At 37.1% G+C, this 57,671-nt stretch carries 54 protein-coding genes (2 of these 54 cut by a window edge); 35 read left to right on the top strand and 19 right to left on the bottom strand.

Features of this window, described 5'->3' with window-relative positions; genetic code table 11:
* A protein-coding gene (locus tag J3U14_RS04605) for a thiamine pyrophosphate-dependent enzyme (protein ID WP_220216351.1) crosses the window boundary here: on the top strand, positions 1-20 show its end. 1,702 nt of this gene lie to the left of the window's left edge; the window shows 20 of its 1,722 coding nt (coding positions 1,703-1,722); its start codon lies beyond the left edge, outside the window; it ends in the stop codon at positions 18-20.
* A gap of 93 nt (positions 21-113) precedes the next feature.
* Here the strand turns inward: J3U14_RS04605 and J3U14_RS04600 are convergent, their stop codons facing one another.
* A complete protein-coding gene (locus J3U14_RS04600) occupies positions 114-608 on the bottom strand; it encodes a gluconokinase, GntK/IdnK-type (protein WP_416380134.1) in 495 nt (164 codons plus the stop codon).
* Positions 609-924: 316 nt separating this feature from the next.
* On the opposite strand from J3U14_RS04600, the gene gatA reads away from it, so the two are divergent.
* The 7 genes from gatA (at position 925) to J3U14_RS04565 (ending at position 7,061) form a co-directional block, all read left to right on the top strand.
* On the top strand, positions 925-1,374 hold the full coding sequence (gene gatA, locus J3U14_RS04595; protein ID WP_267350330.1) for a PTS galactitol transporter subunit IIA: 450 nt from the start codon (positions 925-927) through the stop codon (positions 1,372-1,374).
* 20 nt (positions 1,375-1,394) lie between these two features.
* Positions 1,395-1,679 carry a PTS galactitol transporter subunit IIB gene (gene gatB / locus J3U14_RS04590; protein ID WP_220216354.1) on the top strand — a complete coding sequence of 95 codons (285 nt, stop codon included), beginning with the start codon at positions 1,395-1,397 and terminating at the stop codon, positions 1,677-1,679.
* Positions 1,680-1,683: 4 nt separating this feature from the next.
* Positions 1,684-3,036 carry a PTS galactitol transporter subunit IIC gene (locus J3U14_RS04585; RefSeq protein WP_267350333.1) on the top strand — a complete coding sequence of 451 codons (1,353 nt, stop codon included), beginning with the start codon at positions 1,684-1,686 and terminating at the stop codon, positions 3,034-3,036.
* Between the two features lie 122 nt (positions 3,037-3,158).
* Positions 3,159-4,202, top strand: coding sequence for an alcohol dehydrogenase catalytic domain-containing protein (locus J3U14_RS04580; protein ID WP_267350334.1), 1,044 nt, complete (start codon positions 3,159-3,161; stop codon positions 4,200-4,202).
* 92 nt (positions 4,203-4,294) lie between these two features.
* Positions 4,295-5,068 carry a DeoR/GlpR family DNA-binding transcription regulator gene (locus J3U14_RS04575; RefSeq protein ID WP_267350336.1) on the top strand — a complete coding sequence of 258 codons (774 nt, stop codon included), beginning with the start codon at positions 4,295-4,297 and terminating at the stop codon, positions 5,066-5,068.
* 172 nt (positions 5,069-5,240) lie between these two features.
* Positions 5,241-6,179 (top strand): hexose kinase, encoded by a 939-nt coding sequence (locus J3U14_RS04570; protein ID WP_267350338.1) that lies wholly within the window; start codon positions 5,241-5,243, stop codon positions 6,177-6,179.
* Positions 6,180-6,206: 27 nt separating this feature from the next.
* Positions 6,207-7,061, top strand: a complete 855-nt coding sequence (locus J3U14_RS04565; RefSeq protein WP_220216359.1) for a tagatose bisphosphate family class II aldolase — start codon at positions 6,207-6,209, stop codon at positions 7,059-7,061.
* Between the two features lie 246 nt (positions 7,062-7,307).
* On the opposite strand, the gene agp is transcribed toward J3U14_RS04565, so the two are convergent.
* From agp to J3U14_RS04510, 11 genes are all read right to left on the bottom strand, one after another.
* Complete coding sequence (agp, locus tag J3U14_RS04560) at positions 7,308-8,567, bottom strand: bifunctional glucose-1-phosphatase/inositol phosphatase (protein ID WP_267350340.1); 1,260 nt, start codon at positions 8,565-8,567, stop codon at positions 7,308-7,310.
* Positions 8,568-8,644: 77 nt separating this feature from the next.
* The gene (gene nagA, locus J3U14_RS04555) at positions 8,645-9,820 is read right to left on the bottom strand and encodes an N-acetylglucosamine-6-phosphate deacetylase (RefSeq protein ID WP_267350342.1); all 1,176 of its coding nucleotides are present in this window, start codon (positions 9,818-9,820) and stop codon (positions 8,645-8,647) included.
* The gene (agaF, locus tag J3U14_RS04550; protein ID WP_220216362.1) at positions 9,810-10,247 is read right to left on the bottom strand and encodes a PTS galactosamine/N-acetylgalactosamine transporter subunit IIA; all 438 of its coding nucleotides are present in this window, start codon (positions 10,245-10,247) and stop codon (positions 9,810-9,812) included. The genes nagA and agaF overlap by 11 nt, the downstream gene beginning before the upstream one ends.
* Positions 10,248-10,256: 9 nt before the next feature.
* Positions 10,257-11,153 carry a PTS system mannose/fructose/sorbose family transporter subunit IID gene (locus J3U14_RS04545; protein ID WP_267350345.1) on the bottom strand — a complete coding sequence of 299 codons (897 nt, stop codon included), beginning with the start codon at positions 11,151-11,153 and terminating at the stop codon, positions 10,257-10,259.
* A complete protein-coding gene (agaW, locus tag J3U14_RS04540) occupies positions 11,143-11,925 on the bottom strand; it encodes a PTS N-acetylgalactosamine transporter subunit IIC (protein WP_065558605.1) in 783 nt (260 codons plus the stop codon). Before agaW ends, J3U14_RS04545 begins: the two co-directional genes overlap by 11 nt.
* A 15-nt stretch (positions 11,926-11,940) precedes the next feature.
* Entirely contained in the window at positions 11,941-12,432 is a 492-nt protein-coding gene (gene agaV, locus J3U14_RS04535) for a PTS N-acetylgalactosamine transporter subunit IIB (protein WP_220216365.1), read from the bottom strand.
* A 43-nt stretch (positions 12,433-12,475) separates the two neighbouring features.
* Complete coding sequence (locus tag J3U14_RS04530; protein WP_267350347.1) at positions 12,476-13,642, bottom strand: SIS domain-containing protein; 1,167 nt, start codon at positions 13,640-13,642, stop codon at positions 12,476-12,478.
* A 48-nt stretch (positions 13,643-13,690) separates the two neighbouring features.
* On the bottom strand, positions 13,691-14,461 hold the full coding sequence (gene agaR / locus J3U14_RS04525) for a transcriptional repressor AgaR (protein WP_363317347.1): 771 nt from the start codon (positions 14,459-14,461) through the stop codon (positions 13,691-13,693).
* Between the two features lie 421 nt (positions 14,462-14,882).
* On the bottom strand, positions 14,883-16,055 hold the full coding sequence (locus tag J3U14_RS04520) for an ABC transporter permease (RefSeq protein WP_267350350.1): 1,173 nt from the start codon (positions 16,053-16,055) through the stop codon (positions 14,883-14,885).
* Positions 16,055-17,167: an HlyD family secretion protein gene (locus J3U14_RS04515; RefSeq protein WP_220216369.1), complete on the bottom strand. Its 1,113-nt coding sequence runs from the start codon at positions 17,165-17,167 to the stop codon at positions 16,055-16,057. The genes J3U14_RS04520 and J3U14_RS04515 overlap by 1 nt, the downstream gene beginning before the upstream one ends.
* A 78-nt stretch (positions 17,168-17,245) precedes the next feature.
* On the bottom strand, positions 17,246-17,743 hold the full coding sequence (locus J3U14_RS04510) for a MarR family winged helix-turn-helix transcriptional regulator (protein ID WP_220216370.1): 498 nt from the start codon (positions 17,741-17,743) through the stop codon (positions 17,246-17,248).
* 287 nt (positions 17,744-18,030) lie between these two features.
* Between J3U14_RS04510 and nirB the strand changes: the two genes are divergently transcribed.
* From nirB to cysG, 4 genes are read left to right on the top strand one after another with little or no spacing between them, the layout of a single operon-like run.
* The gene (gene nirB, locus J3U14_RS04505) at positions 18,031-20,556 is read left to right on the top strand and encodes a nitrite reductase large subunit NirB (protein WP_267350352.1); all 2,526 of its coding nucleotides are present in this window, start codon (positions 18,031-18,033) and stop codon (positions 20,554-20,556) included.
* A gap of 1 nt (position 20,557) precedes the next feature.
* Positions 20,558-20,893, top strand: coding sequence for a nitrite reductase small subunit NirD (gene nirD / locus J3U14_RS04500; protein ID WP_267350354.1), 336 nt, complete (start codon positions 20,558-20,560; stop codon positions 20,891-20,893).
* A gap of 25 nt (positions 20,894-20,918) precedes the next feature.
* Positions 20,919-21,686 (top strand): nitrite transporter NirC, encoded by a 768-nt coding sequence (gene nirC, locus J3U14_RS04495; RefSeq protein WP_267350355.1) that lies wholly within the window; start codon positions 20,919-20,921, stop codon positions 21,684-21,686.
* 37 nt (positions 21,687-21,723) lie between these two features.
* A complete protein-coding gene (gene cysG / locus J3U14_RS04490; protein WP_267350357.1) occupies positions 21,724-23,097 on the top strand; it encodes a siroheme synthase CysG in 1,374 nt (457 codons plus the stop codon).
* Between the two features lie 148 nt (positions 23,098-23,245).
* Here cysG and narL read toward each other — a convergent pair whose 3' ends face one another.
* On the bottom strand, positions 23,246-23,899 hold the full coding sequence (narL, locus tag J3U14_RS04485) for a two-component system response regulator NarL (RefSeq protein WP_267350359.1): 654 nt from the start codon (positions 23,897-23,899) through the stop codon (positions 23,246-23,248).
* Between the two features lie 3 nt (positions 23,900-23,902).
* Positions 23,903-25,726 (bottom strand): nitrate/nitrite two-component system sensor histidine kinase NarX, encoded by a 1,824-nt coding sequence (narX, locus tag J3U14_RS04480; protein WP_267350361.1) that lies wholly within the window; start codon positions 25,724-25,726, stop codon positions 23,903-23,905.
* 216 nt (positions 25,727-25,942) lie between these two features.
* On the opposite strand from narX, the gene rplU reads away from it, so the two are divergent.
* From rplU to cgtA, 4 genes are all read left to right on the top strand, one after another.
* Positions 25,943-26,251 carry a 50S ribosomal protein L21 gene (gene rplU / locus J3U14_RS04475; RefSeq protein ID WP_025314436.1) on the top strand — a complete coding sequence of 103 codons (309 nt, stop codon included), beginning with the start codon at positions 25,943-25,945 and terminating at the stop codon, positions 26,249-26,251.
* Positions 26,252-26,266: 15 nt separating this feature from the next.
* Entirely contained in the window at positions 26,267-26,527 is a 261-nt protein-coding gene (rpmA, locus tag J3U14_RS04470; protein ID WP_025314437.1) for a 50S ribosomal protein L27, read from the top strand.
* 84 nt (positions 26,528-26,611) lie between these two features.
* Positions 26,612-27,577 carry a DMT family transporter gene (locus J3U14_RS04465; RefSeq protein WP_267350363.1) on the top strand — a complete coding sequence of 322 codons (966 nt, stop codon included), beginning with the start codon at positions 26,612-26,614 and terminating at the stop codon, positions 27,575-27,577.
* Entirely contained in the window at positions 27,577-28,746 is a 1,170-nt protein-coding gene (cgtA, locus tag J3U14_RS04460) for an Obg family GTPase CgtA (RefSeq protein WP_220216378.1), read from the top strand. Before J3U14_RS04465 ends, cgtA begins: the two co-directional genes overlap by 1 nt.
* Before the next feature lie 322 nt (positions 28,747-29,068).
* Here the strand turns inward: cgtA and J3U14_RS04455 are convergent, their stop codons facing one another.
* Genes J3U14_RS04455 through nth form a run of 3 tightly spaced genes read right to left on the bottom strand, consistent with a single transcriptional unit; the run spans position 29,069 to position 30,645 of the window.
* Positions 29,069-29,437: a hypothetical protein gene (locus tag J3U14_RS04455; RefSeq protein WP_267350365.1), complete on the bottom strand. Its 369-nt coding sequence runs from the start codon at positions 29,435-29,437 to the stop codon at positions 29,069-29,071.
* Between the two features lie 32 nt (positions 29,438-29,469).
* Entirely contained in the window at positions 29,470-30,000 is a 531-nt protein-coding gene (gene smrB, locus J3U14_RS04450; protein ID WP_267350367.1) for an endonuclease SmrB, read from the bottom strand.
* A 6-nt stretch (positions 30,001-30,006) separates the two neighbouring features.
* Entirely contained in the window at positions 30,007-30,645 is a 639-nt protein-coding gene (gene nth / locus J3U14_RS04445; RefSeq protein ID WP_220216381.1) for an endonuclease III, read from the bottom strand.
* Positions 30,646-30,917: 272 nt separating this feature from the next.
* On the opposite strand from nth, the gene putP reads away from it, so the two are divergent.
* The 11 genes from putP to adk all read left to right on the top strand — a co-directional run bounded on the left by putP (position 30,918) and on the right by adk (position 41,995).
* Positions 30,918-32,405 carry a sodium/proline symporter PutP gene (gene putP, locus J3U14_RS04440; RefSeq protein ID WP_065558621.1) on the top strand — a complete coding sequence of 496 codons (1,488 nt, stop codon included), beginning with the start codon at positions 30,918-30,920 and terminating at the stop codon, positions 32,403-32,405.
* Positions 32,406-32,473: 68 nt separating this feature from the next.
* On the top strand, positions 32,474-33,745 hold the full coding sequence (gene tyrS, locus J3U14_RS04435; protein ID WP_220216382.1) for a tyrosine--tRNA ligase: 1,272 nt from the start codon (positions 32,474-32,476) through the stop codon (positions 33,743-33,745).
* A gap of 3 nt (positions 33,746-33,748) precedes the next feature.
* Complete coding sequence (pdxY, locus tag J3U14_RS04430; RefSeq protein ID WP_065558623.1) at positions 33,749-34,615, top strand: pyridoxal kinase PdxY; 867 nt, start codon at positions 33,749-33,751, stop codon at positions 34,613-34,615.
* 67 nt (positions 34,616-34,682) lie between these two features.
* Positions 34,683-35,126 (top strand): helix-turn-helix domain-containing protein, encoded by a 444-nt coding sequence (locus J3U14_RS04425; RefSeq protein ID WP_065558624.1) that lies wholly within the window; start codon positions 34,683-34,685, stop codon positions 35,124-35,126.
* 86 nt (positions 35,127-35,212) lie between these two features.
* Positions 35,213-36,322: a flavodoxin-dependent (E)-4-hydroxy-3-methylbut-2-enyl-diphosphate synthase gene (ispG, locus tag J3U14_RS04420; protein WP_267350370.1), complete on the top strand. Its 1,110-nt coding sequence runs from the start codon at positions 35,213-35,215 to the stop codon at positions 36,320-36,322.
* 24 nt (positions 36,323-36,346) lie between these two features.
* Positions 36,347-37,624, top strand: a complete 1,278-nt coding sequence (gene hisS, locus J3U14_RS04415; RefSeq protein WP_267350372.1) for a histidine--tRNA ligase — start codon at positions 36,347-36,349, stop codon at positions 37,622-37,624.
* Positions 37,625-37,648: 24 nt separating this feature from the next.
* Entirely contained in the window at positions 37,649-38,371 is a 723-nt protein-coding gene (locus J3U14_RS04410; protein ID WP_267350373.1) for a YfgM family protein, read from the top strand.
* Between the two features lie 26 nt (positions 38,372-38,397).
* Positions 38,398-39,579, top strand: a complete 1,182-nt coding sequence (gene bamB, locus J3U14_RS04405; RefSeq protein WP_267350375.1) for an outer membrane protein assembly factor BamB — start codon at positions 38,398-38,400, stop codon at positions 39,577-39,579.
* A gap of 9 nt (positions 39,580-39,588) precedes the next feature.
* Complete coding sequence (gene der, locus J3U14_RS04400; RefSeq protein WP_267350377.1) at positions 39,589-41,058, top strand: ribosome biogenesis GTPase Der; 1,470 nt, start codon at positions 39,589-39,591, stop codon at positions 41,056-41,058.
* Between the two features lie 3 nt (positions 41,059-41,061).
* Positions 41,062-41,313 carry a zinc-ribbon domain-containing protein gene (locus J3U14_RS04395; RefSeq protein WP_267350379.1) on the top strand — a complete coding sequence of 84 codons (252 nt, stop codon included), beginning with the start codon at positions 41,062-41,064 and terminating at the stop codon, positions 41,311-41,313.
* 37 nt (positions 41,314-41,350) lie between these two features.
* Positions 41,351-41,995 carry an adenylate kinase gene (adk, locus tag J3U14_RS04390; RefSeq protein WP_267350381.1) on the top strand — a complete coding sequence of 215 codons (645 nt, stop codon included), beginning with the start codon at positions 41,351-41,353 and terminating at the stop codon, positions 41,993-41,995.
* 57 nt (positions 41,996-42,052) lie between these two features.
* Here the strand turns inward: adk and J3U14_RS04385 are convergent, their stop codons facing one another.
* The gene (locus tag J3U14_RS04385) at positions 42,053-43,330 is read right to left on the bottom strand and encodes a bifunctional O-acetylhomoserine aminocarboxypropyltransferase/cysteine synthase (RefSeq protein WP_267350383.1); all 1,278 of its coding nucleotides are present in this window, start codon (positions 43,328-43,330) and stop codon (positions 42,053-42,055) included.
* Positions 43,331-43,393: 63 nt separating this feature from the next.
* Positions 43,394-43,663 carry a DUF493 family protein YbeD gene (ybeD, locus tag J3U14_RS04380; RefSeq protein WP_065558632.1) on the bottom strand — a complete coding sequence of 90 codons (270 nt, stop codon included), beginning with the start codon at positions 43,661-43,663 and terminating at the stop codon, positions 43,394-43,396.
* A gap of 198 nt (positions 43,664-43,861) precedes the next feature.
* On the opposite strand from ybeD, the gene gss reads away from it, so the two are divergent.
* From gss to J3U14_RS04340, 8 genes are all read left to right on the top strand, one after another.
* Complete coding sequence (gss, locus tag J3U14_RS04375; protein WP_267350385.1) at positions 43,862-45,736, top strand: bifunctional glutathionylspermidine amidase/synthase; 1,875 nt, start codon at positions 43,862-43,864, stop codon at positions 45,734-45,736.
* A 150-nt stretch (positions 45,737-45,886) separates the two neighbouring features.
* Positions 45,887-47,359, top strand: coding sequence for an SrfA family protein (locus J3U14_RS04370; RefSeq protein WP_267350387.1), 1,473 nt, complete (start codon positions 45,887-45,889; stop codon positions 47,357-47,359).
* 8 nt (positions 47,360-47,367) lie between these two features.
* Positions 47,368-50,394: a virulence factor SrfB gene (locus J3U14_RS04365; RefSeq protein ID WP_267350389.1), complete on the top strand. Its 3,027-nt coding sequence runs from the start codon at positions 47,368-47,370 to the stop codon at positions 50,392-50,394.
* Complete coding sequence (locus tag J3U14_RS04360; protein WP_267350391.1) at positions 50,391-53,078, top strand: putative virulence factor; 2,688 nt, start codon at positions 50,391-50,393, stop codon at positions 53,076-53,078. The genes J3U14_RS04365 and J3U14_RS04360 overlap by 4 nt, the downstream gene beginning before the upstream one ends.
* 42 nt (positions 53,079-53,120) lie before the next feature.
* Positions 53,121-54,161 carry a hypothetical protein gene (locus J3U14_RS04355; protein ID WP_267350393.1) on the top strand — a complete coding sequence of 347 codons (1,041 nt, stop codon included), beginning with the start codon at positions 53,121-53,123 and terminating at the stop codon, positions 54,159-54,161.
* Positions 54,162-54,173: 12 nt separating this feature from the next.
* Positions 54,174-56,147, top strand: a complete 1,974-nt coding sequence (locus J3U14_RS04350) for a vWA domain-containing protein (RefSeq protein WP_267350395.1) — start codon at positions 54,174-54,176, stop codon at positions 56,145-56,147.
* Between the two features lie 4 nt (positions 56,148-56,151).
* Entirely contained in the window at positions 56,152-56,868 is a 717-nt protein-coding gene (locus J3U14_RS04345; RefSeq protein ID WP_267350397.1) for an ABC transporter ATP-binding protein, read from the top strand.
* Between the two features lie 3 nt (positions 56,869-56,871).
* Positions 56,872-57,671, top strand: partial view of an ABC transporter permease gene (locus tag J3U14_RS04340; RefSeq protein ID WP_267350399.1) — the 5' portion only. 424 nt of this gene lie beyond the right edge of the window; 800 of the gene's 1,224 nt are visible here — the first part of the coding sequence; the start codon lies at positions 56,872-56,874; the stop codon falls past the right edge of the window.

Here is a 57,671-nt window from a genome sequence, read left to right as displayed (position 1 = left end):
ATAATTTTATTAAAAAATAATGTTAAATTATCTCGATTATTCTGCCGATACATCGGCAGAATAGTTGATGATACATTACCAACTGATTAACAATAATTGCAGAAAGTGATGGTTTAGCTGTTACAAATTTTCTGTATGATACATTCGGTATCATTGACTACATCGGCTAAAGGTTGTTCGATATTAACGGTATAAACATCGCTTTCATCTTGTGATGGTTCTTCTAAAGTATCAAATTGGGATTGTAACATTCCCGTTTTTTGATAATGACCTTGACGTTCAGCTAAACGGTTTGCAATGACCTCAAACCCACCTTTTAAATAAATAAAATGAATATTTTTATTTTCGCCTCGAATAATATCTCGGTATTGTTTTTTTAACGCTGAGCAGATAATAATTGAAATAGGATTAACATTGCTCATGGCAAATACTGCATCACTAATTAAACGAAGCCACGGCATTCTATCTTCATCATCTAGAGGCATACCACTGCGCATTTTTAAAATATTGGCTTTAGGATGTAAAAAATCACCATCTAAAAAAGCGGCATCAAGATCATAAGCCACATGTTTGGCAACAGCTGATTTACCGCTTCCTGATACCCCCATTAATACAAACACCTGTTGAGTTTTTTGTGACACAAAGACCTCTTACCTTTCCGTTTTTTATCAATAATATTCTGAGTATTTTAATGATATTTTCAATATCGAGAACGCGCTTTTGTGATGAAGATCATGAACTATATTATGCCAATCATAAATTTATCACAATCAATTTCAAATTTTACTTAAAAAATAGATTTCGATCACAAAAATAATAATTGCCATTTGCTTTTAAATTCGAAAGAAAATAATCTTTCATTATAGCTTTTGATTTCGAAAGCTTTATTAAAAAAATGAAGAAAGGCAATAAGGGTGATCAAAGATGAACAAATGTCAGCTCTTTATCGAAGATGATCTTCGATTTAACAATGAACAAGAAGCGCTTACTTATATTAGTGAACAACTACAACAAAAAGGGATTGTCAAAAAAAGTCATTTAGAAGCATTGATAGAAAGGGAAAAAATATTTCCAACGGGTATTGCGCTTGATGGTTATGCGGTTGCCATTCCTCATTGTGAAGCAGAGCATGCTATATCGCCGGCTATCTTTATTGTTCGAACACTATCACCTGTTGCGTTTAATCGAGCAGATGAAGACAGTATTGTAGAGGTTTCATTAATCATTTCACTGGTCGTGACTTCACCAGAAGATCAACTCACGCTTTTAAAAGCATTATTTTCAAATTTACAAGATAAAGAGTTCTATCACTTCTTATTAAACGCACAGCAAGATCAGATAGCTGAGCGATTTAATAACGTGATATTTAATTAGAAAGTTGTTTAGGAGGCATTATGAAAAAAAAGATTATTGTTGCGTGTGGTGGTGCAGTTGCAACATCAACTTTGGCTGCAGAAGAGATAAAAGAACTCTGCAAAGAAAATAATATTAAGTTAGATCTTGTTCAGTGTCGTATTAATGAAATTAATACTTTTATTGATGATGTCGATTTGATCTGTACTACAGCCAGAATGGATCAAACTTTTGGTGATATTCCGATTGTACACGGTATGCCTTTTGTTTCGGGGGTAGGGATTGATCAGCTAAAAGATAAAATATTGTCGATTCTAAAAGGATAAGTATATGTTTACCGAAATTATGCAGTACATTTTGGATCTTGGCCCTTCAGTCATGTTGCCGATTGTGATTATTCTCTTTTCATTAGTGTTAAGAATGAAAGTGGGTGATGCCTTAAAAGCTGGTATTCATATAGGCATCGGTTTTGTTGGAATCGGTTTGGTTGTGGGTTTGCTCACAAGTTCAGTTGGACCAGCAGCAAAAGCCATGGCAGAAAGATTTGATATCAGTTTGAATGTTATTGATGTTGGTTGGCCCGGCGCTGCGCCGATGACATGGGCATCACAAATTGCTTTAGTTGCAATTCCCATTGCTATAGCCGTCAATATTGTGATGTTGGTTTCTAAACTCACTCGAGTTGTTAATGTTGATATTTGGAATATTTGGCATATGACCTTTACTGGTGCACTGGTTTATATCGCATCGGGATCCTACTGGTTAGGTATCGCAGGTGTGATTGTCCATGCCATTATTGCTTATAAGCTAGGGGATTGGTTTGCCAAAGATACTAAAGAGTTTTTTGAACTTGAAGGCATTGCTGTTCCGCATGGCACATCTGCTTATTGTGGACCAATTGCGGTATTTGTTGATGCTGTGATTGAGAAAATACCTGTTATTAATAAGATTAACTTTAACGCCGTTGACATGCAAAAAAGATTTGGCGCGTTTGGCGAACCGGTCACTGTTGGATTATTTATGGGGATCTTGTTAGGAATATTAGCCGGATATGGCGTTAAAGAGACATTACAACTTGCTATTCAAACAGCCGCAGTCATGTTATTGATGCCACGCGTAATTAAACCGATTATGGATGGCTTAACACCAATATCTAAACAGGCACGTAAACATTTACAATCTAAATTTGGTGGGCAAGATTTTCTTATCGGTTTAGATCCTGCTCTATTATTAGGACATTCAACCGTTGTTTCGGCTAGTTTAATTTTTATTCCTTTAAGTATTTTTATCGCCATTATATTACCAGGTAATGAGGTCTTACCCTTTGGGGATTTAGCAACGATTGGCTTCTTCATTGCGATGGGGGTAGCGATTCACCAAGGTAATTTATTTAGAATTATTCTTTCCGGTTCCATCATCATTGCTATCACGTTATGGATTGCTACACAAATGATTCCGCTTACGACCCAATTAGCCCTCAATGCAGGTACGATCAATTCCGATACCGGTATTTCAGTCGGTGCTATGGATCAAGGTGGATCGCCTATTACTTATATCATGGTTCAACTAGTCAATTTGAAACAACCTATTGGATTTATCACTATTGGAATTTTCTATCTTTTCTGCCTATTTTTAACATGGAAACGGGCTCGAAAATATCAAGTTACAACTGGGCAAAATTAAGTAAATAGAGGTGATAAACACAAAGCAATAAATTATTGGAATGAAGTTGATTTCTATGCTTTCACTGAAATGTCAGTGAAAGCATGCATTAACAAAATTGATTATTTAAAAAGGAACATAAAATGAAAGTGATTCTAGTCAATGAAGGAGGTACGTTATCTATAAAGGATATTCCAGTACCCAAAATAATCTCACCGGATCAGATTTTAGTTAAAGTCGCTTATTCGGGATTGTGTGGCTCGGATATACCTCGAATATTTCATCATGGCGCACATTTTTACCCTATTACACTGGGGCATGAATTTAGTGGTGTTGTGACAGAATTAGGTAGCGGTGTGACCGAATTTGAAATAGGTGATTTAATCTCATGTGCCCCTTTATTGCCATGTTTTGCTTGTGATGAGTGTAAAAAACATTATTACTCACTTTGTAAGCACTATACCTTTGTTGGCTCAAGAATAACGGGGGGATTTGCTGAGTACATTTTATTAAATAAAAAAAATGCCTTTAAATTGCCAAAAGGCGTTACACCACTTCAAGGGGCTTTTTTCGAACCAATGACAGTGGGAATGCATGCCATTTTATTAGCTGGTGGTTGCCAAGATAAAAACGTGGTCATTGTAGGCGGCGGTACAATTGGATTGCTTGCTATGCAATGCGCAAAAGCAATGGGTGCCAACACGGTAACTGTTCTTGATATTAATGACGATCGCCTTCTGCTAGCTAAACGCTTAGGCGCAGATCAGGTCTATAACTCAAAAGACCTTACAGCAGATGAAATTTATCAAGCATTATCAATCAATCGGTTTGATCAGTTGGTATTAGAAACGGCTGGATCACCGATTACCGTTAAACTCGCCATTGAGATTGCTGGCCCACGAGCTCAAATTGGTTTGGTTGGCACTTTACATAATGATCTGACGCTTTCAGAAAAAATATTTGGTTTAATTCTACGAAAAGAACTACAAATTTTAGGTAGTTGGATGAATTATTCTGCGCCATGGCCAGGCAAAGAGTGGCAACTGGTAAGCCAATTTTTTGTAGAAGGAAAAATAAAACTGGATGAACTGGTTGCCGGTATGGGTGATTTTGATTCGTTTATTGAGCAAGTTACCAGTTTAAATGGGCGAGCCATGAATGGAAAAATATTGCTCAACTGCAATTAACTATTGATTAACGTCAATCATTGAAAATGAAAACTTATCTTTTGATTTTGTTTGTTATACACTGCTGAAAAGATTTCGAAAAAGGAAATATTATGAACGCAAGTGAAAGACGCCAACAAATTATAGATATTCTTAATATGAAAGGTACCGTATTGGTCAGTGATCTGTCAGAACAGTATGGTGTTTCTGAAGTGACTATTAGAACAGACCTTAGATTATTAGAAAAACAAGGCGTGCTAAGCCGATTTCATGGTGGTGCAACCAAAATTATTGACAATGATGACATCAAATCATTTAAAGAATTGCAATTAGAAGAACGTTATCAGCGATTTATTGAAGCTAAAAAACGCATTGCAATTGAAGCAGTTAAACATGTTAAAGAAGGCGATATTATTATTTTAGATAGTGGTAGCACCACGATGTTGATAGCTGAAGAACTGGTTAAATTAAAGCATATCACTGTCATTACCAATAGTCTTACCTCTGCTTTTATTCTCTCCGACAATAGTGACATTATGTTATTTATATGTGGTGGAACACTCAGACACAAGACTCGCTCTTTTCATGGAAAAATTGCTGAGCAATCGTTAGACGGTATCTCTGCTGATATTTTATTTGTCGGCGCAGATGGAATCGATGCAAAACGAGGAATAACAACGTTTAATGAAGGTTACACCATTAGTAGTATTATGGCAAATGCCGCTAAAAAAGTCGTCGCAGTTTTAGATTCATCTAAATTTGGACGCAATGGAATCAACATCGTGTTACCGCTCAATAAATTAGACACTATCATTACGGATTCGGGTATTAATGATAGGTGTCGACAAGAATTTGAGCAGCAAGGCGTCAATTTAATAGCGGTTTAAGATATTGTTCTGGTCATGGTGTACATTTTTAAGACAATTGAGTGGAGCGAAAAACGTTATTTTCATCAATACGGTTTAAGTCTTTTTTAACCAGTTGAAAATAGGTGTTAGTTTAAAGATTTCGGTTGCTCAATGGTTATTTCTCACAAAGCATTAACATGTAGGTGAGAATATGATATTAACGATTACAATGAATCCTTCAGTGGATATCGCATACCCCTTAAATAAATTAATTATTGATGATATTAATCGGGTATCGAATGTAAAAAAGACAGCTGGTGGTAAAGGGCTTAACGTGACCCGAGGTATAAAATTTTCTGGTATACCTGTTTTAGCCTCTGGCATTATTGGTGGAACAACTGGTGAATACATTAAAAAGCAGTTAGATAAAGATAACATTGCTTATTGCTTTTATACAACTAAACAGGAGTCAAGAAACTGCATTGCTATTTTGCATGAAGGCAATCAAACCGAAATTTTAGAGTCAGGCCCAGAGTTGGATAATAATGATGTTGAACAATTTCTGAACCATTATGAAACCATGCTTGAGCAAGCCAAAATCATTACAATATCGGGGTCATTGCCTCAAGGTTTTCCCATCGATTTTTATGTTAAATTAATTGAACAAGCTGAAAAACGTCAAATTCCGGTGTTGTTAGATTCATCAGGCAAAATGCTCTATGCAACACTGATTTCAAAACACAAACCTTATTTAATCAAGCCAAATAAAGAAGAATTACAACAAATCATTGAGATGAAGATTGATGCGGATGATACCCATTCATTAATCCAGGCACTCAACCATCCGCTATTAAGTGACATTCCGATTATTGTTATCTCATTAGGGAAAAATGGAGCGTTTGCGCGTTGCCATCATCAATGTTATCAAGCCTCAATTCCCCAAATTAAGGTCATTAATCCGGTGGGTTCAGGAGATATTACTTTAGCTGGGCTGGCAGTCAGCTTGCATGAAAATGAATCGATTGAAGTGATGTTAGCTCGAGCTATGACGATGGGAATGCTCAATGCCATGGAATCACAGACAGGGTTTGTGAATATGCGTCATTACGACCACTATTATCAACAAGTGAAAATTACAAAAATTATCTAAAAATATAAGGTTAATTAGGAGTGACTTATGTATCTTATTTCTAGTCAAGAGATGTTAAAAAAAGCACAACGTGAAAAATATGCCGTACCTGCGTTTAATATACACAATCTGGAAACCATTCAAGTTGTGGTTGATACAGCCAAAAAAATGGAATCACCGGTTATACTCGCAGCAACACCGTCAACTTATCAATATGCAGGCACACCCTACTTAATTAATATTTGCAAAACCGCAGCACAAATGCTGCGCTTTCCTTTTGCGTTACATTTGGATCACCACGAAAACATCAGTGATATTAAAGAAAAAATTGAAGCGGGTATTCGCTCGATTATGATTGATGCGTCACATCATCCCTATGAAGAAAATATTGAAATTGTGAAAAAAATGGTTGAATTTAGTCATCAATATAATGCAAGTGTTGAAGCCGAATTAGGCAGGCTTGGTGGGCAAGAAGATGATTTAATTGTTGAAGATAAAGAGAGTGCATTTACAGATCCGGATGCCGCCAAAGCGTATGTCGAGCGCACAGGTATCGATTCGCTGGCTGTTGCCATTGGTTCAGCTCATGGGCTCTATAAAGGTGAACCTAAACTTGATTTTGAACGATTAGCTAAAATACGCGATAAAGTTGATATTCCACTGGTATTACATGGCGCATCGGGTATCCCTGAAGTGATGGTAAAAAAATCGATTTCCTTAGGCATTTGTAAAGTGAATGTGGCAACGGAATTAAAAATTGCTTTTTCAGATGCGTTAAAGCTAGATTTTAATCATCACCCTGATGCTAACGATCCAAGACATTATATGCAACCAGCTAAATTAGCTATGGCGAAAATTGTGGAAGAAAAAATTCGCATTTGTGGAAGTGCAGGAAAATTATAATAGAAAAGTATGGGTAATTAACTTGAAATGAGCGTTAATTTATTACACTGGCAGTCACTTACTGTCAGTTATTAATGGGGGTATGTATTGTCACTAAAAAGTGATTTTCATAGTTATAATGGTGAACTCATTTTATTTTTACGAAATGAGTGACTCACGGCTAACATCAAAATACATCGTTAGGTTTTAAGATTTGATAGAGTGTGCTTAAGTGACTTTTTAAGCACACGATCGACAAAATTAATGTTATTGGATGAGATGATTCAGCACTTGTTTAAACGTTGAAAATGAACAAAATCCATTAGCATTAATAGGACAATTTTCCATTTCTAATACGACTTTATGAGGTGGGTTTTGACGGTTTAATTGTACTAAGTCACGGATCTGGTCGGTGGATTGATAAAAATATTCAATTTTCATCAATGCTTCGCCATTGTGATTATTACGCCATTTTTGAAAGACAATTTTCCCACCAATAGGGGTGGTTTCAAACTGCTCTGGTAACGTGTAATGCTTAATTTTAATTGTTGAAAGTAGGGAGGCTACATTGGAATCATGTCCCACTAACAGCGTAAATTTAGGATGTACTTCATTTTCTGAAAAAGCGTGATTAATATAATTAACTAATTTTGCTGACACTTGTTTTGCCACAACGGGCGATCCAAATAAAACGCTATTGTAGTGCTCTTTGATCGCAACTAACTGTTCAAATTGTTGCTTATCTTTTATTTGCCCCCAAGCAATATCATGTAAAGGCGAGCCTTCATAATATTGTAAGATAAAAGCATCAGCAATAGAGGTTCCAGTACGAAGAGCGCCTGTTATGCCAGGTTCTTTGCCTTTTTCAATAATAAGCTCGGTGGGTAAATGCGCAAAATCACACTGTTTATGTGTAATACAATTGGTTGAATTAGGGTAATTTAGGATAGTCGACATGTCTTGATACGCTTTACCCAGTTTTTCATTCAGCCCTTCAATGCCTTTGGTATCGGCAGTTTGGTTAATTGAATTAATTGCAGCTTGTTTAAAGGCTGAACTATTATCATCAATGACAGGAAAAAATAGCGGATCCATGCTGCCAAGCTTTTCTTTATGGATAATTGGCACAAGACAACCCGGAAAAGCACCAACTGCAAAAAACTGTCCGGTGGCAATTGTGCGTTGCAAACTATTGGTATAAATATAAACATCATGGTCGTTTGGACAACGATCTTGATTTAATAATTTGTTATCGACTAACCATTCACTGAAATAGTGACCAAAATAGCTTTCTAATGCTCCACCACGAGTCGTTAAATAACTCGCTGGGGTATCCCATTGCGGCCATTGATTGGGCGTGACTTTACCCAACGTACTATTAGGGCTAGCTAATGGTGCTCGCAAACCATGGCGACTAAAAACAACAACTTGTTCTAATGTAAAATCGTTCACTGTTTCTATAGCTGGTACATTGAAAGATAAAACAGTTGTTAATGCTATGATTCCCTTTAATATTATCTTTTTCATCTGATCTCCTAATTTGCTTAAATCAAAACTCAACTGCTATTAATGATGAGTTATTATTCAGGCATTTTCCATATTTATTAAACTTGTTTGGGGTGAGTGATATATTGTTCGTTGAATTGATTAGATTGATAAACGATATTGCCTTTGACTAAAGTTGCAATCAATTGATTTTGTTCGGTAAGAACAACCAAATTAGCGATTTTATCTGGCGCAATGCTACCCAATGTGTTGTCTATGCCTAATGCTTTGGCTGGGTAATAACTACCATGTAGCCAAGCCTTATCAAAAGAAGTATTAGTAAAGTTTGCCAAATTATTAACTGCACAATCAAGAGTTAATGTGCTACCTGCCAAGTTTCCATCATCGGTGCGAACAACATTATCTTTCATATGCACTCGCAACTGACCTAAATAATAGTCACCATTAGGCATACCCGTTGCGCGCATAGCATCGGTGATTAAAAGTAAATTTTCACCACAACACTTATGGGCAATTGCAACTGCGGCAGGGTGTACATGGTGACCATCAACAATGATTTCGGTTTGGCAATGATCTATGCTGAGAGCTGCACCAACAACACCTGGGTTACGATGATGTAATCCTGACATGCCATTATAGCAATGCACTACACCACTTGCGCCTGCTAAAAGTGCGGCTTTTGTTGTTTGATAATCTGCATTGGTATGCCCAATCATGACCCGAATATTTTGATGACGTAACCATTTGATAATGGCTAAAGCATTGGGATACTCGGGCGCTAAAGCGATACACTTTAATGTTCCTTCGGCTAAGGTTAGCCATTTTTCAATTGTAGCGCGATCGGGGGCTTGCAGTAATGCTTCTGGGTGGGCACCTTTATGAATAGCATTAAAAAAAGGGCCTTCCAGATAAGAACCTAACAAAGTTGCGCCTGTTACGCCTTGCTGAATGCTGTTTTTAACTTGTCGTAGTGCGGCTTCGATTTTGTCATGGCTTTCTGTCACCGTCGTTGCCAAAAAAGCACCTACCCCATGTTGGGCTAAAAAATTGCTCATGGTATTGAGTGATTCATGGGTCGCATCCATGGTATCGGCGCCCATGACACCATGAATATGCGTATCAATCAGTGCTGGTAATAGTTTGATTTGATTAGGACACGGTTTATCACTCGGTGTGATATCCGTGATGATTCCGTTTTGAATGGTGACAATGACATTATCAAGCCAGCCAACCGGTGTTAACACTTGTTTGGCGTGGATTTGCTTAAATTCCATCAGAACACTCCTCATTTTTAGGTGATTTTTTTTGGTGCTCGTGCCATAAGCTCGTTATCGCTCTTTGCCCATTTTCAATGGTTTCTTGACGAATTGTTGCTAAGTCCAGATCCTCTCGCTGTAATAATATTTCAAGTAATAATGGCAGATTAGTCCCACTTATCACTTCAATATTATTATATTGATAACTCAACATGGCGGCTAGTCGAAAAGGCGAACCACCAACAATATCTGTCAAACATATCACACCTTGACCACGATCACACTGTTTTAATGCCGTATTTAACTGTTCTGCTAATTGTTCGCTACTCATGCCATCAGGAAAATTAACGGCATTAAATTGTGTTTGTTCACCAATGATTTGTGTTGCCGCTTCAAAAAGTCCGGTAGCAAAGCTACCATGACCTGTTAATATTACGCCTAACATAAATTTCCTCTATAAAATTCCCACTAATTTGCCGACCACACCAATAATCACCGTTAACCCAATTAATTTAACGGGTGAAAAATTACGTTTCATCAAGTAATAAATAGTTAATGTAAATCCAAGCGGTAACAAATTCGGCATGAGTTTATCGAGCACATCCGCTTGTAACGCAATATGCGCTTGACCCGCATTAATTTCTAACGGCGTTGAAAAATGCACGTAAGAGGCAACCAGTGCACCAATAACGGTCATACCGACAATGGAGGCTGCGTGTGAAATACGCTTAGTATGGGATTTTAATAAAGGTAACGCACTGGTGCCTGCATGATAACCGTAATGAGCAAGTCCAAAACGTAGACCGAAATGGACTAAATTGAACATTAACAAGAAAATGATCGGACCAAACAGACTTCCTTCTAAAGCTAATGAGGCGCCAATCCCTGCGCAGATTGGTAATAAGGTGAGCCAAAATAGCGCATCACCGATTCCGCCTAATGGCCCCATTAAGGCAACTTTTACCGCCCGAATAGTCGATATGTTTTCTTTTCCTTTTTCCATGGCTAAGACTAATCCAGATAAAAAGGTCGCATCGAAAGGATGAACATTGATAAATTCCATATGCATGTGCATAGAATTTTTTAGATCATCCTTATTTTTATGAATTTTACGCAATGCAGGTAATACGGTAAAAAGCCAACCGCCAGCTTGCATCCGTTCATAATTAAATGATGCTTGCAACGCCAATGAGCGAAATGCCATTCGGTTTATATCACCTTTAGTTAGTGTGACATCTTGGCTTTGGTCGGTAAACGTATCTGCCGAGACTTTACTTGTGGCGAGTGCTTGTGCCATACGTTTTTCTTCTTTATCTGCCATTTTTTGGTCATGATCATCATTAAATTCCATCTTCTACCTCCACTGAAGTTGCGCTTACAGACTTGTTACTGTCATTGTTATCACGGCTATAATTATAGAAATCAATCATTGCAATGGCTAAAGCACCTAACGCAATGGCTAAAATAGGTAAATTAAGATAGGTCACCCCCAGAAAACCTAAAATAAAGTAAGCAACATACGTTTTCTTCATCATAATTTTCATTAGCATTGCAAAACCAATTGCTGGCATCATTCCGCCCGCGACACTAAGCCCATCTAATAACCATTTAGGTGATTTTTCAACTAACGCGGTTGCTGCATCAGCACCAAAATAGATAGGTAAAAATGCGACAATGAAATAGAAACAAAATAGAATTATCATCCCCAGATAGTTCACCCACTCAATACCTTTAAAATTGAGCTGATCAACATAGCGATCACATTTGTGCATCATTGGCGAATAGAATGTAAATAAAAGGGTAATACAACCTTGTACCGCTATGGCAAAGGGAACCGCTATCCCAATGGCAACTTTAGGCTCGGTGTGTGTTAAAATTGCAAAACTGGTACCAATCACGCCACCTATAACAACATTTGGAGGTTGTGCGCCGGCGAGTGGAACCATGCCCATCCAGACCAGTTCTAATGAACCACCCACATATAACCCTGTTTTTACATCACCCAAAATCAATCCAACTAACGGTCCAATTACGATTGGTCTGTGTAAATGCGTAAGTCCGTCAAATAAGTCTACGCCAGCAATACCGGCTAGTAGTCCTATCAATAAAGCATCCATTAACATAATTTGCCCCTCTTGCTATGATGATAGATTGAGTAAATCTGCTATTTTTTCGCCAGATTCGTCCGGTACACGGCGAACTTCGCAAGTGACGCCTAACTTTTCCAGCTCTTTAAAAGCAGCGATATCATTGTCATCAACGGATACCGTTTTATGGATCTGTTTTTTTCCTTCAGAAAAGTGCATATTACCAACATTGACAAATTTAATGGGTACGCCACCCTTAACTAGAGTTAGAACATCTTGAGGTGTTTTACAAACAATAAAGATTTTTTGACGTTCAGCTGCTTTGCCAATAATGTCGATAGTTTTTTGCAAGGTGAAATAACGCGTTTGAATTCCTTCTGCAATAACCATATCCATCAGATTTTGTTGTACCGGATCTTGCGCAGCGCTGTCATTGGCAACTAATAAAAGATTAGCGCCAAGCGCATTCACCCAAGTCACACCGACTTGACCATGAACTAAGCGGTTATCAATACGTGTCATAAGAATATTGGGAGTACTCATATTTTTATATCCTTTTATTTAAAGGTTTAATCGGATTGATGACTTAAATTTGATGAAATGGATAAATCGTCACACCTTTTACAACTCGATTCACTTCACCGGTAGGACAAGGATTGTCAGGGGGTAATCCAACACTCAGTGATTTTTCAAACGCTAACATTTGAGCAAAAACTAAGTAAGGAAAAATCAACCAACAATCGGAAAGATGACAATCAACCGACAATATTTGTTTATGCGTGCTCTGCTGACCGCTCAAAGCAAGTACATCTGTTGCGATACGATCGTGTTCTAACTCATTAAATAAATCGATATCGTATTGGTGGATATAAGCATCGTTAGAAAAGAAACATACCACTAAACTTTTTTCATTAATCATAAATTTAGGGCCATGGCGTAAACCTAATATTGAATCAAATCGGGTTGCAATTTTACCGGCAGTGAGTTCTAAAATTTTTAATGCGGCTTCTTGAGCGGTGCCAGTGAAGCAACTACTACCAACATAAATTACTCGTTCATGATTTTTTTTGGCTAATTGTTTTGTGATGGTTTGCCAATTTAAAAGTTGGTGCTCACAAATAGTGGCAATTTTCATGACTGCATCATTTGCATCATGAGTATCGATACCGCCTAAAAGCAGCAGTGTGGCTAATATCATGCTACTAATACTCGATGTCATCGCAAACCCAAGATCATGCGTTCCTTCTGGCAGGACTAATTGCAATATACGCTGAGCATTATTTTTTTGGTTAGCATAATCGGTTAATGCACAATTGGGATTACAGGTTAAAAATAGGTGATAGCAATCTGAAACGATTTGATCGGCTAATTTTACGGTTGCAACGCTTTCAGGGCTGTTGCCAGAACGAGCAAACGAGACAATTAATGTTTTTTTATGGGCAGATAAATATTGTAATGGATCAGCAACAATTTCAGTAGTGCCATAAGCATAAACATTGCGTTTAGTCTGTTCTCTTAGCCATGGTGCAAGGGCGACACCGCCAAAAGCGGAAGATCCTGCACCGGTAAGGATAATAACTAAATTCGGATCAGCCAGTAAGGGGGTTAGAAAGGTTTCTATTTGAGGTTGTCTTTGGGAAAGTAATTGAAGCAAATCACGCCAAATTTTAGGTTGTTGACAAATTTCTTTAGCTGTATGAATTGCGCCGTGTTGTTCTAACCACTCTTTCGAATAATTTAAGTATTGTTGCATAATTGTGATCCTGTTCGTTAAGTCATAAAAATAAAAAAAGAGAAAAGTTTATAGATTGGCAATAACCACATTAATGCCTAATGTGTGTAATTGCGTTAAATATTCTTTTGGAATATTTGAATCTGTAATCAGCGTTTCAATAGGATTGATTTTTTCAATCATACAAAAGCTTTTACGTCCAAATTTACTTGAATCCGTTATCGCAATGATTTGACCTGAAACTTGACACATGACTCGATTAACCGATGCTTCGCCAAAATTGGGGGTTGTGATACCTGCGCTAAGGTCAAAGCCATCAACACCTAAAAAAAGTTTATTAAAATGATACATTTTAAGTTGTTGTTCTACGGTTGGTCCCGAAATAGAAAAGGCTTTTTTTCGAATATTACCGCCAGCAATGATGACTTCAATGTCAGTATTGATTGATAAATCGTAGGCAATATTAATTGCATTGGTAAAAACAATGAGATTTTGTTTTTCACGCAGATAAGGCACCATGGCTGCAGTTGTTGATCCTGAATCGAGAATAATGCGATCACCATCTTTAACCATTTCTGCCGCTTTTTGGGCTATCTTATTTTTAATGGTAGAGTTAATACGACTTTTATCTTGTAAAGGTCTATCAAAAGCGAAAGCTTTATTTAGCATAGCACCGCCATAGGAACGCAATACACAACCTTTTTGTTCTAAATGGCGAAGATCATTACGAATGGTGACAGTTGAAACTTTAAAAAGCTTACTTAATTTATTGACTGAAACGGTATTTTCTTTACCAAGTAAATAAATAATTTTTTCTCGACGTTGCAATGTATTCATTATTAAATCATTCATAACATAATTACTTGTTTTGCTTTCATTCTGTTATTCAATTTAAACATATGCAAAGGATCGAAAAATGATAGGTGAGTCACAAAACCGATTTTGGTTGTAAAAACGTGAAAACCTTTTCATTTGAAAGGAAGTGAAAGAAAGGGTAAGGGGAGTAATAATAACTTAAAAATAATATTGTATTGTTATTCAGTTGATTAGCAAACTTGAATGGATAATAAAAAATACTTAAATCATCAAAAAAATAACGTGTATTTCGTTTAATGAAGTGATGAAGATCACAAATTGGATAATTTGACCGAAATATTTAGAAATTTTATCAATAAAAAAGAAATGACGTTGAGTCCAAAGTTTAATACAGTGAAAGTCGTTATTGAAACCCAATGAGAGTTTCAATAACTTTATTAACGATTTAGCTTACGTCGGTTTTGGGTTGTGCAATGGATTTTTGCGTTCGTTCAAAAACGATCATCACCACAAACGCAATGACAGTTAAATAAATAATGAAAATGCCATAGGTAGATAGCATATCAATCAGTGAACGTCCTCGCATGGCGATATCTCGGAAGAATCGAAATAGCCAGACTAAAGGAAATGCATGACTAACATAGTAAGTCCAAAGTGGCATAATCCCGACCGCCATGGTTGATCCACCCATAATAAATCCTGGTGGCACTAAGAAAATCATTTTGCTTGCACCTTCACCTGGATTATTGGTTTTCCAGGAAAGTAAAAAACCTAACCAACCAAATGCAAGTCCGGTCATGAAAATGCTTGGTATAAAAATAAAATAGTTACCATCAAAACGTAATTGTCCAAAGATCACTAATACGGCGGTTATTAATGTTAATCCGGTCGTATAAAATAATGCATAAGGGACTGTTCTTGCTAATAGTGCAACAAAGCCTCTTTCTAAAACTGTATTCCACATGCCAGTGACTTTTAAACGACCGACAATCATTAAAGAAGTTAATCCATACGTCAGTGACGAAAAGAAGTAAACAAAATAGATAATTGTCGATATAGTGGAAGAGCTAGCTGGATTGAACATATATCGCGTTTTAAGTTGCATTGGCGATAAGGTGGCTTCTGTCCCTTCATGTCCTAAACCTAATGCAGACACTTTACCAACGCTAAGTTCAGCCCCTAACTCAGGAATATATTCATTTAAGCTTTGTAACACTTTGGCATTTTGTGCATCATTGGTATCATCGGCAAAATACCCTAAACGAACAGTTTGGTCACCTTTTTTAAGACTTTTCTCTAATCCTTTAGGAATATAAAGTACCCCTAAATTGCGATCGTGCGAAACTAAAGTGATAGGATTCACTGGTGATCGGATGACTTCGGATACTTCGATATAAGGCGAAGTATTGACTTTACTGATTAATTCCGTTGAATAATGTGAACCATCAAGATCAATAACCGCAATCTTACCTTCAAAAACGGCACCATGACTTAACACAATGGAAAAGATTAGCGCAACAATGGCTGCTAATCCTATTGCAACTTTATAATATGGAATGAAGTGACCTGACAACATTGCGTCAAGTTCTTCAAGCATAGATTTAATGATGTTTTGCATCATTGATCAACCTCGATTGTCATACCGGTTAAAAGTTTTGGAATAGATTCCATATATATTCTGACCTGATAAGAGGTTAAATCAGCTTGACCACGTTCACGTGTCATACGTAAATCCGCAAAAGAAGGTGCTGCGGTTGCAAAACGAACTTTACCTTTTATCTCTTTATCAAGCGCGATGACATTGGCTTTAACCGTTGTGCCCGGTTGGTAGTCATTAACCATTTTTTCGTTTACATAAATATCAATGTATTTACGATCGGTCTCTAATAACACTGCTGGTGCGCCTGTCGGAGCTAATTCACCATCTTCGAACATGATTTTTAATACTTTGCCATCTTCAGGTGCCGTTAATGTTAATCGTTGATAATTGATATGTAGTTGTTTTAAGTCTGCTTCAGCTTGTGCAAGTTGTGCTTGGAGCTGAGCTAACTGATTTTGTCGGTTTTGAAGTTTTTGTCGGGCAATAGCAACAGATTGTATTGTCATACCTGTTGCATTTCGAGTTTGCTCAAATTGATTAATTTGTTCGGGTGTTGCACCAATCATTAAGGTGGATAATTGGCTTTGAATCTGAACAACTTGCATTTTCGCAACCGTAAAGGCATTACGGGCGGTATCAAGTTGCGATTGCGAGTTTCCCCCTGTTTTACGTAATTGGGTTTGACGATCAAACTCCATTTGAGCTAAATTTTGAGCTGATTTAGCGGCTTCTAAATTTGCTTTCACTTCTTCAATTTTACGCCAAGTGGATAATTCGGTTAAATTTGTTTCGTTTTCGGTGATCGCAATGGCAGCTTGTTCTTGAGCAACTGCCGCTTTTTGGCTGTCAACCTGCGCTTGTAGACGATCGATAGCTAACTTAGTATCGACATCTTCTAATTGCATTAACGGATCCCCTTTTTTTACAAATTGTGATTCTTCGACAAATCGTTTGATGACTTTTCCGCTCACATTTTGAAAAGCAATATTAATCTCATCTGCGGTTAATACGCCAGATTTAATGCTTTTAGCCACGGTGACGGCATCATTTCGAGAACCTAAAAAGATTAAAAAAGAGGCAACTGTTAGGATAATTAAAAATATAACAGGGATTTTGATATTTTTTTTCATATATAGCTTATTTTCCATTTAATTAGTCAGCTAAGTATTTAGATAAATAAAATAGACTTTAAGTAAGCTCAAAGTCAGTTATTTTCGTAAAAGTTTACGTAACATCAATATTAAAGACTCTTGTTCTTGCGAGTTTAAAACTTCGGCAAAAGCACGAATCGATTTTAGGTGATTGGGTAATGCTTCTTGAATTAATTTTTCGCCAACTTCAGTCAATGAGATAAGTCGAGAGCGACCATCTTCACCACTTTTAGACATGGTGATTAATGGTGGAGTTGCAGCTAGCATTCGCTTAACCATAACTGACACGGTAGCAGGGGTAACACCTATGCGTAATGCCAAATCACTGGCACAGGTTTCACCTTCCGAAAAGAGTGACATTAATAATGCGAATTTACCTTCTGAAACATCATAATCTTTAGTCAGTTGTGCGTAAATGTTTGAACGGATTAAGTCAGCCGTGGTGATCAAGCTTAAGACCAGATCAACGCCTGAAACATCAACAATATCATCATTAAATCTTTGTGCTCGTGCTAACGTTTCACGAGACGGAAGCTTTCTTGACTTGTAATTCAATTATCATTACTCAATTTATTTAGTCGGCTAATTATACTATTTAAATTTTGATTAGCAACATTATTTAACCAAGGGTGATTGGATATTAAAGGTTAAAGCCTATCAGGGGAGGGATCCTAAATTTAATTGACGTTAAATATTTTATAATGCTTTGTTTTAAAAATAGTTATCCTTATTACTACTAAAGTGGTAATCCTTGAGGATAATTATAATCTGAGCAAAGTAACATAAAATGGAGCACAGCTATAAATTAAATAATTGAATTAAAATAAAATTGGAGCTTTATTATGAGTAAAACCAATCTCGTTATCATCGGTAATGGGATGGTTGGACATCGTTTTATTGAAGAAGTTATCGATAAAATGCAGTCTGATCTGTTCAATATTACCATCTTTTGTGAAGAACCTCGCCTTGCTTATGACCGTGTTCACCTTTCTTCCTATTTTTCTGACCACACTGCTGAAGCGCTTTCTTTAGTTCGTGAAGGGCTATATGAAGAAAATAACATTCAAGTATTACTGAATGAGCGGGCAATATTAATTAATCGTCAACGTAAAGAAGTTCACTCACACACAGGGCGAATTGTTCACTATGATAAATTGATTATTGCTACCGGATCTTATGCGTGGGTACCACCTATTAAAGGTTCAGATGGTGCAGATTGTTTTGTTTACCGAACCATTGAAGATCTTGATGCCATTCGTGAATGCGCAAAACAGTGTAAATCAGGTGCTGTTGTCGGTGGGGGGTTGTTAGGGCTTGAAGCTGCCGGTGCGCTGAAAAACTTAGGAATACAAACGCATGTCGTCGAATTTGCGCCAGTATTGATGGCTGAACAACTTGATGCCATGGGGGGTGATCAGTTACGCCGAAAAATTGAAGAGATGGGCGTTGGAGTTCATACCAGTAAAAATACCCAAGAAATTATTCATACGCCGTTAGGTAAGAAGATGCAATTTGCTGATGGTTCGTCGCTGGAAGTTGATTTTATCGTATTTTCAACAGGTATTCGCCCGAATGATCAACTTGCTAAAGCATGTCAACTTGAGATTGGTCAACGTGGTGGCATTGTGGTGAATAACCATTGTCAGACATCTGATCCTGATATTTACGCTATTGGTGAGTGTGCGTGTTGGCAAGGTAAAGTATTTGGTTTGGTTGCACCAGGCTATAAGATGGCACAAGTTGCCTTAGCGCACTTAATGGGTGAGCCAATGCAATTTGAAGGCGCTGATATGAGCGCTAAATTAAAGTTAATGGGCGTTGATGTCGGTAGTATAGGGGATGCCAAAGGAAAAACACCCGCTAGCCGTAGCTATGTCTATTTAGATGAAAATGTACCGGTTTATAAAAAATTGGTCGTTTCGTCAGATAATAAAAAATTATTAGGCGCTGTATTGGTGGGTGATACGGCTGATTACAGTAATTTATTACAATTGATGTTAAATGAGATGGATCTTCCTGAGCATCCGGACACCTTAATTTTACCAGCTCATGCTGGGGCTAAACCCACAATGGGCGTCGAAGCTTTACCGGATACTGCACAAATTTGCTCATGTTTCGATGTGACAAAAGCAAAAATCATTAATGCGATTCACGCAGGTTGTCATACTGTAGCGGCAATCAAGGCAGAAACCAAAGCCGGTACAGGTTGTGGTGGTTGTATTCCATTGGTGACTCAGCTCTTAAACTCAGAATTAGCTAAACAAGGTATTGAAGTCAGCCATGCTTTATGTGAACATTTTAAATATTCACGCCAAGAATTATATCATTTAATTCGTGTTGAAGGACTAACTTCATTTAATGAAGTGATCAAAAAGCATGGTACGGGTTATGGATGTGAGGTGTGTAAACCGACGATCGCCTCTTTATTAGCTTCATGTTGGAACGATTATATTCTCAAACAAGATTTAGTTCCGTTGCAAGATAGTAACGATATCTTTCTTGGTAATATCCAAAAAAATGGAACATATTCGGTTATTCCGCGTAGTGCCGGAGGTGAAATTACACCAGAAGGCTTGATTGCGGTGGGGCAAATTGCTAAAAAATATCAACTTTATTCAAAAATTACTGGCTCTCAACGTATCGGTCTTTTCGGTGCGCAAAAAGATGATCTACCCGCTATTTGGAAAGAGTTAATTGATGCCGGCTTTGAGAGTGGTTATGCGTATGCAAAAGCCTTACGAATGGCAAAAACCTGTGTGGGGAGTACGTGGTGTCGTTTTGGTGTTGGGGATAGTGTTGGTCTGGGTGTTGAACTGGAAAATCGTTATAAAGGGATTCGGGCTCCACATAAATTCAAATTAGGTGTATCGGGTTGTACACGTGAATGTGCGGAAGCACAAAGTAAAGATATTGGCGTTATTGCAACTGAAAAAGGTTGGAATCTTTACGTATGTGGTAATGGCGGGATGAAACCTCGTCATGCTGATTTGCTTGCTGCTGATCTCGATAGACAGACATTAATTCAATATCTTGATCGCTTTATTATGTTTTATATCCGTACCGCTGATAAATTACAACGCACTTCGGTATGGCTTGAAAATCTGGAAGGCGGGATTGACTATTTGCGTAGTGTAATTATCGACAATAAGTTAGGTATTAATGATGAGCTGGAAAGTGAAATGACTCGTCTACGTAAATTGGTGGTGTGTGAGTGGAAAGAAACGGTTGAACATCCTGAAAACCAACAACGATTTACTCACTTTATTAACAGTAATTTGCGTGATGAAAATGTCAAATTTATTCCTGAACGTGATCAGCATCGACCTGCGACAGCCGGAGAACGTCAAGCAATGTTAGGAGAGCAATAATATGAGTCAATGGATAACAGTTTGTCAACTCGATGACATTTTACCGGAAACAGGCGTGTGTGCACTTGTCGGTCATGAACATGTTGCAGTATTTCGTCCTTATGATTCCGATGAAATTTATGCAATCAGTAATATTGATCCTTTTGCACAAGCCAGTGTCTTATCTCGAGGTATTATTGGACAGCATGAAAATGACTTGTATGTTGCAAGCCCATTAAAAAAACAGCGTTTTCGTTTAAAAGATGGTTATTGCATTGATGATGCCGACTATTCAATTGCGCATTATGAAGTAAGAGTCAATACAGATGGTTTTGTTGAAGTTAAATCATCGAGTTAAAACAATTTTAAAGGTTTAGATAGTTATGTATACCGATACAATTAATAAATGTGCTGCCAATGCAGCACGTATTGTACGTTTAGCCAAAACTAACCCGATAGGGTTTTGGTTAAGTTCTGCTATGGCCGGCGCTTATGTTGGTCTTGGTATTATTTTGATCTTCACTTTAGGTAATTTACTTGATCCATCCTTAAGACCTTTAGTCATGGGGGCGACATTTGGTATTGCCTTAACGTTAGTTGTGATTGCAGGATCTGAGCTTTTTACCGGTCACACAATGTTTTTAACGTTTGGCGTAAAATGTAAGAAAATTACGCATACACAGATGTGGCTAGTATTACCTCAAACGTGGTTAGCCAATTTATTGGGGTCTATTTTTGTCGCTGCTTTATATTTTTATGCTGCTACCCCATTATTATCAACCGATACCAGTTTAGTGCATAGTGCAGCATTAGCCAAAACGACCGCATCGGCTAGTGCGCTGTTTTTTCGTGGTATTTTATGTAACTGGCTAGTTTGTTTAGCTATTTGGATGGCAAATCGTGTTGAAGGTTCAGCTAAATTTATTGCGATTTGGTGGTGTTTGCTAGCATTTATTGCCTGTGGTTATGAGCATTCGGTGGCGAATATGACGTTATTTTCACTTTCATGGTTTGGTCATCATAGTGATGCTTATACCCTATGTGGAATTGGTCATAATTTACTTTGGGTATCGTTAGGTAACCTTGTTTCTGGCGTTGTTTTTATGGGCTTGGGATACTGGTATTCGACACCAAAAACTGAACGACCATAATCTTGGCTGAATTAAAAAGGATATATATTGAGGTTTTATGGATTATTTTCCACTATTTTGTAAGTTAGAAAATCGGGATTGTCTGTTAGTCGGGGGTGGTGAAATCGCTGAGCGAAAAGCTCGGCTATTACTCGAAGCAGGTGCAAAGTTAACGGTTAACGCACTTGAATTTAATGAGCAATTTTTATGTTGGCAAGCGCAAAACCAGTTGATATTACAGCAAGGGGCATTTAATGCACAACTGCTTGATAATAAATGGTTAGTCATTGCAGCGACCGATTGTCCTAAAACCAATCAAACCGTCAGTCTCGAGGCTGAAAATCGCCGTATCTTTTGCAATGTTGTCGATTCGCCGAAAGATGCAAGTTTTATTATGCCTTCGATTATTGATCGTTCACCAATTATGGTTGCTGTGTCATCAGCAGGGCATGCGCCGGTTTTAGCTCGTCTATTACGAGAAAAACTAGAATCAATATTGCCTCAGCACTTAGGTAAATTAGCGCAATATGCGGGTTATTTACGAAATAAAGCTAAGCAAACCTATAAAACGCTCACAGAACGCCGTCGATTTTGGGAAAAGCTTTTTACTCATGATAGATTGGCACAAGCCATTGCCAATAATGATTCTGAACAAGTTGAAACACTAACCAATGAGTTATTTAATTTATCACTGGATCATCGTGGTGAAGTGGTTTTAGTGGGCGCCGGTCCCGGTGATGCAGGCTTACTGACTTTGAAAGGATTACAGCAAATCCAACAAGCCGATATTATTGTGTATGATCGATTGGTTTCGGATGAAATTATGAATCTTGTCAGGCGGGATGCTCAGCGTATATTTGTTGGCAAACGGGCAGGGTATCACTGCGTGCCACAGGAACAGATTAATCAAATTTTGTTAGAACAAGCGCAAAAAGGGTTACGAGTTGTCCGTCTAAAAGGGGGCGATCCGTTTATTTTTGGGCGAGGGGGCGAAGAGCTGGAAACGTTGTATAATGCTGATATTCCATTTTCAGTTGTACCGGGAATCACTGCTGCATCGGGGTGTTCTGCATACAGTGGTATCCCTTTAACACATCGAGATTATGCGCATAGTATTCGTTTAATTACCGGGCATTTAAAAGATGGTAGTCATCTTGATTGGCAAAGTTTAGCGGCTGAAAAGCAGACCTTAGTGTTCTATATGGGGCTGTCTCAAGCTGAAAATATTAGTCAACAATTAATCAAACACGGTATGGATGCTAATACGCCCGTCGCCATTGTTGAGGAAGGTACCAGTACCAAACAAAAAGTGGTAACAGGTTTGCTTGGTGAGTTAGCTAAAATCGCTTTGCAAGCATGTAGTCCAAGTTTGATTATCATCGGGCCTGTTGTTGCATTACGAGAAAAACTCAATTGGTTTTCAAATCATTAATTTAAACAGGCAAGTCTATTACTTTACAGCATAATGGTCTTGCCTGTTATCTAAACGTAAACCGCCTTACATCATCATAATTTAAGGGATGACAGCTTTTAAACTTTTCGATTGAGTTAAGTATAATCAATTATCTTCAATTAATGCATTACTCTTTGCTCTGTAAATACCATACGGTCATTTCCATGCGTGATTTAAAATTTAATTTTTTAAAGATACTTTTTACATGCACTTTTACGGTACTTTCAACAATATCCAGATCTTTGGCAATGCGTTTATTCGAAAGCCCTTGCACTAGCAGATTAAATATTTCATGTTCTCGAGGCGTTAATAAGTTTATATCGTGAATTTGTTTGGTTGTTGGTTCGCCGCTGTGTCGCATATAGTGAAGAATAATATGCGAAATTGCTTCATCCATAATGATTTTACCTTCGGCAATATCTTTTAGCGCTTTAATAAAATCTTCTGGCTCCATATCCTTTAACAGGTAACCATCCGCTCCACTTTTGAGTGCGGTAATGATATCTTCTTTGGCATCCGATACCGTGAACATAATGATGCGACTGGAGATATTTTTTTCCCGTAAATAGCGTAGTATTTCTAACCCACTAACATTTTGAATATTGATATCCAGTAAGATCATATCGGGATCGAGCTTTTCAGCGAGTTTTATCCCTTCCGTTCCAGCCCCCGTTTCACCAATCACTTCAAAATGGCTAACGGTATTGATTAATTGTTTTACACCATTTCTAAGCATAGGGTGATCGTCAATAAGTAGTATCGAACTTTTTATCTGTTCCATGGGTTACTCTTCTATTATCGTAAATGGAATGGTCTTATTGGCTTTAAATATTACCATAACTTGCGTGCCTTTTTGTGGCTCAGTATTAATTGTTAGATTACCATTTAGGATTTCTGCTCTGTCTCGCATAATCACCATACCATAATGATTATCCTGCTTAACATCAGTTTGAAAACCAATACCATTATCGCTAACACTGACCGTGATAATCTGATTATCATCAATGGTTAACGCAATGATAACGTGTGATGCTTGTGCGTGTTTGTACACATTGTTTAGCGCTTCTCGAATAAATTGTAATAAATGAAAAGCATGTTTGCTTTTGATGATATTGAGCGGTAATTGATATTCAAGTTGAATGTTAAATTTTAGTTTTTGATTAAACTCTTCAATCATCTCCATTAAGCTAGCATAAAAACCTGTTTGATTGAGCCGCAAACGAAAAGAGGTAATTAATTCACGTAACTGGGAATAGGTGATATTGACCTCTTTTCGCATTGTTGCTAATAGTTCAATACTACTTTGTGATGTCAAATCAGATTGCATTTGTAGACAGCTAAGATGTATTTTTAAACAGGATAATGATTGCGCAATTGAATCATGCAACTCTCTTGCCATTGCTGATCGCTCTTTCATTAATAAATACTGCTTTTGTTGCTCTATTTGTCGATCGAGCATCATTGCCGTGGACATCTGCTCGATAAGTCCTGTTATTAAGTTTTCCTGCTCGTCGCTAAGGGTAACATCTGTCGGTTGAATGGCAAATAATATGCCATATTTTTCGCCATTGTCTTGAAGATACCAATAACGTTGAAATCCATGTTGTTTAGAATGTTTTGATTCGGTTAAACAAGCACAGCAATGCGGATTTTGGCAGAAAGGTAATTTCTGCTCATTGTCATAACTAATTTGTTGGTAATGTTCAGGGTTTTCAGATTCATAAAATCGGATTTGAAATTGAGTGAGTGGTACAAGTTCTTCTAATTGACGTAAAATCATTAAAAAACGTTCACATAATGGCTTTGATGTATGGAGCTGTTTGGTGGCGTGATATTGAAATGAGATGATGTTATTGGTTTGTTGCAATTCAGCCGTTTTTTCAGCCACCCGTTCTTCAAGGATTAAATATTGAGATTCGATTTGATCAGACATGTTATTTAACGCTAACCCTAACAAATCGAATTCATTTTTTCTGGAACGTAGCGGAAAACGTTCACTAAAATTGTGTTTTGAAATAGCCTGAGCCATATTAATCAGTTTGCGCCAAGGGGCGAGAAGATAACGACGCAAATAGTAAATCTGAGCAATAAGAAAGATCACAATAATGATAATAAATAATTGTTGCAGACGAGAAATATAATGAATCTGGTTTTCGGTCTTCTGATCGATCTTATGTACTAAGTAATTGGTTTTGATAACAAATTGATCGATATCCGTTTTTATCTCATCGATGTTTTTTGCTTGTGCAATTTTTATCGCAATTTCGGTACGCCATTTATTATGTAACTCATTGAATTCATCTATTAAATCATAACGTTCAAAAAGGGCTAATTGTTGCTTTGACGACGTTATTTCACTAAAAATATTTAAACGGTCATTATCGTGTTTATTGAGGGGAACCATTGATAAAAGTTGATAACTTTTCATACGAATTAGCCCTAATTGATTAATCATATAAGCGCTACCTTTGGTATCATTAGCGACTTGAATAGATAGCGATAACGCAATTAACGCAATGGTGCCTAAAAAACACATTAATAGCGACAAACGATTAATAATTGAAGCATGATAGCGAGTTTTATTATTGGTTGTTTTAGTACTCAGCATAGAATTACAATAAATTAACTAAGAAATAATGATTTATCCGTATTGTAACGCTAAAACGATATCTTGCTGATCTTTTTTGTAACTTTTTGCGATCTTTTAGTAAAGACTGCTTGCAACAAGGATAAATTTTGCGTAAAATTCACGCCCTATAAGATTAATCAATGCAGACATATATGTTAAATCAGGAATAGTCTGCTTTTTATTGCGGAGTTAAGTATGTACGCAGTTTTCCAAAGTGGTGGTAAACAACACCGAGTCAGCGAAGGACAAGTCGTTCGCTTGGAAAAAATTGAAGTCGAAACAGGTGCAGAAGTTGTTTTCGATAAAGTTTTAATGGTAGCAAATGGTGAAGACATCAAAGTTGGTGCTCCGTTTGTTGAAGGTGCAACAATTAAAGCAGAAATTGTTGAGCACGGTCGTGGCGATAAAGTGAAAATTGTTAAATTCCGTCGTCGTAAACACTATCGTAAACAACAAGGTCACCGTCAGTGGTTCACTGATGTGAAGATCACTGCAATCGCTTAATAGGAGTATCGAACAATGGCACATAAGAAGGCTGGTGGTTCATCACGTAATGGTCGTGATTCCCAGAGTAAACGTTTAGGTGTTAAACGTTATGGTTCTCAAGAAGTTCTTGCTGGTAATATTTTAGTACGTCAACGTGGAACTCAATTCCACCCAGGCACTAATGTAGGTTGTGGTCGTGACCATACCTTATTTGCTTTAATTGACGGACAAGTAAAATTTGAAGTTAAAGGACCTAAAAACCGTCGTTATGTTAGTGTAATTGCTAACAGCTAATAAAAAGCGGTTTAACGTTTATGGAAGCCTCACAGCTATTGTGGGGCTTTTTTCATTTCTTGAATTCATATAATATTAGTTAATATGATAAAACAGCAAAATGTTAAATTAGGTTTTGCCTTAGCCATGTTAACAGCGGTTATGTGGGGGCTAGTGCCGATTGCAATGAAATATGCATTGGTGGTTATTGACCCATTAACGTTAGCGTGGTCTCGATTGGCAATTTCTGCCATCGGTATTACGATATGGTTAGCTTATAAAAAACAATTTCCTAATTTAGCGATGTTTAAAAAACGTCGACGTTTCATCTTATTAATGATTGCCGGATTTGGATTACTTGGTAATTTTGCGTTATTTGCAAGTTCTGTTCAGTATCTTTCTGCGACAACGGCTCAAGTTGTAGGTCAAATGGGTATTGTAATTTTTATGATTTCAAGTGCGTTTGTTTTTAAAGAGCGATTAAGACCAACGCAAATAATGGGTATTTCGGTATTGCTAATTGGATTAGGACTATTTTTTAATAAAAATATTACCGTTCTATTTGCTAATATATCGACTTATGGCATTGGTGTTTGGCTTGCTTTACTTGCTTCAATTTCATGGGCAGCTTATGCATTGGCACAAAAAGTATTATTACGTAAATTACGTGCAGAACAGTTACTTTGGCTAATTTATCTTATTTGTACGGTATTTTTATGGCCATTGGCATCGCCAACAAAAATCGCTCATGCCGATGCAACGCAGTTATTTGCCATTATCTTTTGTGGTTTAAATACCATTATTGCTTATGGCGCATTAGTTATGGCAATGGAACGTTGGCAAGCTGCACAAGTTAGTGCAATTACCACATTATCACCGTTGTTTGCATTAATTTTTTCAGATTTATTTGCCGTAATTTGGCCAGAAAAATTTGCTATGCAGTATTTAAATATTTTAGGTTATATTGGCGCAGTATCAGTCGTTGCTGGTGCGATGTTTGCCACAATTGGGCACTATTTATGGCATCCAAGAAAAGGCTGGCTAATTAACCAGAAGAAAGAGGAAGAATAATGAAATTTGTAGATGAAGCTTCAATCCGAGTCGAAGCCGGTGATGGTGGCAATGGTTGCGTAGGTTTTCGTCGAGAAAAATACATTCCCAAAGGTGGCCCTGACGGTGGTGACGGTGGTGACGGTGGTGATGTCTATTTTATTGCCGATGAAAATCTCAATACTTTGGTTGATTTCCAATTTGAAAAAAATTATCGGGCAGAGCGTGGGCAAAATGGACAAGGTTCAGATTGTACCGGTAAAAGAGGCAAAGATATTACCGTAAAAGTGCCCGTTGGAACTCGAATCACAGACAAATATACGGGTGAAATTATCGGCGATTTAACGCATCATCAACAAAAAGTGTTAGTCGCAAAAGGTGGGTTTCATGGCTTGGGTAATGCACGATTTAAATCTTCAGTGAATCGGGCTCCAAGGCAAAAAACCGATGGTACGCCCGGTGAAAAACGTGATGTACTGTTAGAATTATTGCTACTTGCTGACGTTGGTATGCTTGGTTTACCTAATGCCGGTAAATCCACATTTATTCGATCAGTTTCAGCAGCTAAACCGAAAGTCGCTGATTATCCGTTTACGACTTTAGTGCCAAGTTTAGGCGTGGTAAGAATGGATAATGAGCAAAGTTTTGTTGTTGCGGATATTCCGGGATTAATTGAAGGTGCTGCGGACGGTGCTGGTCTGGGTATTCGTTTTTTAAAACATCTTGAACGTTGTCGAGTTTTAGTGCATTTAATTGATATTGCACCAATTGATGAATCTGATCCTATTGAAAATGCGAAAGTCATTATTCAAGAACTTCATCAATATAGTGAAAAACTTGCCAATAAACCTCGTTGGTTGGTATTCAACAAAATGGATGTTTTAGGTGAAGAAGAAAGTGCTAAACGTGCTGCCGAAATCGCTAAAGCATTGGATTGGGATGACAAATATTATGTTATTTCAGCGGTCAATCATGAAGGGGTAAAAGCTTTATGTTGGGATCTGATGGATTATATGAATGCTCATCCACGTGAAGAAGAGCAAGAAGAAACATCACCAGAAAAAGTTGAATTTATGTGGGATGATTATCACCAACAAGCTATGGATGAGGCTTTTGATGACGACGACGATGATTTTGATGATTGGGATGAGAGTGACGAAGAAGGGGTTGAATTCATCTATCAAAAATAGTAATAACCTAAAATAAGTTAAACTTATCACTTCAAATTATCAACTAAAAAATCAGCATTGCTAAAATACAGGGTGACATAGCCCTGTATTCCTCTCTATTATTCTCACGCTAACACAATGATTTCATATTAAAAAACTTTTATTTTAAATTTTTTCTGTTTTTTTGAAAAAAGTCAAAAAAAACGCTTGCTTTTAATAATGAGAATTATTATCATTAAGATGTACTTGATTAGAGCGTCGCAAGACTTCTGAAAAAGTATGACATTGCTCACATTGCTTCCAATGTTTGCCAGCCTAGCGCAACTATGCTGGCTTTTTTATTTTAAAGTGATTTTAAATCCGATGTTTTGATAACTAATTGATCGTCAATAACCATTTTCCATTGACCGTCCTCAAAATAAGGAGGCGTACTTACTTTAAATAAAGAATTTAAACCTAAAATCCCTACTTTAAAATCATCACCAATAAATTCTTGTATCGGTCCTTTAATGGTTGTCGTCACCCCATCTTTTTTATAATTGTAAATAACTCTGGCGTCTTTAGTTATACTTATCACCATATATTCACCTTGCCATGTGCCAATATAGTTACTTTTTTCGGGTGGAATTGTATCAAGTTCGTTACATGCAGTAATAAAGATGGCAAGTATTAGAAATAGATAAACATGTTTTATTTTCTTCAATAATTTCAAGTAGTTATTCCTTATGTGTTTAACATTTATTTTTAGTTATTAATTGTATCAAGTAAAATAAGTAATGCTGCACTGCCGCCAAATTCTTTCGGTGCTTGATGAAAACAAATGATATTAGGATGCTGGGCTAACCACATTGGTGTCTGTTTTTTTAAGATGTTTTTACCATGTCCATACATGATACAAGCACAATGTGCGTTTTCGCTTAAGCAAGCAGTAATAAGCGATGCTATTTCTTTTTTCGCTTCTTGCTGTGTTAATCCATGTAGATCTAAAAAAAATTCAGGTTCATAAAATCCACGACGTAATTTTTTAATCTCATAAGGATCAGCGTTGTCTCGACTATAACGAATGGGATCGTCTTGTAAGAGTGGTTGATAATCATCCGAAAAATAAAACTCAGCATGATTTTTTTCATGTTGTCGTTTTTCAATCGCAATGGCTTTTTGAGACCGTTTTAAGGGTTTATGAACAACAGTATCTTGTGCAAGTTTTTGGGTATTGCCTATGCTACTTTTGAATAAGTTTATCTCTTCTTGAGTTAATTTGAATTTTTCAGTCATTGATAATTACTCTGGGTAAACTTTTTGTTTGAATTCACATAAATCTTCAATCACACAAGCCCCGCATCGCGGTTTTCTGGCGATACAAGTATAACGTCCATGCAAAATTAACCAGTGGTGACAATTTATTTTGTACTCTTTGGGTACCACTTTCAATAATTTTTCTTCCACTGCCTCAACGGTTTTTCCGGGTGCAAAGCCCGTGCGATTGCTGACACGAAAAATATGAGTATCAACCGCAATCGTTGGCCAACCAAAAGCCGTATTTAGCACTACATTTGCTGTTTTTCTGCCTACACCGGGTAATGCGATTAATGCATCAAAATTTTCTGGCACTTGACCTTGATATTTTTCAACTAAAATCTGACAGGTTTTGATAATATTATCTGCTTTACTATTGTATAAGCCAATGGTACGGATATAACTTTTGAGCTTATCAACCCCAAGTGCTAAGATTTGTTCCGCTGTATTAGCAATTGCAAATAAAGGTTTGGTTGCTTTGTTTACACTCACATCGGTTGCTTGTGCAGAAAGAACAACAGCAATGAGCAATTCGAAAGGTGTTTGATAAACAAGTTCAGTTGTTGGATCTTTAATGTGATCTTTTAATCTTTCTAAAATTTGAATACGAGTTGATTGTTTCACAGAGTATGATAAATATAAATAACATGCCTGATATTATATACTTTATTTGTATAAATATTGTAGGTTAAATTTAATTTTTAGCTAAAAGTCACTTTATACGACGATAATTAAAATTACGGCAAAATAACAATCTCAATGACCTATCTGAAAAATTTTAGCGTGACGGATTGTCAGCTTAGTTATATTCATTCATCGCCTGCTTTTTAGCATGTGGTTTTTATGATAAGCTACTCCACTATTTTTTAATTTCATCAACAAGGTTTTTTAGAAATATGTCCTTACCAATGATTGTCACCTTTGCTATATACATTTTAGGAATGATTGCGATCGGTTTTTTTGCCTTTCGATCAACGCAAAACTTTGGTGATTATATTTTGGGGGGGCGCCGTATTGGTAGTGTTGTCACTGCGCTTTCGGCTGGCGCTTCGGACATGAGTGGTTGGCTATTAATGGGGCTGCCAGGGGCTGTTTTTTTATTCGGTATTTCGCAAAGTTGGATTGCAATTGGTTTGATAATTGGGGCTTACTTAAACTGGTTACTGATTGCCGGTCGGTTACGTGTTTTTACTGAAATTAATCATAATTCCTTGACCTTACCCGACTATTTTGCTCGCCGATTTGATGATAAAAGCGCTTTGCTGCGTATTATTTCAGCGGTAATCATTCTTATCTTTTTTACGATTTATTGTGCATCAGGCGTTGTTGCGGGTGCAAAACTTTTTGAAAGTACCTTTGGAATGAGTTATGGTTGGGCAATGTTAGCTGGTGCTGGCGCAACAATCGCTTATACTTTTATAGGTGGTTTTTTAGCGGTCAGTTGGACGGATACTATTCAAGCGAGTTTGATGATGTTTGCACTTATCTTAACTCCCGTTATGGTTATGGTGAACGCAGGTGGTTTTACCGATGCCTTAGCAAATATTGAATCGCTCAATCCTGATTATACCAACATCTTTGCTCACATGGATTTTATCGCTATTATTTCATTGCTTGGCTGGGGGCTTGGCTATTTTGGGCAACCGCATATTTTAGCTCGCTTTATGGCGGCTGACTCACATGATGTGATGAAAAATGCCCGTCGAATTAGTATGACTTGGATGATTTTATGTTTAGGTGGAGCAATTACGGTAGGATTTTTTGGTATTGCTTTCTTTGCCAATCATCCAGAGTTTTCAGATCTCATTAATAACGGTAAACATGAACGTATTTTTATTGAGTTATCCAAATTATTGTTTAATCCATGGGTTGCTGGTGTTTTATTAGCGGCGATTTTGGCTGCGGTGATGAGCACGTTAAGTTGTCAGTTACTTGTCTGTTCAAGCGCATTAACGGAAGATTTTTATCGAGCCTTTTTTAGACCGAAAGCAAAACAACGTGAACTTGTTTGGGTTGGACGAATTATGGTTTTACTGGTATCGGTCATTGCCATTTTGTTAGCAATTAACCCTAATAATAGTGTCTTAGATTTAGTTAGTCATGCATGGGCAGGATTTGGTGCTGCCTTTGGTCCCATTATTGTTTTTTCTGTATTTTGGTCTCGCATGACACGCAATGGCGCTCTAGCAGGTATGATTACAGGAGCGGCAACAGTATTGCTTTGGATTAATTTTAATTGGTTTAATCTTTATTCACTTATTCCGGGTTTCTTATTTGCGTCTTTAGCGATAGTAATCTTTAGTTTATGTGATAAAAAACCGAATGAAATAGTGGAAGATCATTTTAAACAAGCGTATAAACGTTATCATAATAAAGTAGAATAGATTTCAATAAAAATAGAGTTATCCAAAGTCAAATTTCAACGTAATAAAATTTTTATAGGTAAAATAACATGACAAAAAATGTGATCAAACAACTGCAAGAGCGAGGATTGATTGCTCAACTGACAGATGAAAAAGCACTCATGGAACTAATTGAACAAAATCCCATAGCGCTTTATTGTGGTTTTGATCCCACGGCTGATAGTTTGCATCTAGGTCATTTGGTACCATTACTTTGTTTAAAACGCTTTCAGTTAGCCGGTCATAAACCGATTGCGCTTGTTGGCGGCGCAACAGGTTTAATTGGTGACCCGAGTTTTAAAGCCGTTGAACGTAAATTAAATACTCAAGAGACTGTTGTTGAGTGGAGCGAAAAAATTAAACAACAAGTTTCTCCATTCTTAGATTTTAATTGTGGTGCAAATGCAGCGATTGTCGCTAATAACTATGATTGGTTTGGTGGCATGAATGTATTAACTTTTTTACGTGACATTGGTAAATATTTTTCAGTTAACGCCATGATTAACAAAGAATCAGTCAAACAACGTATTGATCGTGATGAAGCTGGGATTTCATTTACTGAGTTTTCTTACAGTTTATTACAATCTTATGATTTTGCTTGTTTAAATAAAGATCATAATGTGGTGTTACAAATTGGGGGATCAGATCAATGGGGTAATATTACTGCCGGTATTGATTTAACTCGTCGATTACATCAAAAACAAGTTTATGGTTTAACGGTTCCTTTAATTACCAAATCTGACGGTACAAAATTTGGTAAAACGGAAAGCGGTGCGGTTTGGCTTGACCCTAAAAAGACCAGTCCATATAAATTCTATCAATTCTGGATTAATACCGCTGATGCTGATGTTTATCGTTTCTTAAAATTCTTTACTTTCATGTCATTAAATGAAATTGATGCACTTGAAGAAGAAGATAAAAATAGCGGTGTGGCACCAAGAGCACAATATGTTCTTGCTGAAGAGGTCACACGCTTAGTCCATGGTGAAGAAGGCTTAATGGCAGCCAAACGGATCACTGAAAGTTTATTCTCAGGAAAATTAGCCGATCTATCTCAAGCCGATTTTGAACAATTGGCGCAAGACGGTATGCCAACGATTACGGTTGAGGGCGATATTGATTTGCAACAAGCGATCGTTAATGCACAGTTTGCACCGTCAAGAGGCCAAGCCAGAACAATGATTGAATCTAATGCGATTTCAGTTAATGGTGAACGTAACGCGACAACAGATTATCATTTTTCACAAGAAGATAAGCTTTTTGGACGTTATACATTACTTCGTCGAGGTAAGAAATATTACTGCTTACTAATTTGGAGTTAATTTATGAAAAATATACTATCTATTCAGTCACATGTTGTATTTGGTCATGCAGGTAATAGTGCTGCTGTATTCCCTATGCGTCGTGTGGGAGTAAATGTATGGCCTTTAAATACTGTGCAATTTTCAAATCATACGCAATATCGTCAATGGACAGGCACGGTAATGCCAGCATCACATTTAACTGATATCGCCGATGGCATTAATGCCATCGGTGAACTTAAACGATGTGACGCAGTATTAAGTGGTTATATGGGATCCCCTGAACAAGGTAGTGCCATAACCGAAATAGTAAAAAAAGTAAAAGCTGTAAATCCCAATGCAATTTATCTTTGTGATCCTGTTATGGGGCATCCTGAAAAAGGTTGTTTTGTTGCGCCTGGCGTATCTGAATTTTTGTGTAATACTGCATTACCGATAGCAGATATGATGGCGCCTAATATTTTGGAGCTAGAAGAGTTAAATGGAAAACAGCCAATTAATAACGTTGAAGAAGCGGTATTTGCATGTAAAGCACTTTGTAAAAAAGGGCCTAAAGCGATTTTAGTTAAACATTTAAGTCGTGCGGGATATCGTAAAGATCGTTTTGAAATGTTACTCGTCACAGAACATGAAGCATGGCACATTGAGCGCCCTTTAGTTGACTTTGGCGTGAGACAGCCTGTTGGTGTAGGCGATATGACGAGTGGATTGTTTTTAGCGAATATTTTGCTTGGTAAATCGCTGGTTGAGGCGTTAGAACATACCACTTCTGCGGTTTATGCTGTTATGCTTGAAACCTTGAAACTCAATGAATATGAGCTTCAATTAGTTGCCGCTCAAGATGAAATAGCAAAACCTTCACAATGGTTTAATGCGAAAAGAATTGATTAATTTTAAAAATATGTAAAAATGGATCCAATTTAATTTATTTTTAATTCTTAACAAAAATGAGGGGATGATGGAAGACAATATTTCTTTGGGTAAGATGCTTTCCAATTTACGTAATAATATGGGATTAACTCAAGAAGATATTGCCAATAAGATCCATGTTCGAAAGGCAGTGGTCGAAGAAATTGAAAACGATCAGCGAGTTCATGCCCCTCTTGTCTTTGTTAAAGGTTATATTCGTTCTTATGCTGAAATTGTTGGTTTATCTGAGGACGAGTATCAACCTTATCTAGAAAAAATGTCAAAGCAAAATGCATCCGAAACAAAAATAAAGCAACTCATTCCTGCCCTTGAACCTAGAAAAAGAGGAAAGCGGATTTTATTTTTTAGCTTATTTGTAGTGGTTTGTATAGTTGGTGTAACTATTTATTATTTTAATAAAGAAAGTAAAAATAATTATGTAGAAGTGAGTCATTACATTTCGCCATCATCATCGAATCACGTTAACAGTTAGCAAATTTTCTTACTCGTATACAGACATTTGATGCAAATCTTGTTAAGATCACAAGCTAGTTATTTTGTTATATCATTAGGCGTGTTATGAGTCATCAGGATTCACCGATAATCAGACGAGAATCTACCCGAATTTATGTCGGCAGTGTACCTATTGGTGGTGGTGCGCCCATTGCCGTTCAATCCATGACGAATACCCGTACGACGGATGTTGAAAAAACTGTTGCTCAGATTCAAGCACTTGAGCGAGTAGGTGTCGACATTGTTCGTGTGTCGATTCCAACAATGGATGCGGCAGAAGCGTTTAAATTGATTAAACAACAAGCGAAAGTGCCACTTATTGCAGATATTCACTTTGATTATCGTATTGCTTTGAAAGTAGCAGAATATGGCGTGGATTGTTTAAGAATTAATCCGGGAAATATCGGTAATGAATCAAGAATTCGAGCAGTTGTTGATTGTGCTAAAGATAAAAATATTCCAATAAGAATTGGGGTTAATTCCGGATCACTTGAAAAAGATATTCAAGAAAAATATGGTGAACCTACGCCACAAGCAATCGTAGAATCAGCGATGCGTCATGTTGACATTTTGGATAGGCTTAATTTCGACCAATTTAAAGTGAGTGTGAAAGCGTCAGATGTATTTACAGCGGTGGATGCCTATCGACTTTTAGCTAAACAGATAAAACAACCCCTACATTTGGGGATCACTGAAGCTGGTGGCGTTCGCAGTGGTGCAATTAAGTCGGCAATAGGTTTAGGTTTGTTATTATCTGAAGGTATTGGTGATACATTGCGTGTCTCTTTAGCTGCTGATCCCACTGAAGAAGTTAAAGTCGGTTTTGATATATTAAAATCATTGAGAATTCGATCTCGTGGTATCAACTTTATTGCTTGTCCGACCTGTTCAAGACAAGAGTTTGATGTCATTAATACAGTCAATACGTTAGAACAACGTTTAGAAGATATCATTACACCAATGGATGTATCGATTATTGGTTGTGTTGTTAATGGGCCAGGTGAAGCTTTGGCTTCAACGATGGGTGTTGCTGGCGGTCATAATAAAAGTGGCTTTTATGAAGATGGTGTACGTATTGGTCGTATTGATAACGAACAGATGATCGATGAACTGGAAGCAAAAATTCGAGCTAAAGCATCAATACTAAAAAACAGAATTGCAGCAACTGAACTATAATTTTATTAGATAGCGAATACATAAATGACAGAGAAAAAAATCCAATCTATACGGGGAATGAATGACTTACTCCCAACAGATAGTGCGAGTTGGCAACAAATTGAAAAAATTGTTAAAGGTGTTCTAAATAGCTATGGCTATAATGAGATAAGAACCCCCATTGTTGAAGATACTGCGCTATTTAAAAGAGCCGTCGGTGAAGTGACGGATATTGTCGAAAAAGAGATGTATACTTTTAATGACCGTAATGATGAAAGTATCACTTTACGTCCCGAAATTACTGCGGGTTGTGTTCGTGCGGGCATTGAGCATGGGCTTTTTTATAATCAAGAACAACGTCTATGGTATTTAGGACCTGCATTTCGTTACGAAAAACCGCAAAAAGGTCGCTATCGCCAATTTCATCAATTTGGGGTTGAAGTTTTTGGGCTTGAAGGACCTAATATTGATGCTGAACTAATTTTATTAACCGCAAGATTCTGGAAAGCACTGGGTATACAGGATCACACTTCGTTAGAATTAAATTCAATTGGCTCACTTGAAGCTAGAGCGAACTATCGTCAAGCACTCGTTGATTTTCTTGAACAACATAAAGATAAATTGGATGAAGACTGCTTACGTAGAATGTATACTAATCCATTACGTGTACTCGATTCGAAAAATCCAGTCGTACAAGAATTACTTAATCAAGCGCCAAAACTATTTGATTATTTGGATGCGGAATCGAAAGAACATTTTGAAGGGCTGTGTCGTTTACTGGATAAAGCAGGAATAAAATACAATATTAATCAAAGATTAGTAAGAGGATTAGACTATTACAATCGTACAGTATTTGAATGGGTAACAAGTAGCTTAGGTGCTCAAGGTACTGTCTGCGGTGGGGGTCGTTATGATGGATTAGTGAGCCAGTTAGGTGGTCAATCAACGCCAGCTGTTGGTTTTGCAATGGGACTTGAAAGATTAGTTTTACTTGTTCAAGCTGTCAATCCTTCATTAAATCGAGATAATTCGATTGATATTTATATGATCTCCTCGGGAGATGAAAACACGATTTCAGTAGCACAATGTGTTGCTGAATTATTACGTGACGGTTTACCTGATAAACGAATTGTGACTAATTATGGAACGTCTAATTTTAAGAAACAATTTGCCAAAGCAGATAAATTAGGTGCTAAAATAGCGGTTATTGTTGGTGAAAACGAGTTAGCGAACCAAACGGTAACTATCAAAAATTTACAAACAGGTGAACAAACTGAAGTCGCGCAAAGCGATATTGTTCAAACTTGTTTGGCAATGATATAAATCTAAAGGAAATAGGAGATAAGCGTGAGTTATCAATCGTCAAGTGAAGAACAAATGTGGGCTTTAAAAGAGTTTCTTGCGAAAACGTGGAAAATTATTGTTGCCGTTATTGTCATCGGATTATTGGCTTATTATGGTTGGAATTACTATCAATCAAATCAAGTTAAAAAATTGGAACAAATGTCAGATCGTTATGAGCAACTTGTAAAACAGTTAGATCAGACAAAACCGGAATCCGTAAATGATTTAGTTGCTTTTGCAAAAGAGGGTGATAGCGTTTATAACGTTTTTGCTGATCTTTTTGCGGCTAAATTTTATATCGAAGTAACAAAAGATTATGCAGGTGCTCAAGCATTATTGACTGATGCTTTATCTAAAACAAAAGCGGAACCGGTAAAATCCGTTATTAATATTCGTATTGCACGTGTGCAGTATCAACAAAACCAATACCAAGAAAGTTTAGCAACGTTAGATAAAGTTAACAATGAAGCTTGGGAACCAGTGATTAACGAAATACGGGGCGATATATTAACCAAAATGTCTCGTTATGCTGAGGCGGTAGATGCTTATAAAATTGCGCTAAAATCAGCGGCAATGATAAGTTCAGAGCCAAATATTAAAATTAAACTAAATCAAGCTGAATATTTACAAGCTAAACAAATAGTTGAACAAGATAAACAAACTGCTGAAGAAAAAGCAGAGCAAGAGGATCAGTCAAAGACTGAAACGGAAGAAAATAAAAATTAATTTATCCTGCTATAAGGGTCTATACAATGAAGTTATCTAAATGTTTTTTAACCAGTGTTTTTATGTTTTCACTTGCTGGATGCTCGATATTTGGAGGAGAAGAAGAAGTTATTCAAGTTTCACCTTCTCCTATAGTCAGTAACCAATTTACTATTCACCAATTATGGCGTAACAGTACTGCAGGAAATACTCGTATTTATTCATTATTAGGTCCTGCTAGTTATGATAATGTTATTTATGCAGCGAGCCGAAGTGGAGAGGTAAAAGCAGTTGATTTAACGACGGGTAATACATTGTGGAATGTCGATTTATCTAAAAGCACACTTTTCAGTAGTAAAACAGCGCTCTTTTCTGGCGGTGTAAGCGCCGATGAAAATTATGTTTATGTTGGCAGTGAACGTGCTGTTGTTTATGCTTTAGATCGTCAAAACGGAAAAGTCGTCTGGGAAAAATCGGTTAAAGGAGAAGTCCTTGCTCGCCCGGTATCGTCTGATGATAAATTAGTGATTCATACCGCTAATGGTATATTACAAGGGCTTAATCGTGAAACTGGTGACGAACTTTGGGAAGTAACTTTTGAAGTTCCGGCATTATCATTAAGAGGTAACTCAACACCAGTCATTGCCCATGGTGCAGCTATCTTTGGTGATGATAATGGTCGAGTAAATGCTTACTACATTAATGATGGTCAATTAATTTGGCAACAACGTATTTCACAACCGACTGGTTCAACAGAAATTGCAAAATTAAATGATGTTGATTCAACCCCTGTAGTTGAAGGAAATACTGTCTATTCTGTTGGATTTAATGGTTATGTTGCTGCACTGGATTTAAGTAATGGTGAAGTCATATGGCGTAAAAAAATAGGTTCAACACACAGTTTTGCGGTTGATAAAAATCGATTATACGTAGTAGATCAAGATGATAATATTCAATCATTATCAAAAACGGAAGGTGGCGTACTTTGGACGCAATCAAGTTTTACACACCGCCAATTGACTGATCCAGTCATTTATCAAGATTATGTCGTATTTGGTGATTTTGAAGGTTACCTGTATTGGTTAAATGCTGAAACAGGTGAACTTGTAAATAAAATAGAAGTAAGTAGTAGCGGAATAATCGCTAAACCATTGGTGGTTGACAATAAACTGATTGTTCAAGTCAAAAATGGTGATATTTACGCTTTCACAAAAAATTTAAGTAATTAGAGAATAAACATGGTACCTGTTGTAGCACTAGTTGGTCGTCCAAATGTTGGAAAATCAACTTTATTTAATCGGTTAACAAGAACACGTGATGCGTTAGTCGCAGATTTTCCTGGATTAACCCGTGATCGTAAGTATGGACGAGCTGAAATCAAGGGCCATGAATACATAGTAATTGATACGGGTGGTATTGATGGCACCGAAGAAGGGGTTGAAAGCTTTATGGCTGACCAATCCTTACAAGCTATCGAAGAAGCCGATATCGTTCTGTTTTTAGTCGATGCAAGAGCGGGTGCTATGCCGGCAGATCATGCGATAGCTAAACACTTGCGTTCTCGTCAAAAGGCCACTTTTTTAGTTGCCAATAAGATTGATGGTATTGATGCTGATACGGCTATCTCAGATTTTTACTCATTAGGTTTAGGCGATATCCACCCCATAGCGGCAAGTCATGGACGTGGTGTCAGTTCTTTGATTGAAACGGCGTTGGAACCTATTTTCCAATTTAAAGATCACCATGAAGATGACTTTAATGAAGACCAATTGCCACCAGATTTATCAGAATCTTATGACGATGTTGACGAAGATGATGTTGAATCACTGATTAATCAACCGATTAAAGTGGCTATTGTCGGGCGTCCGAATGTAGGTAAGTCAACACTAACCAACCGAATTTTAGGTGAAGAACGGGTTGTGGTCTATGATATGCCAGGTACAACTCGAGATAGTATCTATATCCCAATGACTCGTGACGAACGAGAATATGTTTTAATTGATACGGCAGGGGTGCGTAAACGTGGTAAGGTAACGCAAACCGTCGAAAAGTTTTCAGTGATTAAAACATTACAAGCGATTGAAGATGCAAATGTTGTCATATTGGTGATTGATGCCAGAGAAGGTATCTCAGATCAGGATTTATCATTACTCGGCTTTATCATCAATAGTGGGCGTTCACTTGTTATTGCTGTCAATAAATGGGATGGGTTATCACAAGACATCAAAGAGCAAGTTAAAGCAACACTAGATGACCGACTTGATTTTATTGATTTTGCCCGTTTGCATTTTATTTCGGCTTTACATGGTAGTGGTGTGGGTAATTTATTCGATTCAATTCAAGAAGCTTATGAATGTGCAACCCGTCGGGTAAATACTGCATTATTAACCAAAATTATGCAAATGGCACAAGATGATCACCAACCACCTCTCGTTCGTGGACGTCGAGTAAAACTCAAATATGCCCATGCCGGAGGCTACAATCCACCTATTGTGGTGGTTCACGGAAATCAAGTTGAAGATCTTCCCGATTCTTATAAACGATATTTAATGAACTATTTTAGACGCTCATTAAAAATTATGGGAACGCCGATTCGAATTCAATTTAAAGAAGGGGCGAATCCTTTTGAAGGTCGAAAAAATAGTTTAACGGCATCACAACAACGTAAACGACGTCGATTGATGAAACACGTTAGAGGTCGTAAATAGTTTATGTCAAAAAAAAATATAGCAGGGCAAAGTCAAGAAGGCTTGTGCCCTAAATGTCATCATAAAATGGATGTTATGTCTGCGCAGCATTACGTTTGTGCTCACTGTAAACAACATTTTGTCGAACACTATATATGCCCCACTTGTCATCAACCTGCTCAAATGATCAAAGGCTGTGGTGCCATAAATTATATTTGTCCAACTGATGGATTAATCTCCAGCAGTAAAGTGATATTTCAATATTTACCAGAATAGAAAATCTATCTATATAAAAACCATAAGAGGTTATTTCATGCGTATTATTTTATTAGGTGCACCAGGTGCGGGAAAAGGAACTCAAGCACAATTCATTATGAAAAAATATGGTATTCCTCAAATTTCAACCGGCGATATGTTACGTGCAGCAGTGAAAGCTGGTACGCCACTTGGTCAACAGGCTAAAGAATTAATGGATGCCGGTAAACTTGTTACCGATGAACTTGTGATTGCATTAGTGAAAGAACGTATTGCACAAGATGATTGTGCAAATGGGTTTTTATTAGACGGATTCCCTCGAACTGTACCCCAAGCTGATGCTATGAAATCAGCAGGTATTAATGTTGACTATATACTTGAATTTGATGTGCCTGATTCTGTTATCATTGATCGAATGAGTGGACGCCGAATTCATGCGCCATCGGGACGAGTTTATCATGTCCGTCATAATCCACCAAAAGTAGAAAATGTTGACGATATTACGGGTGAACCTTTAACAACTCGCAAAGATGATGATGAAGAGATAGTCCGTAAACGCCTTGTTGAATATCATCAATTAACTAAACCTTTAATTGATTACTATCAACATGAAGCGAAAGAAGGTCGTGCAAAATACTACCGCATTGATGGTACCCAATCTGTATCTGATGTGACAAACGAACTTGTTAAAATCTTAGATTAATTAATCGATTGTTAAAAAAGCCAGTTATACATTTGTTATCTGGCTTTTTGAATTTGATTATAGTGTCGCTTTTAATGCCTGTGCTAAATCAGAAATAATATCATCAATATGTTCTATCCCAATAGACAAACGAATCATTTCTTGGCTTACTCCTGCCTTTTTCAGTTCTTCATTATTAAGTTGCCTATGCGTAGTTGATGCAGGGTGACAAGCTAATGAGCGTGTATCGCCTATATTGACCAGACGAATAATTAATTTTAGTGCATCAATAAATTTAGCACCTGCAGATTTTCCACCTTTAATACCAAACGATAAAATGCCAGCAGGTAAATGATTATCCATCTGTTTTACCGCTAAATCATGTTCAGGATGATTATTAAGACCAGCATAGTTAACCCATTCAACTTGTGGGTGTGAGATTAGATATTTTGCAACGTTGAGTGCATTTTGACAGTGGCGTTCCATGCGCAAAGAAAGGGTTTCAAGCCCTTGTAGTATCAAAAAAGTATTAAATGGCGATAGTGCAGCGCCCATATTGCGTAAAGGGATTACTCGACAACGTGCAATGTAAGCCGCATCACCAAAGGTATCCGTATAAGAGACACCATGATAAGATGGATCTGGTTGAATAAGCATTGGATATCTATCCGCATATTTTTTCCATGGAAACCGTCCTGAATCAACGATGATTCCTCCAAGACTATTACCATGCCCACCAATATATTTAGTTAATGAATGCACGACAATATCGGCACCAAATTCAAATGGTCGGCAAAGTGCAGGACTGGCGACGGTATTGTCGACAATTAACGGAATACCATGTCGATGTGCGATGTCGGCAAGTTGGCTTAAATCAACAATATTACCTGCAGGATTGCCAATACTTTCGCAATATATGGCCTTGGTTTTGTCATCAATTTGCTGTTCAATAGCCACTAAATCATTATGAGGTGCAAATTTGGTTGTAATACCAAAATTAGGTAAGGTATGGGCAAATAAATTATAAGTGCCGCCATATAATTGCGAAACAGAAACAATATTTTCGCCAGCAAAGGTAATTGCTTGAATAGCATAAGTGATAGCCGCCATGCCCGATGCAACAGCTAAAGCACCAATACCACCTTCAAGCGCAGCGACTCGAGCTTCGAGTACGGCGTTAGTTGGGTTGGTAATACGGGTATAAATATTGCCAGCGACTTTTAAATCAAATAAATCTGCGCCATGCTGTGTATCATCAAAAGCATAAGAGGTTGTTTGATAAATGGGAACAGCAACAGCATGAGTAGTGGGTTCAGGGGTATAACCTGTGTGAAGTGCAATGGTTTCTGGTTTCATGATTGAGCCTCGTCGGAATAACAAGGCTCTATTTTGTACAAAAATTGAAGAAAAAGTAAAGTGTTATAAAACCATTCTTACAATATCTATTTCACCTAATTCTTTATATAAATTTTCAATCTGATCAATGTGTGTTGCATTAATAGTAATCGACACAGAATGATAATTCCCTTTACTGCTAGGTTTGATTGACGGACTGTAATCACCCGGTGCGTGACGTTGGATAACGGACACGACTTTATCAACCAGTTCTGGTTTAGCTTCTCCCATGACTTTATAAGTAAAAGAACAAGGAAAATCTAATAATTCTTTTAAATTTGTTTTCTGTTGCATAATTTTATGTTTCTCACGTAATCGGTATGTTTGGAGTATTACTACCAGGAATAACAGTCATATATAGGCGCTTTGATGTTCTTCAAGTGATCAAGCATAAACTTCGCTTCTTAAAGTATTCAAATTGATCTATGATAGATTAATTTTATCACAGCTTAGTTAGCATTATCCTATAAATTATAAAAAAGGTTGAAAAATATGTTAGCACACTCCGATGATAGAGAACCTTTTGGTACATTGTTAGGTTATGCCCCAGGTGGCGTTGCCATTTACTCTTCTGATTATGAAACATTAGACCCAACTCAATACCCTGATGATGCCTCTTTTCGAAGTTATTCCGGGCATGAATACATGGGATATAAATGGCAATGCGTTGAATTTGCAAGGCGTTTTTTATTTCTTAATTATGGTATTGTTTTTACAGATGTCGGCATGGCTCATGAAATTTTTTCACTTCGTGTCTTAAGACAAGTCATCAATGAAGCGATATTGCCTTTACAAGCTTTTGCTAATGGTGGTAAGAAAAAACCTGAAGCTGGCGCATTACTTATTTGGGATGATGGTGGTGTTTTCGATAGAACGGGTCATGTTGCTATTATTACCGAAGTCTTTGAAGATAAAGTTCGGATAGCTGAACAAAATGTTATTCATACCCGATTACCAATTGGTCAACATTGGACTCGTGAATTGAGGATGACGGTCACCGACGATGGTTATTTGTTACATGATACGTTTGACGATACCACCATATTAGGTTGGATGATTCAAACCGAAAATACACAATATAGTCTACCACAACCAACCGTACCGGCGCCTTTACTGGCTATTCATAGTCAACATATTGAAAATCAAGGTCAATTTGATATTAACTGGCTTAATGAGCAAGATAGTTTAGAAAATGCTTATATCCAAGCGGCAGGGCATGCAATTAGTCATGATGATCACTACCGATATTTCACTATTTCTGAAAGTGCCGAGCAAGAACTTATTCGAGCGACCAATGAGTTACATCTTATGTATTTACATGCAACCGATAGAGTACTAAAAGATGATAACTTGCTGATGAATTTTAATATCCCCGAAATTTTATGGCCTCGTTTGCGACTGTCATGGCAACAACGACGTTATCAAATGATAACCGGTCGGCTAGATTTTTGTATGGATGAACGAGGCTTTAAAGTTTATGAATATAATGCTGATTCGGCATCGTGTCATACTGAAGCTGGACAGATACTACAAAATTGGGCAATACAAGCTGGGCTGAATGTTGGCGTAAACCCTAGTGCTGGGTTGCTTAATGCATTAGCGAGTTGTTGGAAGCATAGCGATGCACAAGCTTTTATCCATATTATGCAAGATAATGATAATGAAGAAAATTATCATGCTTTATTTATGCAAAAAGCCCTAACACAAGCAGGATTTAAGAGCAAAATTTTACGAGGTTTGAGCGGCTTAAAATGGGATAAACGCGGTCGATTAGTTGATGATGAAGATCGTCAAGTAACCTGTGTCTGGAAAACATGGGCATGGGAAACCGTATTAGAACAACTTCGTCAAGAAAGTGAAGCCCAAATAGCCGGATTACCAATCCGGACTTGGCATCCAGAAAATGCGGTAAGGTTGATAGACGTTCTTTTACGTCCCGAAGTCACTGTATTTGAACCTTTATGGACAGTTATTCCAAGCAATAAAGCGATTTTACCGGTGCTGTGGTCTCTATTTCCTAATCATCGTTATTTATTAGAGTCTACATTCGAACTTAATACAAGTTTAGAGAAAAAGGGGTATGCCGTTAAGCCGATTGCAGGGCGTCGGGGGAGTGATATTCAATTAGTCAGCAGCAAAGAAACCATTTTGGGGAAAACAGTCGGTAAATTTGCTAAACAAGAAAACATCTATCAAGAATTGTGGTGTTTACCGAAAGTCGATGATCGTTATTTGCAAATCTGTACTTTCACTGTCGGCGGACATTATGGGGGAACGTGTTTACGTTCTGATCCATCCTTAGTCATTCGGGGAGATAGTGATATGCAACCATTACGAGTATTGACTGATGATATGTTTTTAAAATGACGATTATGGTAAGGTAATTTTGCAGTATGTAAAAAATAAAGTAAAAAAATCTTAACTTATCCTATAGATACCAATTACAACAGCTGGATTTTTCTGTTAGAATTAAAAGATTACAAAAATATCATATGATAATGGAATGGAAAGGTCAGTATGGCAAATACACTACTTAGAACTGGTGATATTAAAGATTTTAAAATGCTTGGGCATGACGGTAAAGCTGCTTACTTAGTGGCAACCCAAATTCGTGAAATGTTCAGAGTAAAAATAGGTAAACAATATGCCGACTATTTAGCCATTCCACAACGTAATGATCAAGGAAATAGGGTTGATTGGTATATTCCTTTTGATTCGGCTCAATATGATATTGTGCCTTGGTCATCTGCCAGCGAATCAGAACAACAATCAGCGCTTCAATTGTTGGCAGCATTTGAACAAAAGGTAGTTGAGCTAGGCAAACAATTAGCTAATAATCCAAACCTTGAAGGCGATCAATTGCTATTTAGTCGCCTAATTTATGATCCTAATCACCGTGAGGACAGCCAAGAACCGAATCTTATGGCGATTCGGTTTCCAAGCAATGAATATATTTATATCGTTAATGGCAAGCCTGTTATTACTTTTTGGGGATTTATTAATCCACAAACTCAACTAACCCAATCACCTTTCAAATGTTTAGAACAATCAGAAAGCACAGCACCTTATGTTACTGAACAAATTGACCCCCCGATAACGTCTAAACGTCCTTGGTGGAAACGTTGGTGGATGTGGTTATTAATGCTGTTGCCACTATTATTGTTATTATTACTACTGTTTTTATTACGAGGGTGCTTTTATCACCCTGAATCATCAATTACACCGTCATTGTCAGTCGATAATGCGGTGAATGTACCGGTTGAGACTGATCGGGACAAAAAACCAGAAGATAAAAAAGGTGAGGATCCTATTCGTGATGTGAATGTTATCCATAGATCGGTGGGTACTAACATAAATCATGATTCGGTGTTAAATACTGACAATCGTAATGACGTAATTGGTACAACTGTTACAGAAGGTAACATTGATGTGACTGATACGCTCAACACGCCTACCACATTACCTGTCGATAGTCATGGTGCAGGTGATGATAATCCACCAATTCATGACATAACGCCTGATAATGCAGATACGACTTCTGATGTTGATAACACTAATCAGAATGAAAACCAGAATCAAAACACAGCAGCTATGGATACCAATAACGCTACACAATCCCAAAATTTAAGTGTACCACCAGATGCAATTAAGCAAGGTTTTATGGATTTTCTTAATGGACAATGGACTGTAGGCGGTGGAATCCAAGATAAATCAACGGGTAAACCATTACGTTTAAACTACAGTTTTGATCAAGGAAATGGTGAAGTTACGGTAATACGTAGTGATGGTGTGAAATGTGTCGGTAAAGTTGGTAGTGGTTTTCAAAACTCAAATTTAAGTATAAAGAGTAATACTGAAGCGCTTTGTAGCGATAATACAAAATATCAATTACCGAAAATAGAGTGCTCAACAAACAGTAACAATCAAACTGATTGTAAGGGAAATTATAATAATGGTACATCGTTCCCGTTAACGATGAAAAAACAATAGGGTAGTATATGCTTCCAGAATTACGCAATTATGGTCAAGAAGTGACTCTTATCATGAACAGTGGTATTCAGTTTCTTGATTTTGCACTTAAAATAGATTGGAAAGACAGCCAATGGCGCAATAAAGCGAATGGGTGCTTTATTGATCCGTCCGAAAGTGGTGCATTGATTCGATTACTAGAAGATGTCGAAAATGGTCAATTTTTTAGTCCTGACAACCCCACTTTTGCGGTTACCCCCACACAAGAAATTAGTGTCGATCAATCCCTAAAATTGTATGACGGTGTTTGGTTACCGATTCCTGTTTTACGGTCGATTCCTCCAGAACGATTTGATAAAGGTCCTCATAACTGGAGCAGAGTAAGAATTGTCAGTATTCCTCAAGGTGAAGATCCCGATGGTAATACGCATCGTATAACATTTGCGTTTGACACTAAAATCTTTGCTAATTTGGATGATGTTGCTTATCTTGCTCCAACTGAAAATGACGTAATGACAGGTGCGATTTTTAGTCTGGCGCACCGCTCTGATCATGTGTCATGGTTTTTAGAACTCAAATGGATTTCCAGTTGGTTAATCGATCTGTTTGAAGAATTAGCGCAGCAACCTGAACGCTTAAAGATGCATAAGGATGATATCCAGCAAGAAATGAATAATAAGGCTTATTATGGGCACTATCTTAATATCATTAATTTGCTCGGTGAAACATTAAATCTACCAACCATTAAAATTGTTTCTAACAATAAAAATGATATTGTGAAATCGATTCCTGTCGATATGATTTTAGATGTGGGTAATTCACGAACTTGTGGCATTTTGATTGAAGATCATGTTCAAGATAAAGACAGTCTTAATCATCGCTATGAATTGGAGATACGCGATCTAACCAGACCTGAATATATCTATAACGAACCATTTGAAAGTCGAGTTGAATTTGCACAAACCTTTTTTGGTAAAGAACACTTTTCGCTACAGAGTGGTCGACGAGATACCTTCCGTTGGCCTAGTATTGTTCGTGTCGGTAAAGAAGCAAGCCGCTTAGCTAGTCGCCGTGAAGGCAACGAAGGTGCAACCGGGCTTTCAAGTCCAAAACGTTATTTATGGGATCAAGATAAGTACGAACAAGGTTGGCGTTTTAACTCTTATTATGTAAAAAGCGATCATGAACCTTTTGCAACGGCAGAGCCCTTTTCAAATTTAATTAATGAATATGGTGAAGCCCTACATATTCTTAATAACAATATTCAAGAAGAATATGATCGTAAAATACCGGTATTCCACCCTAAATATTCACGTAGTTCGCTCATGACGTTTATGTTATGCGAAGTATTGATGCATGCTTTGATGCAGATTAATAGCGTTGCGCAACGTAATAAACTTGAACATGCTAAAACGCCACGTAATTTACGTTCAATTATCTTAACGATTCCGCCCGCTATGCCAAAACCCGAGCAAGCGATATTTAAAAGTTGTGTATATCAAGCTATTGGACTTGTTTGGAAAAGTTTAGGTTGGGATAATTCGGATCATAATATTGATTTTACTCATCCGGAAGAACTTAAACATATTTGGCCAAACATACCGGAAGTTTATATTCAATGGGATGAAGCAACCTGTGGTCAAGTTGTTTATCTTTTCAATGAAACACAAAATAATTTTAACGGACGTAGTGAAGAATTTATTGCTTCAATTGTTCGACCTGACAAAACCAATAAGCAAAAAGTTACCATTGCGACGGTGGATATCGGTGGGGGTACAACCGATTTAGTCATCAACGATTACCATTTAGATTATGGTGCAAACGGGCAACAAAACAGTAGTAATGCCTATATTGTTCCAAGTCAGCGTTTTCGTGATGGTTTTAAAGTAGCGGGTGATGATATATTACTTGATATTATTCAAGATATTGTTTTAACCTCGTTAACCAACGGCTTAAAGCAGGCAGGACTTGCTGATCCAAGCCCAATCTTGTCAACGATTATTGGTTCACAACAACTTTCTATTCAAGATGCGGTTTTACGTCAACAACTGACATTACAACTGTTTACGCCGATAGGTTTGCGAATCTTGAAAGAGTATGAACTTTACGATCCTTTACATAGTGAACAGCAGGTATTTAGCGCAAGTTTTAAAGAATTATTAGAGCATCATGTTATGACTGATAGTGTGCTGAATTTTATTAATGAGCCAATCAAGCGTGCATTAAATAATCCTGACTTTTCAGTACTTAATTTGAATATTGAGATTAATCTCAAACGAATTCATTACCTGTTTATACGTGGTGATTATTACAATATTTGTAAAACGTTTGACGCATTGTCCGAAATCATCAGTTGTTATCAATGTGATGTGCTGTTATTAACTGGACGCCCTTCACGCTTACCGGGTATTCAAAGTTATTTTCGATCTCGTTTATCTATCCCTGCAGGGCGAATCTTGCCACTCCATGGTTATTATACGGGCGGATGGTATCCATTCCATAAACAAGAACGCATTGATGATCCTAAAACCACCGCTGCTGTAGGCGCTATGCTTTGCTTCTTAAGTAAGAATTTAAGGCTACCTAACTTCTATTTTAGATCAACAAATATGGATCTTTATTCAACAGTCAAATACATTGGATTGTTGGATAATTTAAACATGATTAAAAATGAAAATGTCTATTACCGAGATATAAATTTAGATGATCCGGATTATGATTTTCCTGATCTGTCTTTTGAAATACGAGGTACAACACGGCTAGGTTTTAAACAACTTGAAGTTGATCGCTGGCCGGCTTCTCCGATCTATATTTTGACCATTGAAAACGGCGATGTTGCTCGGCGTTTAAGTGCTCAAGGCGTGGTACTTGAAGTGACCTTAGGTATTAAAAATAGGCAAAAAATGGTCGAGAATTTTTATATTAAAGACATAAAAGCATCTGATGGACGAGCTTGCAATAAAAACCAAGATGTTAAACTGAGTTTAAATACAATGGTTAACTCCGGTTTAATCAGTACCCAATATTGGCTTGATAGTGGAATGATAAAACGATGAATAACATAAATGAACAACTGCCTAAATCTTGGGAACACGTTTACTATGCATCAGCAGAAGCAATTGAATGGGTTAATCAAACACGTCATTCATCCAAACGTTTAAATAGTGAAGCAGATAATTTAATTCTTGATTTACGCCGTTTGCGTAATAGCGCTAAACGATTAGGTGAGGTCTCTACCAAATCGGTTGCGGTCGGTTTTTTTGGACTTTCTCAAGCAGGAAAATCATACCTGATTTCGGCACTTGCCGCAGGAGATAATGGCAAACTTGAAACGGTTGTCGATAACCAAATTTTAGATTTTATCGATCATGTCAATCCGGTAGGAAGTGGTAAAGAAGCGACAGGTTTAGTCACGCGTTTTAGTCGAACCGCTAAGGGTGGAATTGCCAACTATCCGTTAGAGTTAAAATTGTTTAGAGAGATAGAAATTGTCAAAATATTAATTAATGCTTTTTTTAAAGATTTTGACCAGCAAAAAGTCTCTAATAAAATTGAATTTTCACAATTAAATCAGTTAATCCAACGGTTGGAAAATAAAAAACAAACCAGTTATGTCGGCGGTATATCGGAAGATGATATCGTTGAACTTTACGATTATTTGTCTGAAAATTTCGGCAACGCTTTAGAAGGATTAAAAGGGGGATATTGGGAAAAAGCAGTACATTTACTTCCTTATCTATCTGTTTCTGAACGAGGCGAGCTGTTTGCGGTATTATGGGGTGGAATTGCAGAGCTAACAACAATCTATATTCAGCTTGCTAATACGTTATCTCGTTTACATCATGCTGAAACTGTGTATGCGCCGTTAACTGTTTTGATTAAAGAGCAAAATGGTATTAAATCGCAAATTGACAGTATTATGAATGTAGACATCTTAGAGCGATTAAATACCGATAAAGATTCATCGGTTACGATAACGCCTATTAACGGTGAACCAACGGATTTATCTTTGGCGCAACTGGCTTTTTTAACAGCGGAATTAATCTTTCCATTAGTGAACAAAACGCGAGTTTCAACATTTGAAAAAGTTGATTTGCTTGATTTTCCGGGATATCGAGGACGCTTGAATTTAATCTCGATTTCAGATGTTAAAGAAGGTAATCCCATTTCTCAACTATTATTACGGGGTAAAGTTGCCTACTTATTTGAAAAATATACCGATAGCCAAGAGATGAATGTATTAGTGGTTTGTACACCTTCTGATAAGCAATCTGATGTGAATGATGTTGGGCCGGTGCTTGAACGGTGGATCGGTAAAACACAAGGTGAAACACCTGAAAAGCGAGCAACCAAAGAAGTTGGCTTGTTATGGGCGATTACCATGTTTGATAAACGGATATGTACATCGTTGACCTTGTCGGAAGATAATCTTAAAAATAGTTGGGGTAAAGGTGGATTATTACAACAAACTATTTTAGAACGTTTTGGAAGTTATGATTGGCTAATGAATTGGTCAAATAATCAGAAATTCAACAATGTTTATTTGGTTCGTAAACCTGGTTTTGATGTACCGTTTTTAAATGTCGATCCTGCTACACGCCAAGAACTGTCTCATAATGAGAATTATCAGACTAAAATGGACGTATTAAAAAAGACTTTTATCGATAATGTTGATGTTCAAGAGTATGTATCTCAACCAAATGAAGCGTGGGATGCCATGCTTAAACTTAACGATGGCGGTATAGGTCGAATTAGTCAATATTTAGAAAAAGTAGCGATTACTGAAGTAAAACAACAACGTATTGTTGAGCAATTAAATGAAAAAATTGATTACATCACAAATATGCGTTTTGATACGTGGTACCAAGCTGGTAGTGATGAAGAACTTGGTAAGAAAAAACACGTTATCGCAGATGTGGTGAAAGAGTTGCAGGGTAAAGCATTGTTATTAGGTGAATTACTCAAAACTTTAGAATTGCCGGATCAAACAATTCGAGCTTTGTATCATTCCAACCATGTAGAAAACCAGATAGCTAAAGATAATGATGATAATTTAGTCGGCAATTTATCCAATGATTTTGGCTTTAATACTGAATTTGACCTTTTTTCGGACATGAATAGCAATTTAACCAGTAAGCCAGCAGTGACTTTGCCGACTGAATCTAAATTTGCTAAGAGTGTTTTTACAACTTGGTTAGAGCACTTAAGAAATATCGTGCTGGATCAGCATATTTTACAGTTTTTTGGTTTAAGCCAAAAATCATTATCTTTTATTGTTGAAGAGCTTATTACAGGAGCCAATCGTTTGAAGATTGAACAAAATTTAACTGAAAAAATCTTAAATAACGAAAATACTGGCAGTAAACGTGATGATCTTGAATCAAGACAGATAAGTACAATTCATACTCAATTATCTGATTATATTGCGTGGTTAGGTTTTATTGAAGGTCAGGTGGATAACATTCCAATGAGTCGTGTTAATCATGGCAAGCGTATATTTGCATCACCGTTAAATGAGTTTGTTATGCAATCATCTCACCAGTTGCCAAAATTGGATAATAATACTAAAAATTATTCTCAATTTGCGATATTTGATTGGTTTATAGCTTTTGCTACGCTTGCACAAGAAAATGTCGGACATCATGCCGGACGGGAAATAAGTCAGGAACAAAATAGTCGTCTGGGTGAGATTTTGGCATGTTTTAAACAATCACAAATTAAATTGGATGATTTCTTGTAAATTAATGCAATAACAAAGTGAAGTGACAGGATAGAGGACATTATGGCATTAAGAATCGAATTAAATGGTTATAAACCAGGTATAGCTAAATTTTTGGCATATAAATGGAATGGTAGTGCTGATATTGAAATATTGATTCAACGTAATCAGGATAGTTATTATTTGTCTGGATTAAATCAATGGAGTCCAGAAAAAAGTTGGCATACGTTGGCTGATATGACTGTCGAACATGAACAGTTAACCGGGCTTGTTGGTGAATGGCTGGTTGATTCGTTATTAACTCAAGAAAGTACTGCACGATTTTTGGTACAGATTCGTGATAAGCAAAACGAAAATTACAGTGACCGAGGCGTCATTAACATAGCTGATGGTGTGATGACGTCAGCTGCATTAAACACGGTTACTACTACGTCTGATACGCATCTTGAACCTGAGGAGTGTGTAGATGTAATCCCCGATGACGAAAAAATGGATGGCGAAACACAAACCATTTACGAGCCTGAAATCGAAGAACAAATTATCGAAGAACCTGTTGAACCCGTCGTTGAGGAAGTCGTTACATCCGTACCCACATCTGAAACTGTAACGGATGAGACGTTGACACAACCGATTAAACAAAAAAGAAAATCAGGTTTAATATTCGGCTTGATCATTGCTATTTTACTGGTAATTGTTATGGGTATCGCAATTTGGTATTTTCTATTCTTCCAAAATCAACAAGCTAAAGACGCTGAACCGGCTATGTTAGGTCAATGTAGTTTAAGTCAAGTAGGTGATGATGATCTCACTTTTATTCAAAAATGTTTGCAAACTAAACCACTGACTCCAATGATTATTCAGTTGATCAATGATGCTAAAAAAGCAAAAAAATGTAATATTGCTCAGCGGTTATATGCTAATCAATCACAAGTAAATTCAACCATTGCCATTTTGTATGCCAAAGAATATGACGAAAAGTATTATCAAGCTAATAGCTGTTTTGAAGCTGATAAAGAAACGGCTATTTATTGGTACGAAACCGCATTGAATAATGATCCCGATAATAAAGACGTAAAAGCACGGTTAGCTGAGCTACAAAAGTAGGTAGGAACAAAAATGGAAAATTTAGCTATCTCAAAAATTATGTTTGTATTGAGCTTAACTTGTTTACCCTTGATAAGTTTTGCCAATGAACCGCTTAAACAGCAAGGTAAAACAACACTGTATCAACGCGTACTAAGTACGCCAACGTGTGAGTTAAAAAAAGATATTAGCGAGGTTACAGGACAGCAAGTTCCTGCATTTTCTCGCTATTATGTTTATGAACGTAAAAATCAAAATAACCAAGAATGGTTAAGTGTTGGGCCTGATTCCTATGGAAAAACGGTAGGTTGGATTAATGGCTCATGCGCAATTGAATGGAATATGCAAATGACCTTGGTTTTTACTAATCCGGTTGAACGTGATCCTTTGCTATTTTTTAAAGATAAAGATTCACTCACGGCAATTGTTGATTCTGAACATCCAGAAACATTATTAAAACCCATTCGTGAGGCATTAAACGTTAACCAAACTTCGCCAAAAGTTATCGCTCAAGAGCCGGCGGAATTTGTTGATTTTAAAAATAACTTCTATTTATTACCTATTTTACAAGGTGAAGAGGTCATGAATGGACAAGGGTTTTATGAGCGTATATTAGAAGTCGCCTCTGTCAGTAAACAAGATAAATTAGTGGCAACAACTCAGAACGTTAAGTCATCCACTACCACTCAAAAAACAGATGATAGTACTAATCAAGTCGCTCCTTTTAAAGCTGCAATTGTGTTTGTGATAGACTCAACGATTTCCATGGATCCGTATATTTCAAGAACCAAAGAGGCCGTTGAACGCGTTTATCAGCATATTGAAAAAGAGAAGTTACAAGATCAAGTTAAATTTGGCTTGGTGTCATTTCGATCAAGTTTAACCGCATCCGATAAACTTGAATTTGTCACAAAAGTTTTTGCCGATCCAAACCAAGTAAAAAATCGTGAAGATTTTAAAAAACTCAGTGCATCACTTAAACAAGCCTCGGTATCAACGGCTTATTTTGCCGAAGATTCATTTGCGGGGGTTGCACAAGCGTTGAATGATATTAATTGGAACAGTTTTGGTGCGCGTTATATGATTCTTATTACGGATGCAAGTGCAATTCCGGGGGATGATAAACTTTCAAGCACCGGTATGGATGCTGCGCAATTAAGGCTTGAAGCACAGCATAAAGGGGTTGCGATTTATGCACTACATTTAAAAACGGCAAGTGGCGAAAAAGATCACCAAATTGCTGCGACGCAGTATTCTGATTTAACGTACAATGATTTTATTCATAAATCACTTTACTACCCTGTTAATGCCGGTAATGTGAATGAGTTTGGTCAAAAAGTTGACTCTTTAGCCAAAGCCTTAGCCGAGCAAGTGAAACTTGCTTATAAAGGTGAAGCGTCAATAGGTAATGCGATTAATGCTAAAGATAGTAATGCCGATATGTTAAATGATGCATTATTACTGGGTAAAGCTATGCAGTTGGCTTATTTAGGTGAAACTAATGGGTCTAAAGCGCCTTCGGTCTTCAAAGCGTGGATTGCTGATAAAGATTTTATTAAACCCACTATTCCAACAGCTGAACCTCGAATCTTATTAACTAAATCTCAATTAAGTGATTTAAGCGATATTGTTAGTAAAATCGCCAATGCAGCAAATGATGGATTAATTTCTGCCGATGATATGTTTTCGCAGCTACGATCGGTTGCTGCTGCTATGGGGCAAGACCCAAGTAAATTAAAATCGAACGCAGTCACAAAAATTGCCGATTTGGGGTTACTTGGGGAATATTTGGATAATATCCCTTATAAAAGCGATGTAACGGGGTTGGATCAAGAGACGTGGAAAAGTATGAGTGGTCTTGAGCAAGAAAAATTTATTCGTAATTTAAATAGTAAAATTCGTTATTATCAGAAATGTAATGCGGATGTTGATCGTTGGATTTCATTAGCGGAAGGTAGTGATCCTCGTGAAAATGTTTATCCTATTCCTTTAGAGATGTTACCGTAAACAGATGCTAACGATAAAAAAACTTGCAATCACGCGCTCAACTGGTAAATCTTTTTTTAGTGTTAACCTTCCTGCGCTGACCGTTAAAGCGGGTGAGGTGGTTATTATTCGAGGTGATAGCGGTTCGGGTAAAAGCACATTACTTGAAATGATAGGTATGATTCTAAAGCCTGACCATATTGGTTGCTACAATCTTACTATGGATAATGGTGACGTTGATATTGCTCAACTAATCCAACACGATAAACTGGATAAGTTAGCGGATATGCGCGCAAATTATTTGGGCTTTATGTTGCAAACAGGCGGATTACTCCCTTTTTTAACGGTGTATGATAATATTTTGCTTTCATTAAATGTGTTACAAAAAAAGGTGGATAAACAACGATTTGATTATTTAGTACAAAAGTTGAGTATTTCACACTTGTTAAGTAAATATCCTAAACAACTCTCGATTGGTGAAAGACAGCGAGCTTCTTTTATTCGTTCAATTATCCATAAACCTGCACTATTACTGGCTGATGAACCGACTTCAGCGCTTGATCCTTATAATGCCAATTTATTATTTGATTTAATAATTGAGCAAGCTCAGCAGGATAATATTGCTGCCTTGATTGTGACCCATGATTGGCAACGTATTGCTGATAAAGGATTATTTACTTTAACGTCTCAAATTACCTCTTCCCATTCATCCGAATTTTTACCCTTACAAGATGAGGTATAAGCGATGATCACATTATTATCGAAATGGCGGCTTATTACTCGGTTATCTTTGTCGGATTTATGGTACGACAAGAAGGTTTCATTTTGTATTATTGCATCGGTGATCTCGGTAATTACCCCACTGTTGCTACTCTTTAGCTTAAAATATGGTGTTGTTTCACAGCTTCGCCAGCAGTTACTTAATGATCCGCAAAATTTAGAAGTTAAAATTGTGGGTAATTTACAGTTAGATCATTCAATGTTTGAATGGATTGCCCAACAACCTGAAACTGCGTTTGTGATTCCGTTGACACGTTCCCTTAATACTCAAGCTGATTTAATGAAAGATAATCGTCATTTTGTTAATAATGCTGAAATTATTCCGACAGCTAAAGGTGATCCTATAACCCAAAGTTTACCGCTCTTGCATCATGAACAACAGATTTTAATATCCGCTTTAGCCGCAGAAAAAATGCAGGCAAAGGTTGGTGATAAAGTAAAAATGGTTGTGACAAGACAACTCGATGGCAAACTGGAAAAAGGTATAGTCGAGTTAGAGATCATCGGAGTGATTCCCGAAATTTATTATAGTCGGGCTGCCGCATTTGTGTCTTTAGCGCTTTTAATTGATATGGAACATTTTTATGACGGTTATCAAATAAATATTTTTCAATCAACCACAGGGCTTGTTAATCCGCCAGAACATAACTCATTTGCTAGAGCACGTATTTATGCAAGGTCACTTGATGATGTAGCGCCTTTGTCTTATAAACTACGTCAACAAAATATTGAAACACGTACTCAAGCTAATGCGATAGAAAATAT

It is taken from the genome of Gilliamella sp. B3801 (assembly GCF_026536645.1).
In the GTDB taxonomy this organism is placed as follows: Bacteria; Pseudomonadota; Gammaproteobacteria; order Enterobacterales; family Orbaceae; genus Gilliamella; species Gilliamella apicola_I.
Note: the sequence above shows the minus strand (reverse complement) of the source record. Positions and strands in the feature narration are given on the sequence as shown.

Coding starts and splice junctions, on each gene's coding strand:
- J3U14_RS04600 (WP_416380134.1), bottom strand. CDS start 608: ATGGGGGTATCAGGAAGCGGTAAATCAGCTGTTGCCAAACATGTGGCT.
- gatA (WP_267350330.1), top strand. CDS start 925: ATGAACAAATGTCAGCTCTTTATCGAAGATGATCTTCGATTTAACAAT.
- gatB (WP_220216354.1), top strand. CDS start 1,395: ATGAAAAAAAAGATTATTGTTGCGTGTGGTGGTGCAGTTGCAACATCA.
- J3U14_RS04585 (WP_267350333.1), top strand. CDS start 1,684: ATGTTTACCGAAATTATGCAGTACATTTTGGATCTTGGCCCTTCAGTC.
- J3U14_RS04580 (WP_267350334.1), top strand. CDS start 3,159: ATGAAAGTGATTCTAGTCAATGAAGGAGGTACGTTATCTATAAAGGAT.
- J3U14_RS04575 (WP_267350336.1), top strand. CDS start 4,295: ATGAACGCAAGTGAAAGACGCCAACAAATTATAGATATTCTTAATATG.
- J3U14_RS04570 (WP_267350338.1), top strand. CDS start 5,241: ATGATATTAACGATTACAATGAATCCTTCAGTGGATATCGCATACCCC.
- J3U14_RS04565 (WP_220216359.1), top strand. CDS start 6,207: ATGTATCTTATTTCTAGTCAAGAGATGTTAAAAAAAGCACAACGTGAA.
- agp (WP_267350340.1), bottom strand. CDS start 8,567: ATGAAAAAGATAATATTAAAGGGAATCATAGCATTAACAACTGTTTTA.
- nagA (WP_267350342.1), bottom strand. CDS start 9,820: ATGGAATTTAAGCAAATCCACGCCAAACAAGTGTTAACACCGGTTGGC.
- agaF (WP_220216362.1), bottom strand. CDS start 10,247: ATGTTAGGCGTAATATTAACAGGTCATGGTAGCTTTGCTACCGGACTT.
- J3U14_RS04545 (WP_267350345.1), bottom strand. CDS start 11,153: ATGGAATTTAATGATGATCATGACCAAAAAATGGCAGATAAAGAAGAA.
- agaW (WP_065558605.1), bottom strand. CDS start 11,925: ATGTTAATGGATGCTTTATTGATAGGACTACTAGCCGGTATTGCTGGC.
- agaV (WP_220216365.1), bottom strand. CDS start 12,432: ATGAGTACTCCCAATATTCTTATGACACGTATTGATAACCGCTTAGTT.
- J3U14_RS04530 (WP_267350347.1), bottom strand. CDS start 13,642: ATGCAACAATACTTAAATTATTCGAAAGAGTGGTTAGAACAACACGGC.
- J3U14_RS04520 (WP_267350350.1), bottom strand. CDS start 16,055: ATGCAAAACATCATTAAATCTATGCTTGAAGAACTTGACGCAATGTTG.
- J3U14_RS04515 (WP_220216369.1), bottom strand. CDS start 17,167: ATGAAAAAAAATATCAAAATCCCTGTTATATTTTTAATTATCCTAACA.
- nirB (WP_267350352.1), top strand. CDS start 18,031: ATGAGTAAAACCAATCTCGTTATCATCGGTAATGGGATGGTTGGACAT.
- nirD (WP_267350354.1), top strand. CDS start 20,558: ATGAGTCAATGGATAACAGTTTGTCAACTCGATGACATTTTACCGGAA.
- nirC (WP_267350355.1), top strand. CDS start 20,919: ATGTATACCGATACAATTAATAAATGTGCTGCCAATGCAGCACGTATT.
- cysG (WP_267350357.1), top strand. CDS start 21,724: ATGGATTATTTTCCACTATTTTGTAAGTTAGAAAATCGGGATTGTCTG.
- narL (WP_267350359.1), bottom strand. CDS start 23,899: ATGGAACAGATAAAAAGTTCGATACTACTTATTGACGATCACCCTATG.
- narX (WP_267350361.1), bottom strand. CDS start 25,726: ATGCTGAGTACTAAAACAACCAATAATAAAACTCGCTATCATGCTTCA.
- rplU (WP_025314436.1), top strand. CDS start 25,943: ATGTACGCAGTTTTCCAAAGTGGTGGTAAACAACACCGAGTCAGCGAA.
- rpmA (WP_025314437.1), top strand. CDS start 26,267: ATGGCACATAAGAAGGCTGGTGGTTCATCACGTAATGGTCGTGATTCC.
- J3U14_RS04465 (WP_267350363.1), top strand. CDS start 26,612: ATGATAAAACAGCAAAATGTTAAATTAGGTTTTGCCTTAGCCATGTTA.
- cgtA (WP_220216378.1), top strand. CDS start 27,577: ATGAAATTTGTAGATGAAGCTTCAATCCGAGTCGAAGCCGGTGATGGT.
- smrB (WP_267350367.1), bottom strand. CDS start 30,000: ATGACTGAAAAATTCAAATTAACTCAAGAAGAGATAAACTTATTCAAA.
- putP (WP_065558621.1), top strand. CDS start 30,918: ATGTCCTTACCAATGATTGTCACCTTTGCTATATACATTTTAGGAATG.
- tyrS (WP_220216382.1), top strand. CDS start 32,474: ATGACAAAAAATGTGATCAAACAACTGCAAGAGCGAGGATTGATTGCT.
- pdxY (WP_065558623.1), top strand. CDS start 33,749: ATGAAAAATATACTATCTATTCAGTCACATGTTGTATTTGGTCATGCA.
- J3U14_RS04425 (WP_065558624.1), top strand. CDS start 34,683: ATGGAAGACAATATTTCTTTGGGTAAGATGCTTTCCAATTTACGTAAT.
- ispG (WP_267350370.1), top strand. CDS start 35,213: ATGAGTCATCAGGATTCACCGATAATCAGACGAGAATCTACCCGAATT.
- hisS (WP_267350372.1), top strand. CDS start 36,347: ATGACAGAGAAAAAAATCCAATCTATACGGGGAATGAATGACTTACTC.
- bamB (WP_267350375.1), top strand. CDS start 38,398: ATGAAGTTATCTAAATGTTTTTTAACCAGTGTTTTTATGTTTTCACTT.
- der (WP_267350377.1), top strand. CDS start 39,589: ATGGTACCTGTTGTAGCACTAGTTGGTCGTCCAAATGTTGGAAAATCA.
- J3U14_RS04395 (WP_267350379.1), top strand. CDS start 41,062: ATGTCAAAAAAAAATATAGCAGGGCAAAGTCAAGAAGGCTTGTGCCCT.
- adk (WP_267350381.1), top strand. CDS start 41,351: ATGCGTATTATTTTATTAGGTGCACCAGGTGCGGGAAAAGGAACTCAA.
- J3U14_RS04385 (WP_267350383.1), bottom strand. CDS start 43,330: ATGAAACCAGAAACCATTGCACTTCACACAGGTTATACCCCTGAACCC.
- ybeD (WP_065558632.1), bottom strand. CDS start 43,663: ATGCAACAGAAAACAAATTTAAAAGAATTATTAGATTTTCCTTGTTCT.
- gss (WP_267350385.1), top strand. CDS start 43,862: ATGTTAGCACACTCCGATGATAGAGAACCTTTTGGTACATTGTTAGGT.
- J3U14_RS04370 (WP_267350387.1), top strand. CDS start 45,887: ATGGCAAATACACTACTTAGAACTGGTGATATTAAAGATTTTAAAATG.
- J3U14_RS04365 (WP_267350389.1), top strand. CDS start 47,368: ATGCTTCCAGAATTACGCAATTATGGTCAAGAAGTGACTCTTATCATG.
- J3U14_RS04360 (WP_267350391.1), top strand. CDS start 50,391: ATGAATAACATAAATGAACAACTGCCTAAATCTTGGGAACACGTTTAC.
- J3U14_RS04355 (WP_267350393.1), top strand. CDS start 53,121: ATGGCATTAAGAATCGAATTAAATGGTTATAAACCAGGTATAGCTAAA.
- J3U14_RS04350 (WP_267350395.1), top strand. CDS start 54,174: ATGGAAAATTTAGCTATCTCAAAAATTATGTTTGTATTGAGCTTAACT.
- J3U14_RS04345 (WP_267350397.1), top strand. CDS start 56,152: ATGCTAACGATAAAAAAACTTGCAATCACGCGCTCAACTGGTAAATCT.